Raw genomic sequence first — 41,341 nt, 5'->3', positions numbered from 1 at the left:
CCACACCGCCGGTCGAGCCCACCTCACCGCTGGTCGAGCCGGCCACGAGCGCAGCGAGTAGCCGAGTCGAGACCACCCCCACCCGAAAGGTCACCGATGAGTAGTCCCGCCACCGACTCCGACTCGCATGAGACCCCGCCGCCCGCGCTCGACACCGATCTCACCGCGGCCGACGCCCGGCGCTGGCCCGACGTCGCGGCCGTACCCACCGGCGCGGCCGCGCGGGTCCGTGGACGCGCCGCGGCATGGCTATTCCGCCACGCGACCACCGGGATCGGAGTCCGCATCGAGTTCCCCGACGGCTCACGTCGCGGAAGCAAGACCGAGACCGTGTTGCCGCGCATGATCGTTCGACGCCCGGTCGCGTTCTCGCGTCGCGTCGGCTCGGGCGGTCTGATCGGGTTCGGCGAGTCCTTCATGGCGGGCGACTGGACCACCGACGATCTCGTCGGCGTCCTCACCCCATTCGCCGAACGAGTCGCCCGGCTCGTCCCGAAGCCGCTGCAAACCCTGCGCGCCCTGGTCCTACCCCGACATCCCGCCGACGAGGAGAACACCGCCGCCAACACGCGCAGCAACATCGCGCGACACTACGACCTCTCCAACGATCTCTTCGCGACCTTCCTCGACGAGACGATGACCTACTCGAGCGCCCTGTTCGACGACCCGTCCCTCGACGCAGACGCCACGCAGACCCCCAAACCGACCTCCCAGGTCGGATTCGACGACCTCGCAGATGCCCAGCGCCGCAAGGTCGATCGCCTACTCGACGCCGCGGGTGTCGGTCCGGGCTCTCGCGTCCTCGAGATCGGAACGGGCTGGGGCGAGTTGTGCCTGCGCGCTGCAGCACGCGGGGCCACCGTGCGATCGGTGACACTCTCGAGCGAACAACGCGCGCTCGCGATGCAGCGCGTCGACGAAGCAGGCTTCGCCCACCGTGTGCAGATAGACCTGCTCGACTACCGCAGCGTCACAGGCACCTACGACGCCGTGATCTCGGTCGAGATGATCGAAGCCGTCGGCGAAAAGTATTGGCCCATCTACTTTTCGACGATCGACCGCGTACTGGCGCCAGGCGGGCGCGTCGCCATCCAGGCCATCACCATGCCCCACGACAGGATGCGCGCCTCGCGGAACACCTATACCTGGGTGCACAAGTACATCTTCCCCGGCGGACAGCTCACCTCACTGCCCGCGCTGCGCGACGTCACAGCAGAGCACACCCGACTTCGCCTGCGCGACAACCTGTCCATGGGCCATCACTACGCGGAGACACTGCGTCTGTGGCGCGAACGCTTCACCGCTCGCCGCGCCGACGTCGAATCCCTCGGTTTCGATTCGACGTTCATGCGGATGTGGCAGTTCTATCTCGCGTACTCCGAGGCCGGATTTCGCGCGGGCTACCTCGACGTGCATCAACTCGTCTTCACCCGTGATGACGACACAACCGCGAGCACCGACTCATGACAGGACTGACCGGGTGGGCGGGCTTCGGCGTGGTGACCGGAGCGTCGTTGCTGTTCATCGTTGTCCTGCAGGCGATCACGTTTGCGGTGGGGCGTCGCCTGGGCCACTACAACGTCGTCGACGTCATCTGGGGATTCGGATTCGTCGGGATCGGCTGGATCGCACTGATTCTCGGCGGCGGCGACATCACCCGGCGATGGATTCTGGCCGTCGCCGTCACGGTGTGGGGGCTGCGACTGACCTGGCACATGCTCGGCAAGGTCCGCGGCAAGGGTGAGGACCCGCGCTACGCGAAGGTCCTCGGCGAGAACCCGTCGGCCGGGCGCGTGATCCGCAAGATTTTCGGCACCCAGGGCGCCGCGCAGTGGTTCGTGTCGCTGCCGCTACAGGTTTCCGCGGTCACGCACGCAACGCACGGAATCTGGTGGATCGTGTTGATCGCGGGAGTCGTGGTCTGGGCCATCGGTATCTCGTTCGAGGCGATCGGCGACGCCCAGATGACGTCGTTCAAATCTGATCCGTCCAATAAGGGCAAGATCATGGACCGCGGGCTGTGGGCCTGGACGCGGCACCCCAACTACTTCGGCGACTCCGCCGTCTGGTGGGGCATGTGGCTCATCGCCGCGTCGGCGTGGCCCGGAGTTCTGACCGCGCTCTCACCCGTCGTGATGACCTACTTCCTGGTGTACGCAACCGGCGCGCGGCTCCTCGAGCAGTCGATGAGCAAGCGTGACGGCTACCCCGAGTACCAGCAGCGCACGTCATATTTCTTCCCTCTACCGCCAAAGACGGGTGAGGGGGCGGGTAGTCAGGGCCACGCGCCATGACCGCCCTGCTCGCATCCCCAACACCTCCAGCCCGACCGACTACTTCGACCTGGTCGTCGTATCCTGCGAGGCCGAAGACAGAGGTGTGGTTGAGGGTCGGCACGTCGCCAATTAGGGTGAACTGCGATGAACGCAGAGGCCTGTCGGTGACCGCTGACCACGATGCCGGCGACCGGCTGCCCGCACTCCTGGAGAAGATAGCTTCGGGAGACGAGCTCGCATTCGCCGAGTTTTACGACCTCACCAGCCATCGCGTCTACGGCATGGTGCTGCGCGTTCTGCGCGATCCCGGCTACAGCGAGGAGACCACGCAGGAGGTCTACCTGCAGGTCTGGCGATCTGCGTCGACGTTCCGCGCCGACCTCGGCTCGGCGTTGAGCTGGCTCATCACCCTGGCACACCGTCGCGCCGTCGACCGCGTGCGATCGGAGACCGCGAGCAGCCGCCGCGAGGAGAACTACGGAGCGCAGGACTACACCTCGACGTTCGACGAGGTCAGCGAAGCCGTCGACAAACGGGAGACCAGTTCGCAGGTCCGCGGCTGCCTAGAAACGCTGACCGACGTGCAGCGCGAATCGATCGGCCTCGCCTACTACGAGGGGCTCACCTATCGCGAGGTCGCCGAGCGACTGTCGGTGGCGCTCCCCACCATCAAGAGCCGTATCCGCGACGGAATGGCTCGCCTCCGCTCATGCCTCGGAGATCGTGATGTCTGACGAAAAGCCAATCGCCCCAGCATCTTCCGACGACAACCTCGTCAGCCTCGCCCCGATGCTCGGTCTCGACGCGCTCGGTGCGGCCGAGCGCGACTCGGTTGCCCGACGCCGCGCGAAGGCGTCGGACACCGACCGCGCCGCCTTCGACCGCGACGTCCGACTCACTCGCGAGGCGATGGCCTCGGTCAGTTCCACCACATCCGCGGCGCCGCCACCCGAACTACGCGACCGCCTGCTACGCCTCATCCGCACCGAGCCCCAGGACGACTCCCCCTCGCCCCGCCCAGCGGGCCTCTCGGCAGTGGACCCCACCCGCCGGCCCGAGGCAGCCGACACACCAACAGACCTTTCCCGCCAAACCGAAGCGCGCACGGACCTTCCCCGCCAAACCGGCGCGCGCGCGGACCTTTCCCGCTGGTCGAGCCGGTCCGGAGCGCCAGCGGAGGACCGTGTCGAGACCACCCCACGCAACCGTCGCATCCTCTACCTCGCGGCCGCGGCCGTCGTGGCTGTCGCGATCGGAGCCGTCGGCTGGGTCGTCGGCGCCAACCTCTCGTCCAACAACGAGCCTCAGCAGACCACCGCGCAGCAGGTGTTCGACGCCAAGGACATCCGCACCTCGTCGGGTTCGGTCGCCACCGGCCGCGCGACCGTCGCGTACTCCGAGAGCGCAGACGCCGGCGTGCTCGTCATGAACGACGTGCCACCACCCAAGTCAGGGACGGTCTACCAGATGTGGCTGGTCGGGCCCGAGGGAGCAACGTCGGCGGGCACCATGACCGACAAGGACGTAGCACCGTCGACCACCGCGATGATCCCGCACATCGGAAACGCGAAGGCGCTGGCGTTCACCGTCGAGCCGCCCGGCGGTTCGACGACTCCGACCAGCAGCTTTGTCGCCGAACTGCCGCTGAGCTAGATGTCCACGCCGCAGTTGCGTGGGATCCACGGGGGCATTTTTGTACCCGCGCATCCCACGCAACTTGTCAGATCAGATGCTTCGGGTGCACACGCTTGGGCATCAACTGCAGCAGCGCCAACTGACCGGCCATCTGCCAACGATTCTCGACGGCCTCGGAGTAAAGGTCGTCGAGCGCAGCCTTTCCCAGCTTGTGCGGCCCGACGATCCGATAGCACGACTGGTTGAAACTGCCGAACCACAACTGGATGAACAGCTTGGGGTTCACCATCATTCGCCACGCCGGCACCAGGCAACCGATCTCGCGGGCGAGCGCGTCCAGGTACAGCACCTGCGACGGGATCGCCTCGGTGTGGCCGGGACTCAGAGCAGTCCAGTGCTCTTCCCACTCCTTTTCGCGGCCGATGCGTTCGTCGATGTTCGACGGCACGGCCAGCTTTCCACTGCACAACCGAGCGAAGTACCGCGCCTGCATCTCCGCACAGATCGGGATGCCGCCCGAGAACGGCCGGACGAATCCGATGAACGCCGCGGTGCCGTCGTGCTCGGGGTGCAAGAAGTGCTTGTACAGGTTGCGCACGTTGCCGTCCTTTACCTGCAGATCGCCGATCGACAGCTTCTCGGTGGTGAAGCCGGTGCACAGCACGATCGCGTCGAACTCCGCCGAGCTCTTGTCACGGAAGCGCACCGTCGAACCGTCGGAGCTCGCAATTCCACTGTCGTTCAACGCCACTCGGCCGTCGACGAGACTCGGGATGAAGCTCACGTTCTTACAGAAGATCGCGCGCTGCGCCCAACTGCCGTCGGGATGCGACCGTCGATTCCAGGTGCGGATCATGTCCCAGTTGGCCGCGTTGTCGAGCGTGTCCACGTCGATCTTCGGCGGTTCCATCGGCTGTCCGAGGGGATTGACGTCGGGCTCGACGGTGCGCCGACCTCCCGGCGCCGTGCCTGCGTACGCGCGCACAACACCTGCCGCAGTGGCGAACACACCCAGCACCACCGACATCGCCAGGAACAGCGCCTTGATCACCGAGCTACGGCCCCATGCGGTGTCGAGCACGAACGGATACTCTGCCGACCTCCGGCACATCTCGTGGGCGTGCGCACGCACGGTTCCGTTGTCAGTCGTCCTCGTACGGTTGAACACACGCGGCAACAGGTAGGTGTAGGAGCGGATCGCAAGAGTGCATTCGGCTGCCACGTCACCGATTTCGCGCACGAGGTCTGCACCGGATTCGGCCATGCCGACAATCAGAACCCGCTTACCCTCGAACCGGTCGCTGTTGCGGTACTCCGACGAGTGCACGATCTCCCCGGTGAAACCCTCGAGCCCCGCGATCGCGCGGTTGGGCGTCTTGAACGGTCCGGAGCAGACAGCCACCGCGTCGAAGATCTCCGACGACGTCGCGCCCTCGCGTGAGACAGTCACCGTCCAACCCCGGTCGTCGCGCCGGATGTCGGTGACCTCTGCACCGCACGTGATGCTCTCGGCGAGGTCGAATCGGGCCGCGTACTCACGCAGATACTCCAAATACTGCGCGCGCGTGTAGAACACGCGGCCGTCCGCAAAGGGGTGATCCGAGTAGGCCATGAGTTTCATCGAGATCGTGAGCATGAGGTTGTCGTAGGCCTTCATCTGCTCGCCATCGCCCTCGTGGCGCAGCCACAGGCCGCCGAGGTCCGTGTTCTTGTCGAAGCAGACAACATCGTGCCCCTCGTCGCGCAATTGCTTGATCGTCGTCAGACCACACGGGCCCGCACCAACCACACACACCTTCACGGCAATTCCTTCGAGTCCCGGGCGCCGAGATCGGCAGCCGACCGCCAATAGATTAGGTAAGGCTAACATCACCTCGCTGCGCCCAAGGTCTCCATACGGGCAGGTCAAACGGCACACCGGTCAATTCGGGCCAAACCGACACGGGTTGCAAGCCGCCCTGAATCGTCGCCAAGTCACCACTCGCCGCCCGATTGACAGACGCGACCAGAGCCTTCACACTTGTTGCATCAGTTGCTGTCGGTTGCGCCATACGCAACTATCAGCACAAGGGTCACCGCCGACTCTCACAGACTCCCAGGCCTCACTCCCCGGCCACCGCGATCCCATACGCCACCAAGAGAGACTTCGATGGCCGATGCCCACTGACCCGCCCCAGCAGAATGCGCCGCCGACAGCACACCGAGCCGACCCGGCCATGTGCACTGTCATCGGCACACGCGTCGTCGGCCAGAGTCTCCCGGGCCAGCTCTACGTCGACCAGAAGTGGTTCGACGTCGACCTCGACGAGATCTTCGCCAAGCAGTGGATCTTCGTCGCCGCCGAAGCGGAGATCGCCGAGCCCGGCGACTACGTCACCGTCGAGTTCGGTGCGCGATCGGTCATCGTCACGCGTGACAACCTCGGCAACGTCTGCGCCCATCACAACGTCTGTCGCCACCGCGGAGCCCGCCTGATCACGCAGGCAAACGGCTCGACCGGCACCATCGTCTGCTCGTACCACTCGTGGACCTACGGCACCGACGGTCGCCTCATGTACGCCGAGGCCCAGGCTCCCGACTTCGACAAACGCTGCTTCTCGCTCCGCTCCGTCGCAGTCCGCACCATCGCAGGCCTCGTCTTCATCTGCCTCGCCGACGACCCGCCCACCGACATCGACGACGTCGCGCGCATCGTCGAACCGTATCTCGCGCCGCACAAGCTCGCGGAGGCCAAGGTCGCCAAGCAGACCGATCTCGTCGAGAACGGAAACTGGAAGCTCGCTATGGAGAACAACCGCGAGTGCTACCACTGCGGCGGCCATCCGGAACTCCTGAACGTCTTCTTCCCGACCTGGGGCTACAGCGACTCCGACGCCATCCCCGACCGGCTCACCGCTGTCGTCGAACGCTATCGACGTGCTACCGCACAACTCGCCGACACGTGGACCCGCTTCGGTCTCCCCTATCGTCGCATCGCCCAACTCGACTCCCGCCCAACGGGATTCCACATCGAGCGGGAGGCAATGGATCTCGCGGGCGAGTCGTTCACACTCGACGGAACCACCGCGTGCACGCGCCCGCTCTCCGACGACCTACCCGACCGCCGACTGGGCCGACTCTCGATGCACCTGCAACCGAACATGTGGTTGCACGTGACCAGCGATCATGCAGTGTTGTTCTCCGTCATACCGATTCGGCCCGACGAGACACTCGTGCGCACCACCTGGCTGGTCAACGCTGCGGCAGTCGAGGGCGTCGACTACGACCTCGATCGACTCACCGGGGTCTGGGAGATCACCAACCAGCAGGACGCCGACCTGGTCCGGCTTGCGCACCGGGGCATCGCCGATCCCGCCTACGTTCCCGGCCCGTACGGACCGTCGGAGTTCCAGGTCGAGGCGTTCATCAACTGGTACATCACACGGCTGCGCGTCAACCTCGGACTCGACGCCACACCGGATCAGATCGCCGAGAGCGCGTGATGAGCACCGACCACCTCCTCGTGTGCGTCGACCGCACCGAACTCACCCGCGACATGGCGACGTTCACCTTTCGCGCCGTCGAGCCGTACACGTTCGTGTTCAACCCAGGGCAGTTCCTGTCGGTCGGAATCGAGATCGATGGGCGCGTCGTCGAACGGTGCTACTCGATTTCGTCGTCGCCCACCCGCCCGGACACCCTGTCGATCTCGGTGAAACGCAAAGTAGGCGGTTACGTGTCGAACTGGTTGCACGACAACATGTCTGAAGGCCGCACGATCACTGCATCCGGACCACTCGGCCGGTTCAGCTACATCGACAAGGCCGCGACCAAACTCTTGTTGATCTCCGCCGGGAGCGGCATCACACCGGTGATGTCGATGCTGCGGGCAGCGACCGATTCCGACAGCAGCACCACGCCCGACATCGTCTTCATCCACAGCGCCCGCACGCTCGACGACATCCCGTTCCGCACCGAGCTGGCCGACCTCGCCGTCACGCACCCCAAAGTCGCTGTCGCCTTTGCCTGTACGCGCCTCACCGACGACGATTCGGGTGCCGCGTGGTCGGGGCATCGTGGCCGACTCGACGCCGCTGCCCTCGCCCGCATCTGCCCCGATCTCGCCGAGAGGGAGGTCTTCCTCTGTGGCCCAGGCCAGTTCCGTGCGGGTGTCCGTTCGGCTCTTGTCGCCTCCGGCGGTTCGCTGACGCGAATACACGAGGAGAGCTTCGGCTTTCGACTGCCAACCAGCGACGACGGCGCTCCCTCCGACGGCGTCAGCGTCGACTTCACCCGCCGCGCACGCCGCATCCACGTCGGCGCAGGCACGACGATCCTCGCCGCCGCGGCGGCTGCGGGAGTCACGCTCCCGTCGTCGTGCGGTGTCGGCCTGTGTGGCTCGTGCAAGGTGACCAAGACCTCGGGCGACGTCGTGATGAACCATCAGGGCGGGATTCACCGACGCGAAATCGAGCAGGGCAAGATCCTGCTCTGCTGCTCCGAACCACTCTCGCCCGTCGTGATCGATCTGTGAGGACCCCATGACCAGCCCCCATCCAGACTTCCTCTGGCGCAACCCCGATCCCGCGCCGAACTACGATGTGGTGATCGTCGGCGGCGGCGGTCATGGTCTCGCCACCGCCCACTATCTGGCGCGCAATCATGGGATCACCAATGTCGCTGTACTCGAACGTGGTTGGCTCGCGGGCGGGAACATGGCACGCAACACGACCCTGATTCGCTCCAATTACCTGTGGGACGAGAGCGCCGCGATCTACGAGCATTCCCTCAAGCTCTGGGAGGGACTCGAGGACGAGCTCGGTTATCCGATCCTGTTCAGCCAACGCGGTGTGCTCAACCTTGCACACACCGAGCAGGATGTCCGTGACTCAGTTCGCCGAGTAGAAGCCAACCGGCTCAACGGAATTGACGCCGAATGGCTCGATCCCAAGCAGGTCGCCGAGGTCTGCCCGATCGTGAACACCTCCGCGGACATCCGCTATCCCGTCCTGGGTGCCACATTTCAGCCGCGCGGCGGGATCGCCAAGCACGACTGGGTCGCATGGGGATTCGCGCGCAGCGCAAGCGACGCCGGGGTCGACATCATCCAGAACTGCGAGGTCTTCGGGTTCGAGACCGACGGGGGCAAGATCACCGCGGTCAGTACCAGCCGCGGGCGTATCGGAGCAGGCACCGTATCGCTGTGCGCCGCAGGCCACACGTCGACACTCGCCGATCCGCTCGGCATCGACCTTCCCCTGCAGAGCCACCCGCTGCAGGCACTCGTCTCCGAACTCCTCGAACCCGTGCACCCCACCGTCGTGATGTCCAACGCTGTGCACGTGTACGTATCGCAGGCGCACAAGGGTGAGCTGGTGATGGGAGCGGGCGTCGACTCGTACAACGGATACGGCCAGCGCGGCGCCTTCCAGATCATCGAACGCCAGATGGCGGCGGCCGTCGAACTGTTCCCGATCTTCGGCCGGGCCAGGCTGCTACGGACATGGGCGGGCATCGTCGACGTCACCCCCGACGCCTCACCGATCCTCGGCGCCACACCGTACGACAATCTCTTCCTCAACTGTGGCTGGGGCACAGGCGGTTTCAAGGCAACTCCGGCCGTCGGCTGGTGCCTCGCGCATACCGTCGCGACCGGCGCACCGCATCCGATCAACGCTCCGTTCACCATCGAGCGCTTCACCACCGGCGAACTCATCGACGAACACGGCGCCGCAGCGGTAGCGCACTGAGCACCGTTACTGAAACCGCAGCCACTGAGTACCAGGAGATCCGTTGCAACTCATCACCTGCCCGCACTGCGGGCCACGCGAAGAAGTCGAGTTCCACTACGGTGCCGCCGCGGGCGTCGCCTACCCCGACCGGCCCGCCGACCTCGACGACGCCGCGTGGGCGCGCTATCTGTTCTTCCGCCCCAACCCGAAAGGCGCACTGACAGAACGCTGGTGCCACAGCGCAGGTTGTCGGCAGTGGTTCACCGTCCAGCGCGACACCGTCACCTACGCGATCGTGCCGGCACCGGCCGAGGAGACCGCCCGATGACCCAGACCTTCCGCACCCCCTCCGGCGGACGAGTCGATCGCACTACACCCATCGACTTCGTCTTCGACGGTGCCACCTACACCGGTTACGCCGGCGACTCACTGGCATCGGCATTGCTGGCCAACGGAGTTCGCTCGATCACCAGCAGCGTGATACTCCACCGCACCCGCGGCGTCACGGGTTCGTGGGCCGACGATGCCACCGCGCAGATCGGCGTCGACACTCCGTACAGCGAACCAATGGTCCCCGCGACCACAGTCGAGTTGTGCCCCGGCCTCGTCGCACACGGCGTCCCGGGACTGGGCCGCTTGTCATTCGACGTCGACACCGCCCGCTACGACTCGTTGCACCACCATCCCGACCTGCTCGTCGTCGGCGCCGGACCCGCAGGCCTCATGGCGGCGCTGATCGCCGCCCGCGCGGGTCTGCAGGTCCTGCTCCTCGACGAGCGCGCCGAGCCCGGCGGCGCAACACCGTGGGCAGCCTGGGTTACCGACGCCGTTACCGAGTTCGACTCACTGCCCACCACCACCCGACTGAACCGCACCACCGCGTTCGGCGCATACGACGACGGGTTCGTCCTCGCTGTCGAACGCCGCACAGACCACCTGGGAACGGCAGCACCGCAGCACATCTCACGACAGCGCGTTCATCGCATCCGAGCCCGGCACACCGTCGTCGCCGCAGGCGCGCACGAACGTCCGATCATCTTCGGCAACAACGACCTTCCCGGCGTCATGCTTGCCGGCGCGGCGGCCGATTACCTGCGCCGATACGGAGTGCTCGTCGGCACCAGCGCCGTCGTCTTCACCGCCTGCGACGCCGCATACGACGCCGCTTTCGCGTTGGCACAGGAAGGAGTCGAGGTCCGTGCGATCGTCGACGTGCGCGCCACCGTGTCGACCGATCTGGCCGAACAGGCTGCGGCCCTGAACATCCCACTGCGAGTCGACGACGCCGTGGTCGAGGCTCTCGGCACCGATTCGGTAGAGGGCGTGCGCCTCCTGGACGGCACGTCACTCGACTGCGACACGGTACTGGTCTCCGGAGGCTGGAATCCCGCTGCGCACCTGTGGAGTCAGCTGCGCGGTCCGCTGACCTTCGACGCCTCCGCCGCAGCCTTTCTACCCACGGGAACGCTTCCCACCACTGAGATCGCGGGCGCGGCAGCCGGAATGCTCACCACGCCATCGTGTCTCGCCGACGGCCGTCGAGCAGGGCTATCAGCAGTGCGCGCGCTCGGCGTCGTCGCACCCGAGTTCCGAGCGATTCCGCACGTCGGTGAGCGCACCCCGGCCGCGACGGAAGTGTGTTGGCGGGTTGCCGAATCCGATTCCGCTACATCGTTTGTCGATCTCCAGCGCGATGCCACGGTCGCCGACGTCGAGCGTGCCGTCGGCGCCGGGATGACGTCTGTGGAGCATGTCAAGCGCTACACCACGATCGGTACGGCACACGATCAGGGTAAGACGTCGGGCATTGTCGCCTCGGGCATCGTCGCGGAGTTGCTCGGCGTCGACGTCACCGCTACTGGTACCACGACGTTCCGTCCGCCGTACACCCCGGTGTCATTCGCAGCGTTGGCAGGTCGCGACCGAGGCGATCGCTACGATCCGGTTCGACGAACCGCGTTGCACCACTGGCACAGTGAGCGCGGCGCGGTGTTCGAGGATGTCGGCCAGTGGAAGCGTCCGCGCTTCTATCCGCGCGGCGGCGAGGACATGGCGTCGGCCGAGCTCCGCGAATGTGCCGCTGTCCGTTCGGGAGTCGGCATACTCGACGGTTCGACGCTCGGCGTCATCGACGTCGCGGGGCGAGACGCCCCTGCCTTCCTCGACATGCTCTACACCAACATGATGAGCACACTGCGGGTCGGCAAGATTCGCTACGGCGTGATGTGTGGACCCGACGGCATGGTCAAGGACGACGGCACCGTCATGCGCATCGCGGACGACCGCTACACCGTCTACACCACCACCGGAAACGCGGCCGCCATCCTCGACTGGATGGAGGAGTGGCACCAGACCGAATGGCCGGAGCTGCAGGTGTTCACCACCTCGCTGACCGATCACGTAGCGACGTTGCCCGTCGTGGGTCCGCGGTCGCGCGACGTCGTGGGTGCCGTGTTCGACGACCTCGACGTGGACAACGACGCCTTCGGCTTCATGGACTGGCGCGATACGACTCTCGACGGCGTTCCGATCCGAATAGGGCGCATCAGCTTCTCCGGCGAGCTCGCCTTCGAGGTCAACGTCGCCACGGAATACGCACTCGACGTGTGGTGCGCACTGCTCGACGCCGGTGAACGATACGAGATCACACCGTATGGAACCGAGACCATGCACGTGCTGCGCGCCGAGAAGGGGTACCCGATCATCGGCCAGGACACCGACGGGACTGTCACGCCACACGACCTCGGCATGAGTTGGGTGGTGTCGAAGAAGAAGTCCGACTTCATCGGAAAGCGCTCGTTCTCCCGTGCCTCCGACCGTAATCCGTTGCGCAAGCATTTCATCGGGCTGCTGCCGACCGATGCGTCGACGGTGTTGCCGGAGGGATCGCAGATCGTCGCGCACAATCCGGACGGCACGCTGCCACCGCCACCCGTTCCGATGCTCGGGCACGTCACCTCCAGCTACCTCAGCGCCGAGCTCGGACGGCCGTTCGCACTAGCGCTCGTGAAGGGTGGCCGGGATCTGGTCGGTTCACGGCTGTCGGTGCCCGTCGGTGATCGCCTCGTCGAGGTCGAGGTCACCTCACCGGTCTTCGTCGACCAGGAAGGAACACGTCGTGATGGCTGACATCTCGCTTACACCGCACTCGCCGCTGTCCGGTTGGCAGGAGGTATTCGACGCGCTCGCCCCCGCGGTGCAGCTGACTGAAACCCCTGTGGCGCAGTCAATCGTCCGCACTTCCGATGCCGATGCGATCGCACGACTCGACCTGCCGGGCGTCTGCGAACTACGACGCCACGACGGTGAGGTCGCGGTCTGGCTCGGCCCCACTGAGTGGCTGCTCTATCGCGAGGGAGTCTCGGGCCACGACTTCGTCTACGACGTCGTATCCCGCGCAGGCGACAACGCATACGTCATGGATGCGACGGGGCAGCGTGCCCGACTCGTCCTCGGCGGACCCCACGCCCGCACGATCCTGGCCCACGGTTGTGCAGTTGATCTGTCCGACAGCGCATTTCCACCCGACCGCGCAGTCTCGACGCTAGTCGCCCAGACGGGCGTCGTGATCCACCGCGACGAACACGCCGACACGTACACCCTCTTCGTGCGCTCGTCGTTCGCCGACTACTTGGCCGATTGGCTCGTCGACGCCGCGACCGAATATGCGGCTACGACAGCCACTGACACGATCCCCTCGACCTGAAAGTTCGCCATGCCCTCGACCTTCACGCTGACCCTGCGGTGCCCCTCGCGCGGCGGCATCATGCACGCCATCTCGTCGTTCCTGTTCAGTCACGGCTGCGAGGTCATTGACCATCGACAATTCGACGACCCGACAACTCACACGCTCTTCGTACGTACGGAATTCGCCTCTGCCCGGCAATCCAGCGCGGACGACATGGTCCGCGCGTTCGAGCATCTCGCCAGCGGGATCGACGCCGAGTTCGAGATCCACGATCGCACGCCTGCGCGGATCGTCGTCATGGTCTCCAAACTCGGCCACTGCCTCAATGACCTGATCTTCCGTTGGCGTGCAGGAACACTCGGAGGTGAGCTCGTCGCGGTCGTGTCCAACCACACCGATCTCGAACCGATGGCAACTTCCGCCGGACCCCCGTTCCGGCATCTGCCGGTATCGCCGGACACGAAGGTCGACGCCGAGGCACGAAGGTCGACGCCGAGGCACGACTCCTGGCAACCGTCGACGAGTTCGACGCCGATCTCGTCGTCCTCGCCCGATACATGCAGATCCTGTCCGACGAGGCTTGCGCGAAGCTGCGCGGCAGGGCGATCAACATCCACCACTCGTTCCTCCCCGGATTCAAGGGCGCCAAGCCTTATCACCAGGCACATCAACGCGGCGTCAAGTATGTCGGCGCGACAGCGCATTACGTGACAGCGGATCTCGACGAGGGCCCGATCATCGAACAGGAGGTGATCCGCATCGATCACACCCACGACCCGCGCAGGCTCGCCACGGTCGGCAGCGACGCCGAAGCCTCGGCGCTCTCCCGCGCCGTCCGCTGGCACAGCGAGAACCGCGTCCTCATGAACGGAACCAGCACCGTGGTGTTCAGCTAGCCGCCCGCCGGTCGAGCTTGTCGAGACCACCGCCCCGCCCGCCGGTCGAGCGCCCCGCCGGTCGAGCTTGTCGAGACCACCCCCACCAAAAGGAAACCCCATGCCCACTCCCAAAGTCGTCATCGTCGGCGCAGGCATCGTCGGCACCTCGCTGGCCGATGAGCTCACCGCGCGTGGCTGGAGCGACGTGACAGTCCTCGACCGCGGGCCGCTCTTGGCCACCGGTGGATCGACCTCGCACGCACCGGGTCTCGTGTTCGCGACCAATCCGTCGAAGACGATGACCGAGCTCGCGCGCTACACCCTCGAGAAGTTCTCCACGCTCGAACATCCCGACGGCTGGTGCTTCAGTCACCTCGGAGGGCTCGAGGTTGCCACCACGCAGGCACGCCTGGACGACCTCCACCGCAAGGCAGGCTGGGCTGCCTCGCGCGGAGTCGAACATGAGCTCCTGTCTCCCGCAGAGTGTCTCGAACGCCACCCCCTGATCGATCCAGACCAGATCGTCGGAGGGTTGTTCACGCCGCGCGATGGTCTCGCCAAAGCGCTGCGGGCAGCAGAAGCTCAAGCGACGCGGGCGATCTCACGTGGTGCGCGGTTCGTCCCGCACACCGAGGTGATCGATGTCGTCGAATGCAACGGTGAGGTACGTGGCGTCCGCACCGCGACCGGGGTCGTCGACGCCGACATCGTGGTGTGCTGCACAGGTTTCTGGGGCAGAGAGTTCGGCCGCCGCGTCGGGCTCACCATCCCCCTCGTCCCGATGGCGCATCAGTACGCATACACCACGCCGCTGGAATCGCGCCACGGCGCCAATTCTGCTGTCGCAGAGGCCTCGCTGCCGATCCTGCGCCATCAGGACCGCGACCTCTACTACCGGGAGCACGGCGACCGCCTCGGCATCGGCTACTACGGTCATCGCCCGATGCCGAGCGACGTCAACGCACTCGACTACGACTCGACCGTCTCGCTCGAGGAGATGCCGTCGAAACTGATGTTCACGCCAGACGATTTCGCCGAAGCCTGGGACCAAACCATCACGCTCATACCAGAACTCGCGACAGGGAAGGTCGACGACGGCTTCAACGGCATCTTCTCGTTCACCCCCGACGGGCACTCCGTCGTCGGAGAACACCGCGACCTCAAGGGATTCTGGGTCGCCGAGGCCGTGTGGGTCACACACTCCGCGGGTATCGCACGCACCGTCGCCGAGTGGATGGTCGACGGCGCGCCCAGCGTCGACACCCACGAGTTCGATCTGTACCGGTTCGAAAACGCCGCTCTCACAGACGACTACATCCTCACGACGAGTTCGCAGTCGTTCGTCGAGGTCTACGACATCATCCATCCGCACGACCAGGTTGCCGCGCCCCGCGGAGTGCGCACCAGCCCGTTCTACGACCGGCAAGCCGCGCTCGGCGCAGAGTTCTGGGTCGCGAATCTGTGGGAGCGGCCGGCGTGGTTCGAGGCCAATCAGCCGATACTCGACGAACTCGTCGCCGGTGGCCTGCAGATCCCGCTGCGCGACGCATGGTCGGCACGCAACTGGTCGCCCATCTCGGTCGCGGAAGCAGCGTGGACCCGCAGTCATGTCGCGATGTACGACATGACACCGCTGACCCGCTACGAAGTCTCCGGCCCCGGGGCCGCCGACTTCCTCCAGCGGATGACCACCAACAATGTCGACAAGTCGATCGGCTCCATCACCTACACGCTCATGCTCGACGACGAAGGCGGCGTGCGGTCGGACCTGACGGTCGCCCGCCTCGGCGCCGATCTGTTCCAGGTCGGGGCCAACGGACCGATCGACTTCGACTGGTTGTCTCGCCACCTTCCTGCCGATCGCAGCGTGACACTACGAGACATCACCGGCGCAACGTGCTGCATCGGGCTCTGGGGCCCATCGGCTCGCGACGTCGTCGCACCACTGACGCCAACCGGCCTGACCAACGACGGCCTGAAGTACTTCCGCTGCGTCCAGACAACCATTGGGTCCGTACCCGTGACACTCATGCGGGTGTCCTACGTCGGCGAGCTCGGGTGGGAGATCTACGCCGACGCCGAGTACGGCCGTGGTTTGTGGGACCTCCTCATGGCGGCGGGCGCTGAGCACCGCATCATTGCCGCGGGCCGGATCGCCTTCAATGCGCTGCGCATTGAGAAGGGCTACCGATCCGCCGGCGTCGACATGACGACCGAACACACCCCCGACGCGGCCGGGCTGAGCTTCGCCGTGAAGTCGTCGAAGCCCGAGTTCGTCGGAAAGAATGCCCTGGACCAGCGGGTATGCCCCTTGCGCCTGCGAACCCTCAAGTTCGACGACCCTGCTGCCGTGGTACTCGGGAAGGAGCCGGTCAGGGTAGACGGGGACGTCGTCGGATACGTCACGAGCGCAGGGTGGTCGCCGACGGTCGGCGCGTGTCTCGCGTACGCGTGGCTGCCGTCGGATCTGCCCGATTCCACGGCCGTTGCGGTCGATTACTTGCGCACGTCGTATGGTGCCTTAGTGATCTCGGATCCGGTGGTCGACCCCGAGATGGCTCGAATCAAGCAGTAAGTGTCCACCGCTACCTGCGAAAAGAGGCGCCATGGCGAACATGAATGATGTGCGGAAACGCTACACACTCGACCCGGTGGTGTTCGGTGCGACGGCAGCACTGATCATCGCGTTTCTCATCTGGGGTCTTATCAAGCCCCATAATCTCGCGTCCGTCTCGTCGACCGTCCTCGACTGGATCACCAGCAACCTCGGTTGGCTGTTCATCCTCACCGCAACCGGTTTCGTCATCTTCGCAATCTGGCTCGCCCTGAGTAAGTACGGGCGCATTCCGCTCGGCAAGGACGGCGACAAACCCGAGTACCGCACGGTGAGCTGGATCGCGATGATGTTCAGCGCAGGCATGGGCATCGGCTTGATGTTCTTCGGCGCATACGAACCACTGTTCCACTTCGTCAAGGCACCGCCCGGATACTCCGCTCGCGACGTACAGGTTGCGATGGCAACCACCATGTTCCACTGGGGATTTCATCCGTGGGCGATGTACGCAGTCGTCGGCTTGGCCATCGCATACTCCACCTATCGCCTTGGCCGAAGCCAGCTCATGAGTGCGGTTTTCGCTCCGCTACTTGGCAATTCGGCGAATGGCCCAGTCGGCAAGATCATTGACATCCTCGCGATCTTCGCGACGCTGTTCGGAACCGTCGCCTCACTGGGACTCGGTGCGCTGCAAATCGGTTCGGGCCTGGACAAGGTCGGTTGGGTGAAGAATCCGTCGACCATGGTCCTCGTGACGATCATCGCGGTGCTGACCGCCGCTTTCGTCGCGTCGGCCGTGTCGGGTATCGCCAAGGGAATTCAGTGGCTGTCGAACATCAACATGGTGTTGGCGCTGATCCTCGCGGTGTTCGTGTTCGTCGTTGGCCCCACCGTATTCATCCTCAACCTCCTGCCCACCACGATGGGCGCCTACGCCAACGACGCCCTCGGCTTCTCCGCACGATCCGGCGCGACGGTCGACGCCGACGGTGAGAGCTGGCTGGCATCGTGGACCATCTTCTACTGGGCATGGTGGGTGTCCTGGACCCCCTTCGTCGGTATGTTCCTGGCGAAGATCTCCAAGGGCCGCACCATCCGTGAGTTCGTCGTCGGCGTGATGATCGTGCCAACTGTGGTGTCGCTGTTGTGGTTCTGCATCTTCGGCGGATCGGCGATACGTGAATTCACCGACGGCAAGCTGCCTTTCGATCCCGACACCAGCGCCAGCGAGGACACGCTCTTCGACGTCTTGGCCAACATGCCCTGGACGGCGATAGCCTCCGCGCTCGTCATGATTCTGGTCGCCATCTTCTTTGTCTCCGGCGCGGATTCGGCGTCGTTGGTGATGGGTACGCTCTCGCAACGCGGTTCGCCCGAACCGAGTAGGTGGATCACCATCTTCTGGGGTGTATCCACCGGCGCGGTCGCCGCGGTGCTGCTCGCGGTCAGCGGCGACGACGGGCTCAACGGCATCAAACAGATGGCGATCATCGCTGCGCTGCCGTTCGTGTTGGTGATGGTCGGCATGTGCGTGTCGCTGTACATGGATTTGCGCCGCGACCCGTTGATCGTCGCTCGTGGTCTGCTCTCCGATCGCGTCGACGAGCACATCCGCGAAGAGGCTGTCAAGATCGAGACCAGCGAGTTCGCGGTGCTCGACCCCGAAACCGGCGACCCGATCGCTCCCTTCGTCAACGGCACCGTCGAAACCATCCCGTCCGCAACGGAAGACGCGGGAACTACGGAAGGCAAGAGAACCGAATGACCCAACCGCTCGCGGGGCTGATCGGCACGCATCAGCTCTACATCGACGGCACGTGGCGCCCCGCCTCCGACGGCGGCGTCCGCGCGCTGATCAACCCTGCGAACGGCACCGAGTTCATCTCTGTCGACGAGGCTAGCTCCGACGACGCGACAGCCGCCGTCACCGCTGCACGTACGACGTTCGACGACGGCAAATGGCCTGCGACGCCGGTCGCCGAGCGAGCAGCGCTTCTACGCCGTATCGCCGACCTGTTGGTCCGCGACAAAGCAGACCTCGCATACATCGAGACACTCGACACCGGAAAGACGTTGGCGGAGAGTGAGATCGACATCGACGACGTCGAGTCGGTGTTCCGCTACTACGCCTCGCTCGTCGAGACGTCTGCCGATCGGCTCGTCGACGTCGGCAACCCCGCCGTGATCAGCCGAGTGGTGCGCGAGCCGATCGGGGTCTGCGTTCTCATCGCGCCCTGGAACTATCCGCTCCTGCAGATCTCGTGGAAGATCGCCCCCGCGCTCGCAGCAGGTTGCACCATGGTCGCCAAACCCAGTGAGGTGACGCCCCTTTCGACGATCGCTTTCGTCAGGCTGTGCGAGGAGGCAGGAGTCCCCGCCGGGGTACTCAACCTGGTGCAGGGGTCCGGAGCCGTTCTCGGTCCCGCGCTCACCGACAACCCCGACGTCCACTTCATCTCGTTCACGGGCGGCCTGCAGACCGGCATTGTGATCTCGGAGACCGCCGCCAAACACGTCACCAAGGTCGCCGTCGAACTCGGCGGAAAGAACCCGCACATCGTCTTCGACGACGCCGACTGGGAATCGTCGGTCGACCAGGTACTCACCGGGGTGTTCCTACACTCGGGCCAGGTGTGCTCGTCGGGCACACGGCTCATCGTGCAGTCCTCCATCGCCGACGACTTCGTCGACGCTCTCGTCCAGCGCGCCTGCACCATTCGCATGGGCGACGGACTCGATCCGACCAGCGAGACCGGCCCCCTGGTGTCGCAGGCACAACTCGACAAGATGCACGCCTACGTGGCGTCGGCCAAGGACGAAGGCGCCGTGCTGCGTTGCGGCGGCGGACGGCCGGATCGCGACGATCTCGATCCGGGCGGATACTTCTTCTCCCCCACCATCTTCGACCACTGCGACCGGTCTATGACGATCGTCCGCGACGAGACTTTCGGACCGATCCTCACCGTCGAACGATTCGAGACCGAGGAGCAGGCGCTCACACTCGGAAACGACACCGCATACGGTTTGGCCGCGGGAGTCCGCACCTCCGACGCCGCGCTCGGCGAACGGATGGTTCGCGGTCTGCGACACGGAACCGTGTGGCTCAACGACTTCGGCTACTACACACCAGCCGCCGAATGGGGAGGATTCGGCAAGTCCGGCAACGGACGCGAACTGGGCCCGACTGGGCTCGCGGAATACCAAGAAACAAAGCACATCTGGCACAACACCGCGCCGTCGGCGTCGCGGTGGTTCGGACCGGAATGATCACGCGATGAGGAACAATGGCCACAGAGTCTACGCCGACAACCACTTCCGAGGCCGACGGCCTCGAAGACTTCGGATACAAACAGTCGCTCGACCGTAGTATCGGCAAGTTCGCCAGCTTCGCCGCGGGCGTCAGCTACATCTCCATTCTTACCGGGACCTTCCAGCTGTTCTACTTCGGCTTCGGGACCGCAGGACCGGCTTATCTCTGGTCGTGGCCGATCGTCTTCGTCGGACAGCTCTGTGTCGCACTGTGTTTCATGGAGCTCGCAGCCAAGTACCCGGTCGCAGGGTCGGTATACAACTGGGCAAAGCGATTGGGCACGCAGTTGGTTGGGTGGTCGGCGGGCTGGTTGATGCTCACGGCGTCGATCGTCACCCTGGCCGCCGTCGTGTTGGCGCTACAGCTCAATCTGCCGAGACTGTGGAGCGGTTTCCAGATCTACGGCGACGGTTCCACGCCGACGTCGTACGCGGTCAACGCGGTGATCCTCGGCTCGATCCTGGTGGCCCTCACCACCGCCATCAACGCGTGGAGCGTACGGCTCATGGCATTGATCAACAGTGTCGGCGTCTTCGTCGAACTCATCGCAGCCGTACTCATCGCAATCATCCTGGCGTGCAACGTGACCCGCGGCCCGCAGGTCTTCTTTTCCACACACGGGTACGGGGCAGGCGAGAGTGGCGGCTACCTTGGTGCATTCCTCGTCGCGTCGCTGGCGTCGGGTTATGTGATGTACGGCTTCGACACCGCCAGTTCGCTCGGCGAGGAGACCGTCGAACCACGACGCACCGCGCCGAAGGCGATCCTGCGCGCGATTCTTGCGTCGTTCGTCATCGGCGGTGCGATACTCGTTTTCGCGATCATGGCCGGCCCGGATCTTGACGATCCCAAGCTTGGTCAGCCAGACGGCAGCCTGCAGTACATCGTCGAAACCGTGATGTGGGGACCGCTGGGCAAGATCTTCCTCGTCGCCATCGTCATCGCGGTCGTCGTCTGCTCACTCGCCGTGCACACGGCGGCGATCCGATTGATGTTTGCGATGGCCCGCGACAACGCGCTGCCCTTCGGCTCTCATCTGGCCAAGGTCGACCCGAAGCGTCAGACTCCGGTCATTCCCGCTTTCGTCATCGGAATTCTCGCGGTGCTGATACTGGTGATCAACATCGGTCAGCCGAAGATCTTCACGGTGCTGACGTCGATCGCGATCATCATGATCTACCTCGCATATCTGTTGGTCACGATGCCCATGCTGCTCAAGCGTTTTCGAGGTGAGTGGCCACCGAAGGATCTCGCCGAGGGCGGCTACTTCACGATGGGGCGGTGGGGTCTGGCGGTGAACCTGCTGGCCGTCGTCTGGGGCATCGGAATGGCACTGAACCTGGCATGGCCGCGCTCCGCGGTGTACGGCACACCATGGTTCAACACGTGGGGAGCATTCGTCTATATCGGCATCATCCTCGGCCTCGGGTTGCTCTGGTACTTCACCGTTGGACGTCGGAACATCGGTGTACTGGCGTCGCATTCGAGCACCAACGACATCGCCACGGAGGCCGCGCAGTGACTACCTACGACTACGTGATCGCCGGAGGTGGAACCGCCGGATGTGTTCTCGCCGCACGGCTTTCCGAAGATCCCGACGTAACTGTCTGTCTGATCGAGGCCGGACCGAGTGACGTCGACGATCCGGCGATCCTGGTGTTGGCCGACTGGATGCACCTGCTCGACTCCGGCTACGACTGGGACTATCCCGTCGAACCGCAGGAGAAGGGCAACAGCTTCCTGCGACACGCCAGGGCCAAGGTGCTCGGCGGATGTTCGTCGCACAACTCGTGTATCGCCTTTTGGCCCCTCGCGCAGGGACTACGGGACTGGGAGGCGATGGGCGCGACCGGTTGGGGGCCCGAAGCCGTACTGCCCTACGTCGCACGCGTGGAGAACAACGTCGCTGAGGGGACATATCAGGGCTACCCGCATGGACACGACGGCCCTGTCCGACTGCGCGATGTGCCACCCAATGATCCTTGCGGCCAGGCGGTTTTGGATTCCGCCGCCAAGCTCGGCCTCGACACCGTCGCGTTCAATCGCGACGAATGGGACCTCAATGCCGCCGGCTGGCTGCAGATCAACGCGAACGAAGCGGGCGAACGCATGTCGTCGTCGCACGCCTACCTGCATCCGATCCTCGACAAGCGGCCCAATCTGACTGTGCTGACGAACAGTTGGGTCAGCGAGATCGTCATTGACGACACCTTCCGCGCCACCGGCGTCACGTTCCTGCGACCGGATCTCGGCGGATACGACACGGTCGACGCACGACGCGAGGTCATCGTGACCGCGGGCGCTATCGACACTCCGAAGTTGTTGATGCTCAGCGGGATCGGACCGGCGGGCCACCTGCGCGAAGTCGGAGTGGAGGTGCGTGTCGACTCGCCCGGCGTCGGCGAGAACCTCGACGACCACGTCGAGGGCCTGGTGTTCTGGGAGGCGTCCCAGCCGATGGTCACCGAGTCGACGCAGTGGTGGGAGATCGGCCTCTTTGCCACCACACGTGATGGCCTCGACCACTCGGACCTGATGATGCACTACGGCAGCGTGCCGTTCGACATGAACACACTCCGATGGGGCTACCCCACCACGGAGTCGGGGTTCTGCCTCACACCCAATGTGACGCAAGGACTTTCCCGGGGAACGGTGCGACTGCGGTCGCGCGACTTCCGCGATCGGCCCCGGGTTGACCCGCGCTATTTCACCGATCCCGAGGGCCACGACGAGCAGGTGATGCTCGCCGGTATCCGGCTCGCGCGTGAGATCGGTGCGCAAAGTCCGCTGTCGGAGTGGGTATCTCGCGAACTGGCACCGGGGCTCGACGCCGTGACCGACGACGAGTTGATCGACTACATCCACAAGACGCACAACACCGTGTACCACCCCGCGGGTACGGCAAGGATGGGAGCGGCGTCGGATACGCTGGCGGTGCTCGATCCCGAGCTGCGGGTGAAGGGCGTTTCGGGTTTGCGGGTTGTCGACGCGTCGGCGATGCCCAAACTGCCCGTCGTCAACCCGAACATCACGGTGATGACCATGGCGGAGAGGTGCGCCGACCTCATCAAGGAGGCGAACCGAAGCCAATGAGCGCTGACACGTGTCGAGTTCGCCTGGTACGTACACAAGTCGTACCTCAGCGCGAGGCCGAGGAGATTATTTCGATGGCGGCCCGCTCACGACCAGATTGTGTACGTGCAGATTGGGTTAGTGGCCAGCAGCCTCAGCCCAACGGAGTCGACAGGTAGGCTCATGAGCATCATGTCCACCGACGCACCCGACCACGACAAGACCGCAGGTGGCGCCGTGCAGTCCGTCGACCGCGCGCTGCAGATCATGGAGCTGATCGCCGACGCGGGCGCAGCGGGCATCACCGAACTGTCAGTCGCCCTCGGAGTCCACAAGTCGACAGTCTCGCGGATCGTGGCATCGCTGGAATCACGCGGCTTCGTCGAGCAGGCGCCGGGCGGCCGGAAGTATCGCATCGGCTTCACGGTTGTGCGACTGGCCGGATCGACCACCGCCACAATGGATCTCGCCAAGCTCGGTCAGGACGTCTGCGACGACGTTGCCAGGAGGACTGGGGAGACAACCAATCTCGCCGTCCTCGACGCCGCGCAGGCCATCAACGTCGTCGAGTCGCAGGGCTCGTCGAGTGTTGCGCTGAAGACCTGGATCGGGCAGCCGTCACCCGCGCACGCCACGTCGTCGGGGAAGGCACTACTCACCGGCTTGAGCGAACGAGAACTGCGCCTGCTCTACGCCGATGAACTACCGGGCTTCACCGACAACACCATCACCGACCTCGATCAGCTCATCGCCGACCTCGCCGCCTCCTCCGCTCGCGGCTGGGCGCTCGCCGACGAAGAGCTCGAAGTCGGGCTCGTCGCGCTCGCCGCCCCAGTCCGCGACAGCACCGGCGCGGTCGTGTCGGCGCTGAGCATCTCGGGCCCGCGCTACCGCCTCGACCCCGCCGACGCCCCCCATCTCGCCGAGGGCGTCGTGCACGCCGCCGACACGGTCAGCCGCCGCCTGGGTTACCGCGGCTGACGCCTGCCGCCCCTCGAGCCGTTTCTCGCTGGCTCGGCAGCGCGCGATGAGCACTCAACCCGCGGATGAATCCTTTCCGCTGATCGAGCACTCCACCGACGGGCCGGCCCTTTCCGCTGATCGAGCACTCCACCGACGGGCTAGTCCTTTCCGCTGATTGAGCCGGCCGCGAGCGCAGCGAGCAGCCGAGTCGAAATCACCAGCGAAAGAATGGCTCGGCCAGCGAGCTACGCGCCCCTACGGCAGCAGCGCCCGCACGGCGTCGATCGTGTCGGCGTCGGCCGCGGTCTTGTCGGGCCGGTACCGCAGCACTCGGGCGAACCGCAGTGCGACCCCGCCCGGATACCTTGAACTGCGCTGCACGCCGTCGAGTTCGATCTCCACGACGATCTCCGGTCGCAGGAAGACCGCCCACTCCGAACGTGACTCCTCGTACCTGGGGAATTCCGCGGTTTGCCAACGCAATATCTCGTCGGTCAGACCCTTGAACGTCTTGCCGACCATCACCGGCGGCCCGCCTTCGGGGTCACGTGCGCCCAGGTGCAGATTCGACAGCCAGCCTCGTCGACGCCCGGATCCCCACTCGGCAGCGAGGACCACGAGGTCGAGCGTGTGCACCGGTTTGACCTTCTGCCACGTCCGCCCACGACGCCCCGCGGCATACACACCGCTGCGCGACTTGACCATGACTCCCTCGTGGCCAGCTGCGATGGCCGCGTCGAATTGTGCCTGCGCCGCTTCGACATCGGGGTCTACGACCGATGGAATGCGGAGTCCTGGTGCCACCTCGTCGAGCGCTTCGAGTCGTTCCGACAGCGGCAGGTCGATCAGATCACGGCCGTCGAGATGCAGGCAGTCGAAGAAGAACGGTTGCAGCAGCCGAGGATCCGCCTCATCTGCTGCAGATCCGAACCGGCTCATCGTCTCCTGGAACGGTCGCGGTCGGCCATCGTCGCTGAGCATCAACGTCTCGCCGTCGAAAATGACTGATTCGCAGGGCAACCCAAGCACGGCGTCGACAAGGTCCGGAACCCTATCGGTCACGTCCCGCAATGTGCGCGTGAACACCCATACGTCACCGCCGTTGCGGTGCACCTGAATTCGTGCCCCGTCGAGCTTGAAGTCGACAACGGCGTCGGGGCCGAGATCAGCCAGCGCACTCGGTAGATCGTCGGCGGGAGTCGCAAGCATCGGTGCAATCGCCCGGCCGACCTGAAGTCGCACTCCACGCAACGCTTCGTCACCACCGTGCGCGGCCAATACCGCTGTCTCCGAGAGTGATCCGGTGAGCATGTGCGCGCGTCGCACCGAGTCGACGGGCTGACCCGTCGCTTGCGCCACCGCGTCGACCATCAGCCCCGCCAACGATCCCTGCCGCAGTTCACCGGTCAGCAACCGTCTCAGGAAGTCCTGTTCGGGCGGCGTCGAACTCGTGAAAAGCTCTGTCAACACGCTACTTCTGAGTGCCGCCGACCCCGCTCCCCTGGCCGCAGCAAGCTGCTCAAACGCGTCGTCGACGTCGATCACATCAAGTCTCGACACCTCGGCGCCATCCACGTCGAGGCTCGCCAACGACCGCCATCCGACACCCAACTTGCCCTGCGGCACTTCACCGGAGAGCCACGTGACCACGATCGGCAGTTCGTCCTTCGACGCAGCACCAAGCAGATCCACCAATGCGGCGGTCTTGACCTTGCGTGATCGGGTCGCAGCCATCTGCTTCGACGCTTCGACGATCTGCCCGAGTTTCATGACTCCCGCTTCCATGCATCCGGCGCCACATCCGACGAGCCCTCCGACCGCGCAGCCTCCACCGCGTCGGGATACTCCGCCTCGTACGCACGCACCGCGGCGCCGACCGTCGGGTACACGTGGTCGGAGTTCAGCTCCGAGAGCACTCGCTCATCAGAGAGTGTGTCGCCGAGTTCTGGGTCGACGCCCGCGAGGACGAAGTGAACATTTCGCTTGTGCACGAAAGTGATCAGATCCTTCAGCATGACCGAGGCCGTGTAATCGACGTCGCCGATCACTGTGCAGTCGAGTATCAGCCAACGCACCGGGTGCGGTGCCGCCCGAACCAGCGCGGCCACCTCATCGGAGAAGCGACTGGCGTTGGCGTAGAACAGATCCGCGTCGTAGCGGAACACGATGAGTCCTGGCATCGACTCTGCGCCAGGCTTCGCCGATTCGTATCGGCGACGACGTCCGTGGTCGGAAACTCCGACCACAAACCGCTCGGGACGGTACTGCCTGCGCACTATCGCCAGCAGCGACACTCCCATCGCAACGACCACTCCGTTCTGCACACCGAAGACCAACACCACCACGGCGGTCAGAACGGCAATGGTGAACTCGTACTTCGACACTCGCCACATTCGACGGAACTGGTCGACGTCGATCAGCCGGACCGCGACCACCGCGACGATCGCTGACAGAACGGCGTGCGGCATGTAGGCGAGCGCGCCGTCGAAGAAGACCACGACGATCAGCGCGATGAGCGCCATCGTGATGTTGGCGACTTGGGTCCGACCATGTTCGGATTCGAGCAGTTCGGTTTTGGTGGGGCTGCCGTTGACCACGAATGTCGACGAGAACCCTGCCACGATGTTGGCCGCAGACAGTCCGACGATGTCGCGATTGACGTCGGCGTTCTCTCCGTGACGCTGCGCGAAACTTCGTGCTGTGGCCGCACTTTGGGCGAGAATGACCACCGCGCAGCCGATCGCAACCGTCGCGGCCTTCGGTATGTCGCGCCACGTGACGTAGTCGGGAAGTCCGAATTCGGGAAAACCGCCGTGCAACTCGCCGATCACCGGCACATCATCGGACCAGTTGAAGGCGTATACCAGCACGATCGACGCCACCACAACGATGACCGGCATCGGAAGGCGGGGCACCCACCGCTTGCCTACGATCAGCAACGCCAGCGTCGCAACGGCGAACGCCACCGCGGTCCATCGAATGGAGCCGAGTTCGCGCGCAAGGTGTTCCCAACGCTCCCATATCCGACCATCGCTACCGGAGATCCCGAGCATGCCGGGAATCTGCCCGGTCAGCACACTGATCCCGGTGCCTGCGAGGAAGCCGACGAGCACAGCGGTGGAGAGGAAGTCGCCGAGAAACCCAAGTCGCGCGATCCTGGCCACTGCCAGCATCAGTCCCGTCACGATTGCGATCAATGACGCGAAACCCAACCACTCCGCCGAGTTCGGTTGCAGGCCTGCGACTCCGATGCCCGCGATGCCCGATCCGATGATCGCCGCGGTCGCCGAGTCGGCACCGGTCACCATGAGCCGTGACGCACCCAGAACAGCGAACACGATTGTCGGAAGGATGATGGTATAGATTCCCGCAACCACCGGAACGTGGGCAATTGTGCTGTAGCCCATCGATTCCGGAATGGCGACGGCCGCGAGCGTGATGCCCGCAAGGACGTCCGCCCGCAACCACCCGCGCTGGTAACCACGGAACGCGGGTGGCAGCAAGCGTTTCAGCGACGTCGAGAACGCACGCTCCGACCCGGCGGCCCGCGTCCCGCTCACTGCCGTTCGCCCCAGCTCAGCGGTTCGATCACCCCGCTGACGTTACCCGCGTTGATCAGGCAGCGGTGCGCACTGCCGAGCCTTGCGAAGCTGCGGCGTCGGACTGTTCAGCTCGCTTACGTACGAGCACGTTCTCCAATGCGGGACGCCCCGAGCCGATGAAGACCAACAGGAACAGCGCCCAGCAGTACAGCGCGGCCGAGTCGCCCTCGTTCGCTATGGGCAGCAGACCGTCGCCCTGGTGCTTCCAGAAATAGGCGACGGCCATCGCACCGGAACCGATGAACGCAGCAACGCGAGTGCCGAGTCCGAGCATGACCAGGATGCCGCCGACCAGCTCAATTGCCGCGGCCCACCACGACGGCCACGCCCCGAACGCTGCGGTCTCGCCGCCGTATGGCGCGACCGGCCATCCGAACAGCGTCGACGCGCCGTGACAGAAGAACAGGAAGCCGATGACGATACGAAATAGGCCATCGCCCACGGCGCGACCTTCTCAAGTGAGGTAAGCATTGCCTAACTATGAAGGTCTGGTTCCCGCATCGCAACCCCAGAAACCCGATTCCGAGGGAATCGCGTTCGGCGCTCAGATGCCTTGCACTCAGACCCCGACGCTCAGACCTCCGACAAGTCCACCGACCGCGTCTCCTTGACCGACCACAGCGCCAGCAGCGTCAGCACTCCGGCCACCGCGAGGTACACACCGACCCACGCCACGCCGAAGTCGGCAACCAGCCACGTCGCGATGAACGGCGCAACGGCCGCACCGAGAATCGACGCGACGTTGTAGGCGATCCCAGATCCCGTGTAGCGAACGTTCGTCGGGAACAGCTCCGGCAGGATCGCACTCATCGGCCCGAAAGTCAGTCCCATCAGCGCCATACCCAAAATGAGGAAAACCAGCATCACGCTGTCGGTCACCGACGACGGGTGCAGCAGCCATCCGAAGCACAATCCGAAGATGACGATCGCACCGGTGATGACCAGCAGCACCACGCGTCGGCCATAGCGGTCGGCGAGCCATCCCGAGAGCGGCACGCACGCCGCGAAGAACAGCACCGAAATGAGCTGCAGTCCAAGGAAGTCGACGTAGCTGATGGACAGCTTGACGCCCGACGCGTCGGTCACCTTGCCGGTTCCGTACGAGGTCGTCCACGTGGTCACGATGTAGAAGAGCGTGTACGTGGCCAACATGATGAACGTGCCGGCGATCAGTGGTCGCCAACTGGTCTTGACGACCTCGGCCAATGGCGCGCGCACCTTCTTACCCTCTTCCACTGCCTTGGCGAACACGGGCGTCTCGGTGAGCTTCAACCGCACGTAGAGTCCGATGACCACCATGATTGCGCTCGCCAGGAACGGAATTCGCCAACCCCAGGTCAGGAATGCGTGGTTGGTCGCAGCGCTCTTGGCGTCGAAGTCCATTCCAAGCATCAGAAGCAAGAAGATGCCGTTGGCGAAGAAGAAGCCGATCGGCGCACCGAGCTGTGGCCACATCGCCGCCCAGGCGCGCTTGCCCTTCTCTGCGGTCTCGGTGGCCAACAGCGCGGCCCCCGACCATTCGCCGCCGAGTCCGAGGCCCTGGCAGAACCGCAGCAGCGCGAGCAGAGCCGGAGCGGCATAACCGATCTGGGAGAACGTGGGCAGCAACCCGATCGCGAAGGTCGCGATACCCATCGTGAGCAGCGAACCGACCAGCGTCGCCTTACGGCCCACGCGATCGCCGAAGTGTCCGAACAACACCGAACCGATCGGCCGCGCGACGAACGCGAGACCGAACGTCGCGAACGACGAGAGCAGTGCGGCGGTGTCGTTGCCCTTCGGGAAGAACAGCGTCGGAAATACGAGGACCGCGGCAGTCGCATAGATGTAGAAGTCGAAGAATTCGATACTTGTGCCGACCATCGATGCGATCACGATGCGGCTACGCGGAACTGCGGGTCGAGTGGGGTCGACGGGCGCAGAACCCGTTGCAGGGGCAGTGGCTTCACTCACCGCGGAGAGGTTACGCGCCCGCCCATCGGGATCTTCGCAGGTGGGTAGGTTTTCGGGGCATTAGGCCGTGTTTCCGAGCTCAGTTGGCGGCTCGGAAACACGGCTCTGAGTGCGCTCAGCTACCCCGCTTGATCCACTCCTCGAGATGTGGCGCCTCGGCACCGACCGTCGTGCCGTCTCCGTGTCCCGTGTAGACCTTGGTCTCCGGGTCGAGCACGAAGATCTTTTCCTTGATGGACTCGATGATCTTCGGGAAGCTCGAGAACGACCGTCCTGTCGCTCCCGGTCCGCCCTGGAACAGCGTGTCGCCACTGAACAACACACCGAGCTCCGGCGCGTAGATCACCGACGAGCCCGGCGAATGTCCCGGCGTGTTGATGACCTTCAACGTCGTTCCCGCGACGTCGATTTCCTGCCCGTCGTCGAGGTTGCCGGGCGTCACGTCGGGGTGCGTTTCCTTCCACAGCATGGTGTCGCCGGGGTGCAGCAGGATGGGCGCGCCGGTCTCCTTCGACAACTCCGGAGCCACGGTGATGTGGTCGTTGTGGCCGTGGGTCAGCACGATCGCCTTGACGGTCCGGTCGCCGACAGCGTCGAGGATCGGCTTTGCGCTGTGCGCGGCGTCGATGATGACGACCTCACTGTCGTCGCCGACGATCCAGACGTTGTTGTCGACGTCCCACGTCCCACCGTCGAGCGAGAAGGTGCCGGACGTGACGACGTTGTCGATGCTCGCGTTGCTCATGACTTCAGCTCTACCACCGAGCGAAGCACCTTGCCGCCCTTCATCGCCTCGAACGCTGCCTCGACGTCGCCGAGTCCGACGCGCTCGGTGACGAACTTGTCGAGCGGGAGTCGCCCCTGCTCATAGAGGTCGATGAGCATCGGGAAGTCGCGCTCGGGCAGGCAATCGCCGTACCACGACGACTTGAGCGATCCGCCGCGCGAGAAGAAGTCGACGAGCGGCATTTCGAGTTTCATCTCGGGTGTCGGAACACCCACCAGCACAACGGTTCCGGCGAGATCGCGGGCGTAGAAGGCTTCCTTCCACGTCTCCGGTCGCCCGACGGCGTCGACGATGACGTCAACTCCGAATCCGTCGGTCAGGTCCTGGACGGCGGTCACGACGTCGTCGACTTCTGCGCCGTTGATGGTGTGGGTTGCGCCGAGTTCGGTTGCCCACTGCAATTTTGCCGGATCGCGGTCGATCGCGATGATCTTGGTGGCACCCGCCAGGCGCGCACCGGCGATCGCGGCGTCGCCGACGCCACCGCAACCGATGACGGCGACGGAGTCTCCGCGACCAACGTTGCCGGTGTTCATCGCAGCGCCGAGGCCGGCCATCACGCCGCAGCCGAGCAGGCCGGCGACCGCGGGATCGGTCTCGGGATTGACCTTGGTGCACTGCCCCTCGTGGACGAGGGTCTTCTCGATGAACGCACCGATACCCAGCGCCGCCGTCAGTTCGGTCCCGTCGGTGAGCGTCATAGACTTCGACGCGTTGTGGGTGTCGAAGCAGTACCAGGGCTTCCCGCGCTTGCACGCCCGACACTCACCACACACCGCACGCCAGTTCAGGACGACGAAATCGCCGACCTCGACGTGCGTGACATCCGAACCGATCGCCTCGACGATGCCTGCCGCCTCATGCCCGAGGAGGAACGGATACTCGTCGTTGATGCCGCCCTCTTTGTAGGCAAGATCCGTATGGCAGACACCGCACGCCTGGATATCGACGACGACGTCGTTGGGCCCGGGGTCGGGCACCACCACGTCGACGAGTTCCGTTGGCGCGCCCTTGCTACGCGAGATGACTCCCTTGACCGTCTGCGACATTCCGCTTTCAACCTCTCGATGGTGAGAACCTTGTACTCAACACAGTCTTGTGGCATGGCACGAGACATGCATCCATCCGAATGGATGGTTCTACCTAGTCGAAAGTACAGCGGCCCGATGGATCGCGCCCCTTCCCGCCGACCGAGCCGCCTTCCGCCGATCGAGCTTGTCGAGATCAGCCAGCCCGTACACAACTGCGACCTGAGCGCGAGGCGGCGACAATAGTCGCCTCGGCCTCGCGCTCAGGTACGAGTTGTGTACGTATCGGCTCTCGGACTAGCGATCGAGTGCGCGATAGACCACGGATTCGAAGTCCATGTACTTCGTGAACGATGTCGGATCACCGAACGGCAGAATCTGGGTCGCCCAGTATCCGCCGTATCCGTTCTTCCGATCGATCCAGTAGAACAGATTCGCCAGTCCGGCCCAGCCGAGTGCCCCCGCAGGGCGGCCTGTCGGCGCCTCCTCGTTGTTGATCATGAAGGGTAACGACCACGACTTCGATTGCCCCGGAAAGAATTCCGCATCGTTGGACAACGAGGGAATCACACCAGGCAACATGGTTACCGGTAGGTCACCGAGATGGTTCCGCACTGCCATCTCGACCGTTTCCCGATTGAGTACACGGCCATGATCGCCCGCTCCGTCGTTCAGCCACATCCGGATGAACTTCGTGTAGTCGCCGACGGTGCCGTAGAGACCGTGCCCACCGAAGTCGACTTCCGGAGGCGACGGCAGTTCGAAGTCCATCGGGGTCAGCGTCCCGTCTGCGTTGCGTGCATGCATCTCGGCGAGTCGTGGCCGGAAGTCATCGCGCAGAACGAAACTCATGTTCTCGATGCCCAGCGGTTGGAAGATCCGCTCGTCGAACACTTCCCCGAGTCGCTTACCCCGCAACCTCTCGACGACCTGCCCCACCCAGTCGATGTTCGTGCCATACTGCCAACGATCTCCCGGATCGAACAGCAACGGCGTCGTGAGTGCAGCCTTGGTCGCGGTGATGACACTCGGCTGCCCTTTCTCATCGGCCAACCTCGAGTAGACCTCGTCGAAGAAGTCATACCCGAAACCCCCGGTGTGCGTGAGCAGTTGACGCGTTGTCGGAATCGACTTCGGTGCCCGGAGGATCGGATCACCTCCGCCGTCGAAACCCTCGATCACCTGTAGCTCGCCGATCTCGGGCACGTAGCGTGAAGCGGGACTGTCGAGGTCGAGTGCGCCCTCTTCCACGAGTTGTAGTGCGGCGGTCGCGGTAATCGCCTTGGTGGTGGAGAAGAGCGCGAAGGCGTCGTCAGTGGTGATCGCGTCCTTGCCGCCGAACCGACGAGTGCCCGCCGCTCCTTCGTAGACGTTGCCCGTGCGATCCGTCACCATCGCGACGACGCCTGCCACCGGCATCTCGGCATCGACCGCGGACTGCAACACGGCATCTTCCGAGCGTTGGAGCACTCCACGATCGACGCCCGTAACCGAACTAGTCATCTCATCTGTCCTTCCGGTGAATCTAATTGTTTGGCAATAACTTTCGTCACGAGATCGCAAAACCCTTGTACCCTGCGGCGGCCGCCTCCAGAGTCGCCGTCCGGTAGGCCCCGACACCTCCGACGTACGAGAGCACACGCCGCGGCTTACCCGGAACATTCGAACCGACGTACCAGGAGTTCGTTTTCGAGATCAGGTTCGCGTCGGCGAGTTCGTCGTGGTGAGCGACCCACGCGTCCTGGCCTTCCTCGGTGGGTTCGATGACGGTCTTGCCGTTCGCATTCAGGTGCCGAATCGCGTCGCTGATCCATTCGGTCTGCTGCTGAAGACAGGTGGTCATGTTGCACAACGCAGCAGACGGCGCGAGTGGCGCACCGGTTGTCAGCAGATTCGGATAGCCGTGCACCATCAGGCCCATCGTCGTGCGGATGTCGCGGCCCCAGTCCTCTTTGAGAGAACGTCCGTCGCGACCTCGGATGTCGATCCGCGTCAGCGCACCGGTCCCCGCGTCGAAGCCGGTGGCCATGATGATCACGTCGAGTTCGTGCAACGTTCCGTCCTCGAGCACGATGCCCTCGGGGACGATTCGCGTGATCGGATTGTTCTTCACCGGCACGGCCTGCACATTGTCACGGTGGTAGACCTCGAGGTAGTCGGTCTCCAGCGGCACTCGGTGGGTACCGAAGCCGTAGTCGGAGGGGATCAGCAGCTCGCACAGTTCCTGGTCTTGCAACCGCGCGCGCATCTTCTCCCGAACGAACTCCGACACCTCCTCGCTGACCTCTTCGTCGGAAAAGATCTCGGCGAATGACGCCAACCACAGTTTCAGCGACCCGTTGTCGTAGTCCTCTTCGAGCCGAGCTCGACGCTGCTCAGGCGTGAGGTCGGCCCACGCATCGGTGAAGTCGTACTCGAAGCCGGTGAACGTGGTGGGCAGGTTTTCGCGTAGCTCCTCGAAGCGCGCCTTGTATGCGGCGACGTCGTCGGACCCATAGCTCGGGTTCTTCATCGGCAAGGCGTACTGCGGTGTCCGAATGAAGACCTTGAGCTGACCGACCCGGTCGGCAATGGTCTGGATCACTTGAATGCCGGTCGCACCGTTGCCGATCACCCCGACGCGCTTGCCTTCGAGGTCAACGCCGTCACGCGGCCACCGCGCGGTGTGCAGGATCTCCCCCGCGAACTCGCTTTGGCCGGGAAACAGGTCCGACATGGGCGCCGACAACATCCCGGTGCAAGCAACCAGATATCGAGTGTCGATCGTCTCCCCGGAGTCGGTGGTGACCGTCCAACGGTTGGTGTTCTCGTCGAAGACGGCACTGACGATTGTCGTATCGAACGAGATGTCACGACGGAGGTCGAGACTGTCGGCGACGTAGTTGAGCCACTGCTCGATCTCGGCCTGCCCCGGGAATCGGCTGCTCCAGCTCCAGCCCTTGTAGAGGTCCTCGTCGAACAAATACTGATAGATGTAGGCCTCTGAATCGAACTTCGCACCCGGGTACCGGTTCCAGTACCAGGTACCGCCGACGCCGGACGCGGAGTCGTACGCACGGACGTCGAGGCCTTGTTCTCGCAGCTGATGGAGCTGGTAGAGCCCGGCCACGCCGGCTCCGATCACGAGCGCATCGATGGTTCTGTCTGACATCGTCTTCCTCCGTTGTTGTGATTGTGGTCACGTAGGGATGAATTTTTGGCTTGTCCCACAGACTTGATGTGTCCCAAATTGGGACGCCGGACCTGACCGACGGGTAGTGGTCGTTTGACTATCGACGGATGGATAATCGACTGTGTTGTGAGTCACAGCGGCGGGGACGCCATTACAGGAAGGAGCAGCACGTGCGCGACACGCGGGATGAACAACTGCGTATTGCTGCTGCTCGCGCCGACTTCTTGGAGTACGGACCGCAGGGCGCAGCAGGCGTCGGCGACGTAGTCGCCGCATCCTGGTCGAGGAGCGCGTCCGCCGGACTCGACGCCGACCGGTATCAGGTCGCGTACCACGACGACATCGACTTCAATTCCCGTCTGGTCCGCTGCGCGCGCCCGGTGCTCGAACGCCTCACCGGCGATATGTCCGACGTCCCTGTGACAATCGCGCTCACCGACGCCCGCGCCCGGATAATCGACCGCCGCGATTGCTCAACGGCAGTCGGGCGAGTTCTCGATCGGGTCGACTTCGACCGCGGATTCTCGTTCGAAGAGAGCAGTGTGGGAACCAACGGAGTCGGCACGGTGTTCGAGGTCGGCGCACCCGTCAGTGTCGTCGGTTCCGAACACTTCAATCAGTCATTGATCCAGTTCGCGTGTACCGGAGCGCCGATCCTCGATCCCCTGAGCGGGCGGGTTGTCGGTGTGCTCGACGCGAGCATGTTGGCCGAAAGCTGGAACAGCTTGGTCGACGCATTGGTACGGTCGGCCGCAACCGACATCAGTCGCAATCTGCTGCTCGACCGAAGTCAGGACACGCGTGCATTGTTCGAGACGTACCTACGCGCGGCCGCCCGACCCAGCCGAGCGGTGATCGCGCTCGGCGAGACCGTCATGATGAATGAGGCTGCCCGCTCACTGTTGACCCCAGAAGAGCAGTCGACCATCGGTCAGTACGCGGAGTACCTGATGACCAAGCACGACAACGCTTTACACACCGTCACCCTAGAGGGTGGGCGCCAGCTCCGACTACGCGCCAAGCACATCACCAGCAGCGGGGATGTGGTCGGAGTTGTACTGGTCGTCGACGAGGAGCGACGCGAGCACGTACCGGCGGACGCCACCGACACGCAAGGAGAAGGGAGAGGTGTCGCTCGTGATCGTAATGGGGCCCTACTCGCGCCCGAGACTCACGGAATGCGCAGTCCCGCATGGATTTCTGCCTATCACGACGTCGTGCGCTCGTGTAACGACAACCAGAATGTCGTCGCTTTCGGGGAGCCGGGTACCGGCCGTCTGTCGGTACTGACTGACGCATTTCGCTTGGCACACGGTGCCGCACCGATCGTGGTCCTGGACATGGCGGACGCCCCGGAGTGCCTCGCGGCGACGCGGCTGCCGCGCATCACCGACGAACGAGGCCTGGTCGTTCTACGACACATAGACCGACTCGGCGAGCACACGCCAACACATGTGGCCAGATTCGTCGACGACGCGCTGGCGGCCGGATATGTTCTCGCCGCCACCGCTTCTCCGGCGCGGAGCGGTGCCCACACAAACTACGGTGGTCTGCTCAGACGATTCGACGAGTCCGTCACGCTTCCGCCACTTCGACTTCGGGGCCCAGACCTGGTCCCGTTGGTTGAACGAGTGCTGACGATGCTCGCACCGCGACGCCATACACGTATCAGTCCGCAGGCCATGCGCATCATCTCCGCCTACTCGTGGCCGAACAACCTCACCCAACTACACGCGGCGCTGCGCTCCGCATTGCGTCAGCGGCCAGTCGGCGAGATACAAGCCGCAGACCTCCCGGGATTCTGCCGCACCACTGCTCACCGGGTGCTCACCACGTTGGAGATCACCGAGCGTGACGCCATCATTCGCGTACTGGGAGAGTGCGCGGGTAACCGCGCTCGTGCGGCAGAGCAGTTGGGCATGTCGCGCAGTTCGATCTACCGCAAGATCCACACCTATGGAATCACCGGGATCTGATCTACCCTCTCCACGCAGATCGAGCCCTTACCGCCGATCGAGCGCCCCGTCGCTGATCGAGCCCTACCCGCTGATCGAGCCCTACCCGCTGATCGAGCTTGTCGAGATCACCCCGCCGTGATCCCGGCGCCTGCGGCGAGCAGCCCTGCCTCACCGCGATTGGTGACCCCGAGCTTCTGCAGAATCGCCGCGACGTGGAACTTGATGGTGCTCTCACTCACGCCGAGTTCCGCCGCGATGGCCTTGTTCCGCCGACCGAGCGCGAGATGTCCGAGCACCTCGAGTTCACGCGGATTCAACGATGCGAGCAGATCCTTCTCGGGACGAGAGACCTTCGCTTCCAACGGAATTCGAGCGCACACCCGGCTCCCCCAACCGGCAATCGACTCGACGTCCAGCGTCCCATCAACCGCGCGCAACCGTCCTGCGAGCTGTCGCGATAACGCGTCGCCGTCGAGTTCACCGCGACCCCGATCACGTACGTCGACGACCAGATCGTCACCACTGATTTCCCACGCCACCCGCAGCCGTTCGACGGCCGGTTGGGCGGCGACGGCCACGGCGACCGCGCGCACGATGGCTCTCGCGGCGTGCGCGATCTCGCCCGACAACGTCGCGTCGACCCCCGGTTCCACAAACTCGACGTCGGCGTCGAGGTCACGTAGCACCGGTTCGAGCTCGGCCCGGAGCCGTCGAAAAGCAACGCCGATCGGTTCGGTCGCAAGCGCGCGATCGGTGTCACCGACCGACCGCAACGCAATCAATGCGGCCGACGCCGTCTCCGCCGCAACCGTGCGTGCGACGGCGTCGTCGAGGTCGCGCGATCGCAGCGTCCCGAGAATCGACGACAATGTGTCCTCGTGTGTTTCGGTCAGTTGGGTGATCGTCCGAGCCCGTTCGGTCGACGCCGCCCGCGACTCGGCCAGATAATCGGGACTCGCCTGGGCTACCTGCTGCCGAATCGATGTCGCCACCAGCGCGAACCAGGCGGTCAGGAGTTCATCGATGCCCGTGGCCTGCGACTTGGCCGACTTGGGTACCAGTACAAGCAACGTGTCGGTGGCATCGCGGACTGCGAGAACTTTTCGACGCGCTCCGCCGACTACCGCCTGTCCGCGCAGCGTGTCCCCTCGCTGAACCGATTCCTTGATCGCGTCGAGTTCGGCGATGGTCGCACGCTCGACGACCGCCGGGGCACCGGCCACCTTGCGTGGGCGGCCGGTGCACTCGCGGGTGTAGATGATCAGCGCGTCGTGCGGATACGCCGATGCCAGGAACCTCGAGAAGCGTTCGGCGATCTGCGGCAACGGACCATCCACGACGGCCGCGAACTGCTGCCACCGGCTTGCCGACAGCGTGGTCGTCACGTCGCCCGAGCGTTCGGACAGTCCTTCGATCGTCACCTCACCATTGTCACCCGTTGCTGATGATCACCTTCAGTGCGTGCTCGTCGGCAGCGTTGGAGAAGGTGTCGTAGGCGCGGTCGAACTCGTCGAAGGTGAAGTGATGCGTCACGAACTTCTCGGGCGCGATCTTTCCCTCTTCGATCTCCGTGAGCAGTTCGGGAGCAGTCGTCGCGTTGACCAGCCCCGTCGTCAGCGTCAGGTTGTTGATCCAATCCCGATCGATCGGAAATTCGACGGGCTTCCCGTGCACACCGACGTTCGCGAGATGTCCGCCGGGGCGCAAACAGTCGAGCGACGTGCGGAACGCGGGGCCAAGACCGACGGCTTCGATTGCGACGTCGACGCCGAGTCCACCGCGACTGAGTTCCTTGATCTGTTCGACGACGTTGCCTCCCGCGAGAATGTCGATGGTGTCGGTCGCACCGAAGTCCAGCGAACGCTCGAGACGAAACTTGTTGCCGTCCACCGCGATCACCTTCGACGCCCCGCGTGAGCGGGCGGTCATCACCGACGCGAGACCCACCGGCCCCGCACCGATCACGGCCACCACGTCGCCTTCCTTGACGGCCCCGTAGAGCACACCGATCTCGAAACCGGTCGGGAGGATGTCGCTGAGCATCACGCCCTGCTCTGCCGTGACTCTCGCCGGTAGCGGGATGAGTCCGTTGTCGGCGAACGGAACACGCACGAACTCGGCCTGCGTGCCATCGATGAGATGCCCGAAGATCCACCCGATTCCGCCGACCGTCTGGCAGTGCGACGTCATCCCTTGCTTGCAGTATTCGCAGTAGCCACACTTGGTGACGCACGAAATGATGACGCGGTCACCGACTTTGACGCGGGTGCACTCGGGCCCAACCTCGGTGACCACTCCGACGCCCTCGTGCCCGAGCACGCGCCCGTTGGTCACCGCCGGAACGTCGCCGGAGAGAATGTGTAGATCGGTGCCGCAGATGGTCGTCGTCTCGACGCGGACGATCGCATCGGTCGGGTCCTTCAGAACAGGATCTGGAACGTCCTCCCACGCCTTGCTTCCCGGACCGTGATAGACAAGCGCTTTCATACCTGGCCTCCTTAGGGCCGCACGACGGTGCGGCGTGTCCCCCGGATTCCCCATCCCAGTATGCGATGAACCGCATGAATGATGGTTGGCTTCGCGAGCGCGATCTCATGTTGAGACGAACAACCTTGGCCCACACTTGAGTAGTGCGGGTTCTACGTCTCAAACATGGCCGACAGCACGATATCGGTGATCAACACGACGTCGAACAAGGCGCTCGAGACTGTTCCCGTGGGCCAGTTTCCCGGTGGTCTGAACGTGAATCATGCGGGCAGCCTCGTCAATATCACCAACACAAAGGACGACACCGCGTCGGTCGTCTCTGTCCCGTAAACGTCACCACGGGGTATCGGCAGAGGTCACGCTCCGCCGACCGCGTTCAGCAACTCGGCTTTGGTCATCGACGAGTAACCCTTGATGCCCTTGGCCTTCGCCTGCTCGCGCAACTCCTTGACCGTCGGCGACTTGGCTCCCGACGACTTCGCCGCCTGCGTGGTCCCAGATGGCTTGGCCTTGGGTGCCGCAGTCTTCGGTGTCGACGTCTTGGTTGCCGCCGTCTTCGGCGTCGCTGTCTTAGGCACGGGTTTCTTCGATTCACCGGGCTTCACACTCGCCGCAGGCTTCGGCTTCGAGGCCGACGCGCTCGGTGTGGGTTTCGGTGCGACGACGGCCCGCGGCGCGTCCGACGACTCGACCTTCTTGTCGTCGGAATCACCGGAGATCGCTCCGATGCGCTTCAAGAGTTCTCGACGCAGCGCGTCGGTTTCGCTCGCTGCTTTGCCCAGTTGCTTCTCTGCCAACTTCCGCACGTCGTCGAGGCTCTGTTGGAGTTCGCCGATCTGCTTCTGCAGACGTTTGATCGCCTTCTTCTCGCCCATGCCTTGTGCCCTTCGTCGCCGTAGATTGCAGGACCCCCGTACCCGAGGGTAGGCACTCCACCGCTGCTAGAGGCGGATTATCGCCGACCTTGTCGTGTCGCGATCGTGAGCACGTCGTCGCGTACCCGCTCGGCGCGTAGCGTGGAAAACGCCCCAATCCGAGATTCATTCCGACGAGGAGGCAGCCATGCCAGAGCGCGATCCCGGGCCGTCCATCAAAGACGACGAGCTCTACGAGAAGCTTCGCGACGAGGGCAACTCCAAGGAGAAGTCCGCCCGTATCGCCAATGCCGCTGCCGCGCAGGGCCGTTCGAAGATCGGCGAGAAGGGCGGCGAGTCCGGATCGTACGAAGACTGGACTGTCGACGAACTGCGCTCGCGGGCAAAGGAACTCGGGCTACGCAACTACTCGGACCTCAAGAAGGACGACCTGATTGACAAGTTGCGCGAGCACTGAGGCAGCGCCGCCGAGCCATTTCGAATCGCCCATAACCAGCGGTCGAACGCCAAAATGCTGCATTTCTAGCTGCGCCTTTTCGCTCAGTGGAATCTGATGCTAGGTTCTGTGACCCAGCTCTCCCTATGGTTCTTCCAGAAGGGAGGTCACAGATGACCAGCTACGCCAGCACGACACGCACGCGGGTCGCCATCGTCGGTGGCGGCCCAGCCGGGCTCGCGCTGTCACATCTGCTCTCGGTGGCCGAGATCGACAGCGTCGTCATCGACAACCGAACCCACCACGAGATCGAAACCACCCATCGCGCAGGCATTCTGGAGCGCGACAGCGTTCGACTGCTACTCGATTCGGGCGTCTCCGACAGAGTCCTGCGTGACGGTCACGAGCATCAGGGCATCGACCTCCGCTTCGGCGGCGTCAGCCACCGCATCGATTTCCAGAAGCTCGTCGGGGCGTCGTGCTGGCTCTACCCACAGACCGACGTCTTCATCGATCTGCACGCGGCACGCACCCGCGACGGCGGCGATCTGCGGTACGGAATCGCCGACGCTGCGGTCACCGACCATCGCGACGAGCCACACGTCACCTACGCCGATGCCGAGGGCGCGCGCCACGAGATCACCGCTGAACTCGTCGTCGGGGCCGACGGTTCACGCAGCATCTGCCGCGATCTCGTCGAAGACCCGCAGCGCTACTTTCGGGAGTACCCGTTCGCGTGGTTCGGCATCCTCGCCGAGGCGCCGCCGAGCGCACCCGAACTCATCTACACCCGATCGCCGCACGGCTTCGCGCTCATCAGCCAACGCACCCCGAGCGTGCAGCGCATGTACTTCCAATGCGCCCCCACCGAGAACCCAGCCGACTGGTCCGACGACCGCATCTGGGCAGAACTGCAGCGCCGCCTTGCGGGCAGCGACGGCTTCGCGCTCAAGGAG

Annotated in this window: 31 protein-coding genes and 2 pseudogenes; 21 read left to right on the top strand and 12 right to left on the bottom strand. The window is 64.4% G+C overall.

Annotation, left to right across the window (positions count from 1 at the left end; genetic code table 11):
• Positions 1-96 precede the first annotated feature (96 nt).
• The 4 genes from B3T59_RS00790 (at position 97) to B3T59_RS00775 (ending at position 3,929) form a co-directional block, all read left to right on the top strand.
• Positions 97-1,467, top strand: a complete 1,371-nt coding sequence (locus B3T59_RS00790) for a class I SAM-dependent methyltransferase (RefSeq protein ID WP_287001265.1) — start codon at positions 97-99, stop codon at positions 1,465-1,467.
• Positions 1,464-2,294 (top strand): DUF1295 domain-containing protein, encoded by an 831-nt coding sequence (locus B3T59_RS00785; RefSeq protein WP_064861752.1) that lies wholly within the window; start codon positions 1,464-1,466, stop codon positions 2,292-2,294. Before B3T59_RS00790 ends, B3T59_RS00785 begins: the two co-directional genes overlap by 4 nt.
• Before the next feature lie 146 nt (positions 2,295-2,440).
• A complete protein-coding gene (sigK, locus tag B3T59_RS00780) occupies positions 2,441-3,010 on the top strand; it encodes an ECF RNA polymerase sigma factor SigK (RefSeq protein ID WP_005207638.1) in 570 nt (189 codons plus the stop codon).
• Positions 3,003-3,929, top strand: coding sequence for an anti-sigma factor (locus B3T59_RS00775; RefSeq protein WP_287001264.1), 927 nt, complete (start codon positions 3,003-3,005; stop codon positions 3,927-3,929). Before sigK ends, B3T59_RS00775 begins: the two co-directional genes overlap by 8 nt.
• A 67-nt stretch (positions 3,930-3,996) precedes the next feature.
• On the opposite strand, the gene B3T59_RS00770 is transcribed toward B3T59_RS00775, so the two are convergent.
• Positions 3,997-5,712 carry a flavin-containing monooxygenase gene (locus B3T59_RS00770; RefSeq protein WP_287001263.1) on the bottom strand — a complete coding sequence of 572 codons (1,716 nt, stop codon included), beginning with the start codon at positions 5,710-5,712 and terminating at the stop codon, positions 3,997-3,999.
• 415 nt (positions 5,713-6,127) lie between these two features.
• Between B3T59_RS00770 and B3T59_RS00765 the strand changes: the two genes are divergently transcribed.
• The 13 genes and pseudogenes from B3T59_RS00765 (at position 6,128) to B3T59_RS00705 (ending at position 24,105) form a co-directional block, all read left to right on the top strand.
• Positions 6,128-7,393, top strand: coding sequence for an aromatic ring-hydroxylating oxygenase subunit alpha (locus B3T59_RS00765; RefSeq protein ID WP_287001266.1), 1,266 nt, complete (start codon positions 6,128-6,130; stop codon positions 7,391-7,393).
• Positions 7,393-8,424 carry a hybrid-cluster NAD(P)-dependent oxidoreductase gene (locus B3T59_RS00760; protein ID WP_287001262.1) on the top strand — a complete coding sequence of 344 codons (1,032 nt, stop codon included), beginning with the start codon at positions 7,393-7,395 and terminating at the stop codon, positions 8,422-8,424. Before B3T59_RS00765 ends, B3T59_RS00760 begins: the two co-directional genes overlap by 1 nt.
• Positions 8,425-8,431: 7 nt before the next feature.
• The gene (locus B3T59_RS00755; RefSeq protein WP_287001261.1) at positions 8,432-9,640 is read left to right on the top strand and encodes a sarcosine oxidase subunit beta family protein; all 1,209 of its coding nucleotides are present in this window, start codon (positions 8,432-8,434) and stop codon (positions 9,638-9,640) included.
• 43 nt (positions 9,641-9,683) lie between these two features.
• Positions 9,684-9,950, top strand: a complete 267-nt coding sequence (locus tag B3T59_RS00750) for a sarcosine oxidase subunit delta (protein ID WP_251721499.1) — start codon at positions 9,684-9,686, stop codon at positions 9,948-9,950.
• The gene (locus tag B3T59_RS00745; protein ID WP_287001260.1) at positions 9,947-12,751 is read left to right on the top strand and encodes a 2Fe-2S iron-sulfur cluster-binding protein; all 2,805 of its coding nucleotides are present in this window, start codon (positions 9,947-9,949) and stop codon (positions 12,749-12,751) included. Before B3T59_RS00750 ends, B3T59_RS00745 begins: the two co-directional genes overlap by 4 nt.
• On the top strand, positions 12,744-13,328 hold the full coding sequence (locus B3T59_RS00740) for a sarcosine oxidase subunit gamma (protein WP_287001259.1): 585 nt from the start codon (positions 12,744-12,746) through the stop codon (positions 13,326-13,328). The genes B3T59_RS00745 and B3T59_RS00740 overlap by 8 nt, the downstream gene beginning before the upstream one ends.
• 9 nt (positions 13,329-13,337) lie before the next feature.
• Positions 13,338-14,206, top strand: a pseudogene (purU, locus tag B3T59_RS00735) (formyltetrahydrofolate deformylase).
• Between the two features lie 100 nt (positions 14,207-14,306).
• Complete coding sequence (locus B3T59_RS00730; protein WP_287001258.1) at positions 14,307-16,763, top strand: GcvT family protein; 2,457 nt, start codon at positions 14,307-14,309, stop codon at positions 16,761-16,763.
• A 31-nt stretch (positions 16,764-16,794) separates the two neighbouring features.
• A complete protein-coding gene (locus B3T59_RS00725; RefSeq protein ID WP_064905282.1) occupies positions 16,795-18,507 on the top strand; it encodes a BCCT family transporter in 1,713 nt (570 codons plus the stop codon).
• Positions 18,504-20,009, top strand: a complete 1,506-nt coding sequence (locus tag B3T59_RS00720; RefSeq protein ID WP_287001257.1) for an aldehyde dehydrogenase family protein — start codon at positions 18,504-18,506, stop codon at positions 20,007-20,009. The genes B3T59_RS00725 and B3T59_RS00720 overlap by 4 nt, the downstream gene beginning before the upstream one ends.
• A 17-nt stretch (positions 20,010-20,026) precedes the next feature.
• Positions 20,027-21,574, top strand: a complete 1,548-nt coding sequence (locus B3T59_RS00715) for an APC family permease (protein ID WP_005207623.1) — start codon at positions 20,027-20,029, stop codon at positions 21,572-21,574.
• Positions 21,571-23,145 carry a GMC family oxidoreductase gene (locus tag B3T59_RS00710; protein ID WP_287001256.1) on the top strand — a complete coding sequence of 525 codons (1,575 nt, stop codon included), beginning with the start codon at positions 21,571-21,573 and terminating at the stop codon, positions 23,143-23,145. Before B3T59_RS00715 ends, B3T59_RS00710 begins: the two co-directional genes overlap by 4 nt.
• 162 nt (positions 23,146-23,307) lie before the next feature.
• Positions 23,308-24,105, top strand: a complete 798-nt coding sequence (locus B3T59_RS00705) for an IclR family transcriptional regulator (RefSeq protein ID WP_287001255.1) — start codon at positions 23,308-23,310, stop codon at positions 24,103-24,105.
• Positions 24,106-24,342: 237 nt separating this feature from the next.
• Here B3T59_RS00705 and B3T59_RS00700 read toward each other — a convergent pair whose 3' ends face one another.
• The 8 genes and pseudogenes from B3T59_RS00700 to B3T59_RS00665 all read right to left on the bottom strand — a co-directional run bounded on the left by B3T59_RS00700 (position 24,343) and on the right by B3T59_RS00665 (position 34,608).
• Positions 24,343-25,857 carry an ATP-dependent DNA ligase gene (locus tag B3T59_RS00700; RefSeq protein WP_064905288.1) on the bottom strand — a complete coding sequence of 505 codons (1,515 nt, stop codon included), beginning with the start codon at positions 25,855-25,857 and terminating at the stop codon, positions 24,343-24,345.
• Entirely contained in the window at positions 25,854-27,647 is a 1,794-nt protein-coding gene (locus tag B3T59_RS00695) for a SulP family inorganic anion transporter (RefSeq protein ID WP_287001254.1), read from the bottom strand. The genes B3T59_RS00700 and B3T59_RS00695 overlap by 4 nt, the downstream gene beginning before the upstream one ends.
• 55 nt (positions 27,648-27,702) lie before the next feature.
• Positions 27,703-28,160: pseudogene (locus B3T59_RS00690) on the bottom strand (DoxX family protein).
• A gap of 102 nt (positions 28,161-28,262) precedes the next feature.
• Entirely contained in the window at positions 28,263-29,552 is a 1,290-nt protein-coding gene (locus tag B3T59_RS00685) for an MFS transporter (protein ID WP_313318557.1), read from the bottom strand.
• Positions 29,553-29,757: 205 nt separating this feature from the next.
• Positions 29,758-30,387 (bottom strand): MBL fold metallo-hydrolase, encoded by a 630-nt coding sequence (locus B3T59_RS00680; RefSeq protein WP_064905295.1) that lies wholly within the window; start codon positions 30,385-30,387, stop codon positions 29,758-29,760.
• Positions 30,384-31,478: an S-(hydroxymethyl)mycothiol dehydrogenase gene (locus tag B3T59_RS00675; protein ID WP_064905297.1), complete on the bottom strand. Its 1,095-nt coding sequence runs from the start codon at positions 31,476-31,478 to the stop codon at positions 30,384-30,386. The genes B3T59_RS00680 and B3T59_RS00675 overlap by 4 nt, the downstream gene beginning before the upstream one ends.
• Before the next feature lie 276 nt (positions 31,479-31,754).
• A complete protein-coding gene (locus B3T59_RS00670; protein ID WP_287001251.1) occupies positions 31,755-32,960 on the bottom strand; it encodes a serine hydrolase domain-containing protein in 1,206 nt (401 codons plus the stop codon).
• Between the two features lie 46 nt (positions 32,961-33,006).
• Positions 33,007-34,608: a flavin-containing monooxygenase gene (locus B3T59_RS00665; protein WP_005205477.1), complete on the bottom strand. Its 1,602-nt coding sequence runs from the start codon at positions 34,606-34,608 to the stop codon at positions 33,007-33,009.
• A 191-nt stretch (positions 34,609-34,799) separates the two neighbouring features.
• Between B3T59_RS00665 and B3T59_RS00660 the strand changes: the two genes are divergently transcribed.
• Positions 34,800-36,605, top strand: coding sequence for a sigma-54-dependent Fis family transcriptional regulator (locus B3T59_RS00660; protein WP_287001250.1), 1,806 nt, complete (start codon positions 34,800-34,802; stop codon positions 36,603-36,605).
• Positions 36,606-36,712: 107 nt separating this feature from the next.
• Here the strand turns inward: B3T59_RS00660 and B3T59_RS00655 are convergent, their stop codons facing one another.
• Positions 36,713-38,008: a helix-turn-helix transcriptional regulator gene (locus B3T59_RS00655; protein ID WP_287001249.1), complete on the bottom strand. Its 1,296-nt coding sequence runs from the start codon at positions 38,006-38,008 to the stop codon at positions 36,713-36,715.
• Positions 38,009-38,018: 10 nt separating this feature from the next.
• Positions 38,019-39,074, bottom strand: a complete 1,056-nt coding sequence (locus tag B3T59_RS00650; RefSeq protein ID WP_287001248.1) for an alcohol dehydrogenase catalytic domain-containing protein — start codon at positions 39,072-39,074, stop codon at positions 38,019-38,021.
• Between the two features lie 165 nt (positions 39,075-39,239).
• On the opposite strand from B3T59_RS00650, the gene B3T59_RS00645 reads away from it, so the two are divergent.
• Positions 39,240-39,404, top strand: coding sequence for a hypothetical protein (locus B3T59_RS00645; RefSeq protein WP_082965535.1), 165 nt, complete (start codon positions 39,240-39,242; stop codon positions 39,402-39,404).
• Positions 39,405-39,430: 26 nt separating this feature from the next.
• On the opposite strand, the gene B3T59_RS00640 is transcribed toward B3T59_RS00645, so the two are convergent.
• Positions 39,431-39,949, bottom strand: coding sequence for a Rho termination factor N-terminal domain-containing protein (locus B3T59_RS00640; RefSeq protein WP_064905307.1), 519 nt, complete (start codon positions 39,947-39,949; stop codon positions 39,431-39,433).
• 187 nt (positions 39,950-40,136) lie between these two features.
• On the opposite strand from B3T59_RS00640, the gene B3T59_RS00635 reads away from it, so the two are divergent.
• Both B3T59_RS00635 and B3T59_RS00630 read left to right on the top strand, forming a co-directional pair.
• Positions 40,137-40,406: a DUF7218 family protein gene (locus B3T59_RS00635; RefSeq protein WP_064905309.1), complete on the top strand. Its 270-nt coding sequence runs from the start codon at positions 40,137-40,139 to the stop codon at positions 40,404-40,406.
• Positions 40,407-40,558: 152 nt separating this feature from the next.
• The coding region (locus tag B3T59_RS00630; protein WP_287001247.1) for an FAD-dependent monooxygenase at positions 40,559-41,341 on the top strand (783 nt) is incomplete at its 3' end.

Origin of the sequence: Gordonia sp. UBA7860 (genome assembly GCF_002500165.1) — a bacterium.
Taxonomy (GTDB): domain Bacteria; phylum Actinomycetota; class Actinomycetes; order Mycobacteriales; family Mycobacteriaceae; genus Gordonia; species Gordonia sputi.
This window is presented reverse-complemented; position numbering and strand designations above follow the sequence as displayed.

What these genes read in the sequence shown, in the direction of transcription:
- B3T59_RS00640 (WP_064905307.1), bottom strand. Translation starts at nt 39,949, where the DNA reads ATGGGCGAGAAGAAGGCGATCAAACGTCTGCAGAAGCAGATCGGCGAA.
- B3T59_RS00685 (WP_313318557.1), bottom strand. Translation starts at nt 29,552, where the DNA reads ATGGTCGGCACAAGTATCGAATTCTTCGACTTCTACATCTATGCGACT.
- B3T59_RS00745 (WP_287001260.1), top strand. Translation starts at nt 9,947, where the DNA reads ATGACCCAGACCTTCCGCACCCCCTCCGGCGGACGAGTCGATCGCACT.
- B3T59_RS00765 (WP_287001266.1), top strand. Translation starts at nt 6,128, where the DNA reads ATGTGCACTGTCATCGGCACACGCGTCGTCGGCCAGAGTCTCCCGGGC.
- B3T59_RS00700 (WP_064905288.1), bottom strand. Translation starts at nt 25,857, where the DNA reads ATGAAACTCGGGCAGATCGTCGAAGCGTCGAAGCAGATGGCTGCGACC.
- B3T59_RS00715 (WP_005207623.1), top strand. Translation starts at nt 20,027, where the DNA reads ATGGCCACAGAGTCTACGCCGACAACCACTTCCGAGGCCGACGGCCTC.
- B3T59_RS00725 (WP_064905282.1), top strand. Translation starts at nt 16,795, where the DNA reads ATGGCGAACATGAATGATGTGCGGAAACGCTACACACTCGACCCGGTG.
- B3T59_RS00755 (WP_287001261.1), top strand. Translation starts at nt 8,432, where the DNA reads ATGACCAGCCCCCATCCAGACTTCCTCTGGCGCAACCCCGATCCCGCG.
- B3T59_RS00720 (WP_287001257.1), top strand. Translation starts at nt 18,504, where the DNA reads ATGACCCAACCGCTCGCGGGGCTGATCGGCACGCATCAGCTCTACATC.
- B3T59_RS00670 (WP_287001251.1), bottom strand. Translation starts at nt 32,960, where the DNA reads ATGACTAGTTCGGTTACGGGCGTCGATCGTGGAGTGCTCCAACGCTCG.
- B3T59_RS00675 (WP_064905297.1), bottom strand. Translation starts at nt 31,478, where the DNA reads ATGTCGCAGACGGTCAAGGGAGTCATCTCGCGTAGCAAGGGCGCGCCA.
- B3T59_RS00645 (WP_082965535.1), top strand. Translation starts at nt 39,240, where the DNA reads ATGGCCGACAGCACGATATCGGTGATCAACACGACGTCGAACAAGGCG.
- B3T59_RS00785 (WP_064861752.1), top strand. Translation starts at nt 1,464, where the DNA reads ATGACAGGACTGACCGGGTGGGCGGGCTTCGGCGTGGTGACCGGAGCG.
- B3T59_RS00705 (WP_287001255.1), top strand. Translation starts at nt 23,308, where the DNA reads ATGAGCATCATGTCCACCGACGCACCCGACCACGACAAGACCGCAGGT.
- B3T59_RS00665 (WP_005205477.1), bottom strand. Translation starts at nt 34,608, where the DNA reads ATGTCAGACAGAACCATCGATGCGCTCGTGATCGGAGCCGGCGTGGCC.
- B3T59_RS00775 (WP_287001264.1), top strand. Translation starts at nt 3,003, where the DNA reads ATGTCTGACGAAAAGCCAATCGCCCCAGCATCTTCCGACGACAACCTC.
- B3T59_RS00790 (WP_287001265.1), top strand. Translation starts at nt 97, where the DNA reads ATGAGTAGTCCCGCCACCGACTCCGACTCGCATGAGACCCCGCCGCCC.
- B3T59_RS00680 (WP_064905295.1), bottom strand. Translation starts at nt 30,387, where the DNA reads ATGAGCAACGCGAGCATCGACAACGTCGTCACGTCCGGCACCTTCTCG.
- B3T59_RS00740 (WP_287001259.1), top strand. Translation starts at nt 12,744, where the DNA reads ATGGCTGACATCTCGCTTACACCGCACTCGCCGCTGTCCGGTTGGCAG.
- B3T59_RS00650 (WP_287001248.1), bottom strand. Translation starts at nt 39,074, where the DNA reads ATGAAAGCGCTTGTCTATCACGGTCCGGGAAGCAAGGCGTGGGAGGAC.
- B3T59_RS00730 (WP_287001258.1), top strand. Translation starts at nt 14,307, where the DNA reads ATGCCCACTCCCAAAGTCGTCATCGTCGGCGCAGGCATCGTCGGCACC.
- B3T59_RS00635 (WP_064905309.1), top strand. Translation starts at nt 40,137, where the DNA reads ATGCCAGAGCGCGATCCCGGGCCGTCCATCAAAGACGACGAGCTCTAC.
- B3T59_RS00760 (WP_287001262.1), top strand. Translation starts at nt 7,393, where the DNA reads ATGAGCACCGACCACCTCCTCGTGTGCGTCGACCGCACCGAACTCACC.